The sequence below is a fragment of the Paenibacillus sp. FSL K6-1330 genome (assembly GCF_037976825.1).
GTDB lineage: Bacteria > Bacillota > Bacilli > Paenibacillales > Paenibacillaceae > Paenibacillus_AQ.
The window spans coordinates 2285858-2343528 of record NZ_CP150269.1; the positions used below are offsets into that span (position 1 = coordinate 2285858).

Genomic DNA, 57671 nt, shown 5'->3' on the forward strand with positions numbered 1-57671 from the left:
AAGACGATGTAAAGGGGGCATAGCATGAGCATTCAATTTGTTATCGGCAGGTCGGGCAGCGGCAAGAGCACGTCGATCCGCCAAGAGATGATCGAGCGATTGGAGCAAGATCCCAGGGGGAATCCGATGATACTGATCGTTCCCGAACAAGGGTCCTATGAAGCAGAGCATGCACTCGTTAATGCGGGAGGCATTCGCGGGATAATGCGCGCGCAAGTGCTTAGTTTCCGTCGACTGGCTTACCGCGTCATGCAGGAAAGCGGCGGGGCCGCAAAGGTGGCGATCAGTGAAGAAGGCAAGCGCATGCTGCTGTACAAAATTTTACGGAGGCGCAAAGAAGAGCTCCAATTGTTCGGTGCTTCGGGAGAGCAGCATGGTTTTGTCGGTAAGCTGAGCGAGTTGTATACGGAAATGAAGCGCTATTGCATTGACGCATCCTGCGTAGAGGAGCAGCTGGGACAGATGATATCTGGCTCCGGGAATTCACCGATACTTCGGCGCAAGCTGGAGGACATCGTAACGGTCTTTCATGATTTTGAGCTTGAGATTTCACGGTTCTACATGGATGAGGAAGATACGCTGGCCTCATTAGCAGCGGGAGTGACCCAATCGGACTATATCAAGCGCGCCGACATTTGGATCGATGGTTTCCATGGTTTTACGCCGCAGGAGTACCGGGTGCTCCGGGAAATTATGGCCCATGCCAACCATGTAACGATTGCGTTGACACTGGACAAGCCTTATACGAACGGCAATGTTCCGCATGAGCTGGATCTCTTTCATCCTACCGCAGTGACGTACATAAAGCTTAAAGGCATTGCTGATGAGATGGGGTTGGATATGGAGCATCGTATTCTGCAACCCGATGTTCTTCCACGGTTTCAAGAATCCCCTTTGCTTGCCCACCTCGAGCGCGGTTATGATCGGAAGAAACGTTGGACGGAAGCTGCCCGAGATGGAAATACAGTAAGCAATCCGGACGGCAGCAGGACAGGTCTTCTTCTGCATTCTGCCAGTCACCGCCGGGCTGAAATCGAAGGAGCTTTACGTGAAATGGTTCGTCTCGCCCGGGAAGAAAGAGCACGATACCGGGAAATGGCCGTGTTTGTCCGGAATATGGGAGAATATGAGCACCTGATAGGTCCTTTGTTCAAGGAACACGGTGTTCCTTATTTTCTTGATCAGAAGCGGAGCGAGTTGCACCATCCGCTGGTCGAATTTATTCGATCTGCTCTTGATGTCATTGGACGCCGCTGGCGTTACGAGGACGTATTCCGCTGCGTGAAGACGGATCTGCTGCTGCCGCTGGACGGTTCGCTTACCCGTGAGGACATGGATCGTCTGGAGAACCACGTGCTGGCTTCCGGAATTCAGGGTTCGCGCTGGACGGATGGCCGCCCGTGGAGGGGAATTCCAAGCCTCTCATTAGAGGATGGCGAGAGTGAGGTGCGCAATCCGGATGGTATGCAGGCGATTGAGTATGCCAGAAAGGTGATTACGGAGCCGCTGCATGCGTTTGAGAAGCGGATGAAAAAGGCAACGAGTGCAATGGATCAGAGCACTGCAGTCTATCGGCTTCTGGAGGAAACCGCTGTTCCCGAAAAGCTGGAGCTGTTAAGCCGCGCTGCTCTGGATGCCGGGCGTCCTGAGGAAGCGAGGGAGCATCGCCAGGTATGGGGGGCTGTGCTTGACCTGCTCGACCAGATTGTGGAGATGATGGGTGCGGAGAAGCTCAGCACCGAATTGTTCACGGGCGTGCTGGGCACGGGACTTACGGAGATGAAAATGGCTCTGGTGCCTCCATCTCTGGATCAAGTGCTGATCGGCAGCATGGATCGGACACGGACGGGCGGGGTGAAATATGCTTTTCTGCTCGGCATTAACGATGGTGTACTCCCAGCCCAGTTTAAGGACGATGGGATCCTGACAGAACCGGAGCGTGTTCAGCTCGAAGACCGTGGATTGGAGCTTGCTCCAAGCATATCCCGAAGACTGCTGGATGAACGGTTCCTGATTTATAATGCTCTGACTTCGGCCAGCAAGCAGCTTTGGGTCAGCTATCCTGCGGCAGATGATGAAGGCAAGACGTTACTGCCATCCGAGGTCATCCGCCATTTGAAGCTGATGTTTCAGATGGAAGAGGTGCCTTTGTTTCCAAGACCGCATGCCGGGCAATCAGCCTGCGAGCAGGAGCATTATGCGTCACGTCCTAATAAGACGTTGGCTTACTTGACGGGTCGGCTACGGGACTGGAGAAATGGAGAGGAGATTCCGAACATTTGGTGGCATGTGTACAATTGGTACGCGGAACGGCCGGATTTAAGGTCGCGTCTTTCTTCGATGCTCTCGTCCTTGTCTTACCGGAATGAAGCCCGGCCACTTAAGCAGGAAACGAGCAGGCAGTTGTACGGAACGAAGCTGCGGACAAGCGTATCTCGGATGGAGCGCTTTGTTGCGTGCCCGTTTTCCCATTTTGCCTCCCATGGATTGAAGCTGAGAGAACGGCAGCTGTACCGTCTTCAGGCTCCTGACATCGGACAGCTATTTCATGCTGCCTTGAGCAGCATGGCCATGAAGTTTCAATCCCAGCATCGAAGCTGGGGAGACCTGACCGCGGAGGAATGCTTGCGCGAGGCGGAAGCGACCGTCGATCGGCTTGCTCCCATGCTGCAGGGTGAAATCCTGCTTAGCTCCAAGCGATATGGATATATTTCGCGCAAGCTGAAAAATATCGTGGGCAGAGCATCCGTGATTCTGGGTGAACAAGCAAGGCGCGGCAAATTCGAGCCGATCGGTCTTGAGCTTGATTTCGGTCCAGGGAAGCCGCTGCCACCCCTGACGTTTGAATTGCCGAACGGGGTCAAGATGGAGATTGTCGGGCGCATTGACCGGGTCGACATGGCACGCGGAGAGCATGGGATCATGCTTCGGGTCATCGATTATAAATCCAGCCAGAAGGATCTGCGATTGCATGAGGTCTATTACGGATTATCCCTGCAGATGCTGACCTATCTGGACGTGTTGCTGACGTTTGCGGAGGACTGGCTCGGTGAACAGGCTTTGCCTGCGGGAACCTTGTATTTCCACGTTCATGATCCAGTTCTGCAATCTGCAAACGGCATGACGCCGGAGCAGGCGGCAGAGGAGCTGCTCAAACGTTACAAAATGAAGGGCTTGCTGCTGGCAGACCGCGAAGCGGTTTCCCTCATGGATTCTTTCCTTGAAAAAGGACACTCGGCTATTCTGCCTGTCGCCGTCAAAACGGACGGAAGCTTCTACAGCAGCGCAGCCGTGGCAACACCTGACCAGTGGGAGACCTTGTTGTCCGCCGTGCGGGAGAATATGCTGAATATCGGCTCCAGAATTACGGGGGGCGATGTCGCGATTGTGCCGTACCGGATTCAGCAGGAGACCGCCTGCACGTACTGTTCCTTCCGGCCTGTATGCCAGTTCGACGACGCAATTGAGGGCAGCGAATATCAGCTGCTGGGTAAACCGGGTAAAGATCAGGTTTGGGATATGCTTGGACATCCGAAGGGAGGAGAGAGCCGGTGAGAGAGATGATAGCAAAACCCGAGGGCAGCATGTGGAGTGACGACCAGTGGAAAGCCATCGCGCTGTCGGGCGATGATATGCTGGTTGCAGCTGCAGCAGGTTCAGGGAAGACCGCCGTGCTGGTTGAACGGATCATTCGCAAAATCCTCGACGATTCCGCGGGGTTCAGCGTAGACCGGCTTCTAGTAGCTACGTTTACCAAGGCTGCGGCTGCCGAAATGCGGGGACGGATTCGGGAAGCGCTTGACCGTGAGCTGGACCGGGAACCGGACAATGAGCATATCCGGCGTCAGCTTGCTTTGCTTGGTAGGGCGTCAATTACAACGCTGCACTCCTTTTGCATGGAAGTCATTCGGCGATATTATCAGTTAATACCGCTGGATCCGGGATTCCGCATTCTGAATGAACATGAGGCGGATTTAATGCGGCAGGATATGCTGGAGGAGCTGTTTGAAGAGAAATACGGCGAGGCCGAGGGCGACCAGGAAAGTCGGTTTCTTCATTTGGCGGACTGGTTCAGTGGCGAGCGAACGGACGACGCGCTGTACCGTCTCGTTCAGCGCCTCTATGATTTCTCCCGCAGCCATTCCTGGCCGGCACACTGGCTAAGGGAAACGGCTGCCGGCTTCCAGGTACAAGATACGGAGGCTCTCGGACAAACGCCATGGGTTCAAAGCATTTTGGCTGATGCCCGTCTGGCTCTGAATGGAGCGGCTGGCTTGCTGCAGCAAGCCAGGGCGATCGCCATGCAGCCGGGAGGGCCTGCACCGTATGTGGACAATCTCGATGAGGACTTGCGATTGGTCGCCTCCCTGCTTGAGGCCATCGATAGTTCGCCGTGGGAATCGTTGTACGGCATTTTTCGCGAGGCGTCTTTCGGCAAGCTCAAATCCGTTCGGAAGGATGAGGTGCTGCCGGAGCTTCAGGAACAGGTTAAGGAACTGCGCGACAACGTGAAGAAAATCGTCAATGAGCTGAAAAGTGCATTGTTTGGCCGTCCGGCATCGGAATTTTTGCAGGAACTTCACACGGCAGCGCCGCTGATGATGGAGCTGGCCGAGACGGTTATCGCTTTTGGCGAGCGATATCGTGAGGCCAAAGCGGCCAAAGGCATGGTCGACTTTAACGACCTTGAACATTACTGCCTTCATATTCTTCGTCACCCTGATTCCGTCCCGGGGCATATGATGCCTTCCGATGCGGCGATGGAATACCGCGAGCAGTTTGATGAAGTGCTGCTCGACGAATATCAGGATACGAACAGCGTACAGGAAGACATTGTACGATTGATCTCCAGGGAAATGCCGGGGAACCGGTTTATGGTCGGTGACGTGAAGCAGAGTATTTATCGGTTCCGCTTGGCGGAGCCGGGATTGTTTCTCGATAAATATAAGACGTTTTCTTCCGACGCAAGCACGACCCAAGCCGGCATCCGGATTGATCTGGCCCGTAATTTCCGCAGCCGGATGGAAGTTGTGGATGCCGTCAATTTGTTGTTCCGGCAGATCATGAATGAATCCGTAGCCGAGATTGCCTATGATGCTCGAGCGGAGCTTGTATGCGGCGCATCCTTTCCGGAGCAGGAGGTTCAGGGCGGTACGAACCCTTACACGCCTGAATTGCTCCTGATCGACCGTCTTGGAAAAGGGACGGAGGAGCAGTCCGAAGAATCATCTTCCGAAGAGGACGGGGTTCATCTTGAGGTTGAGGCGCTTGAGATGGAAACCGCCCAACTGGAGGCTCGCGCCATTGCCCGCAGAATTCGTGAGATGACAGGCGAAAACGGGAAGCCGCTCATGGTGTACGATAAAGGACTGAAATCGATGCGGCCCGCGGAGTATGGGGACATGGTTATTTTGCTTCGCTCAGCCATGGTATGGGCACCGTTAATTATAGAGGAACTGCGGCAGGAAGGGATTCCGGCGTTCGGCGAGCAGAACAAAGGGTACTTTCAGGCGACGGAAGTGGAGATCATTTTATCGCTGCTGCAGGTGATTGATAATCCCCGTCAGGATATTCCCCTGGCTTCCGTATTGCGCTCGCCGATACTCGGATTATCCGAGGAAGAGATGGCACAGGTGCGTCTGTGTGCCAAAGGGACTTACTACGATGCGCTTAAGGCAGCAGTCGCGTTAAGTGTCGTCCCGCCGGTCATGGATTTGGCCCGCCCTGTGGGCTTCGTGGATGGCAAATGGACGCCGGGTGTAGAACTGGAAGGTTTAGCCGAAGCAGCAGCAGGTCATGAGTTCGTGGCAGGCAGCCTTCTTTCGGATGCTCCGTTATCAGCTGAAGGTCAGAATATCGAAATATCTCCGGAGCTTAGCTCAAAACTTGGATTGTTTATGGATCGGCTTCAGCGCTGGCGGCAGGAAGCGCGCACAGGAAGTTTGAGTGATCTGATCTGGGGAATTTTCAGTGAAACCGGCTACTTGGATTGGGTTGGCGGTCTACCTGGCGGCAAGCAGCGTCAGGGCAATCTGACCGCCTTGTATGACCGGGCCGTGCAGTATGAACAGGATACAGCCTCCAGAGGTCTCTTCCGTTTCCTGACCTTTATCTCCCGGCTCCGGGAGCGTGGCGGGGATCTCGGCACTGCCGGCGGTACGGAAAGCCAGGGCAATGCGGTACGGTTGATGACCATTCACAAGAGCAAGGGGCTGGAATTCCCGGTTGTTTTTGTAGCGGGATTGTCCAAAAATTTTAACCAGCAGGATTTGAATTCCCCTTTCCTTATGCATAAGGAGCTTGGCTTTGGACCGAAGTTTGTGGATGAAGGCATGCGCGTCAGCTATCCCACGCTGCCTAACCTGGCGATCCGGCGCAGGTCGCAGCTGGAGCTGTTAGCTGAGGAGATGCGTGTGCTCTACGTTGCCCTTACGCGGCCTAAAGAGAAGATGATTCTGGTCGGCACGGTGAAGGATTTGCCGAAGAAGGTGGCTGCGTGGGCACAAGCCGATTTTAACCCGGAGCTTCTTCTGCCGGATTACGTCCTTGCCCGGGGCCGGAGTTACTTGGATTGGATCGGCCCGGCTGTGATACGCCATCCATCCGCAGGTCTGCTCCGCGAGAAGGCGGGCTTATCCGAGGAGACGAACTCACGCGTGTTTAGAGAAGATCGATCGCAATGGATATTTTCGATCGAGACGCCGGAATCCTTGGCGCAGGGCATGATCGGTATTAAGGATGACGTGCAGGCGGATAACGATGACCGGATGAATAAGCTGAATGCCCTGCGCAAGCTCGAGCCGGTTGTTCCGATGGATAGTATAGCCGAAGCGGAAGATATGGGTACGGATGATCAACGTGCAAGCATCTATGAGCGCTTGTCTTGGAAATATCGTTATGAAATGGTCAGCCAAATTTCCGCCAAAACGTCCGTAACGGAGATGAAGAAGCTGCTTGCCTTGCAGGACAGCCCCTCCCTGGATCTACTGGAGGAGCAGGCCGTAAAACGGCAGAGCAAGGAAAATATCGGGGCAGGTGCATCTTTCACACTAAGCTTGCGACGGCCGAAATTTATGGAGTCAACGAAGCTGACACCTGCGGAACGGGGAACCGTGTATCATACGATCATGCAGCATGTGCCTCTTCAACGATTGGAGGGAGCCGCGGAACCGACGCCGGAAATCGAAGACACGATCCGCTACCTTGTGGAAAAAGAAATCATAACCGGTGAGCAAACAGCCGCGGTGGAAGCGACGGAGATCAGCGGCCTGTTTGCTTGCGAGGTAGGGAAGCAGCTGCTGACTGCAGAGGATGTCTGGCGCGAGATGCCGTTTTCATATGCACTCCCCGCAGCTGAAGCATATCAAGGACTCGCTTTCATGGACCAAATCTCGGAACAAGCGGCCGAAGCAGTGCCGGATGTGCAGCTCCTTCAGGACGAAACCGTGCTGATCCAAGGGGTTGTGGACTGCCTGTTCAGGCAGGGCGGTAGACTTGTGCTGCTGGATTATAAAACGGACCGGGTGCTGGAGCATCGCGGCGGCGTTTCGGCCTTAGCAGAGCAGTATCGCTTTCAGCTTGATCTATATGCAAAGGCCTTGGAAGATATTTTAGGCGAGCCCGTTCATGAAAAATGGCTGTACTTTTTTGATGGGGGACATGCCGTTCAACTATAGTCATTTCGATTTGTTTGATTGGGAAGTTTGAAGCGGGAGAGGAGATTAGCGATGCGTATTTTGCATACCGGAGACTGGCATCTGGGGCGCGCACTTGAAGGCCGGAGCAGGCTTGCAGAGCAGGAGCGCTTTCTGGATGAACTGGTTAAGCTGGCAGATGAAGAGCAGGCCGATCTGATCCTCATGGCGGGGGATGTTTATGATTCCGTAAATCCGCCTGCGGCTGCAGAGCAGTTGTTTTATGATGCGGCCGCCAGACTTACGGAGGGGGGCCGTCCTATGGTGGTCATTGCAGGCAACCATGATCAGCCGGAACGGGTTGCATCGGTCACGCCGCTTGTTGCAACCAGGGGCATAACGCTGATTGGGACTCCCGTCGCCGATGCGATCACTGTTGCAGCGGCACGTACCGGAGAAACGGCCAAGATTGCAGCACTGCCTTATCCGTCGGAGGCCAGGCTCAATGAGCTGTTATCGATCGATGGAGATGAGGATCAGCTCCGGCGTGCCTATAGCGAGAGAGTCGGACAACTGATGAGGAAGATGGCAAGGGAATTTTCTCCGCAGACGGTCAATCTGGCCATGAGCCATATTTATGTACTTGGCGGCGTCGAGAGCGATTCCGAGCGGCCGATTCAGGTCGGTGGAGCGTACACGGTTGATCCGTTGGCACTCTCTGTAGGCGCATCCTACACGGCGCTTGGTCACCTGCATCGTTCTCAGGCAGTAAAAGGGGAGGGAATCATCCGCTACAGCGGTTCACCGCTGGCCTACAGCTTCTCGGAAGCGGGACAGGCCAAGTCGGTGACCCTGGTTGACGTATCGCCAGGAGGAGCACCCGTGATCGAAGAGCTGTTTCTCAGCAGCGGTCGCCCGCTTGTTCGCTGGAAGGCCAAAGGCGGCTTGGAAGAGGTGTATCGATGGCTTGATGAGGGGCGTGATCCCGAAGCTTTCATAGATCTGGAGGTATCCCTAACGGAGGCCATGGGGCTTGCCGACATTCAGCGACTTCGAAAGAGCAGGGACGGCATTGTTCACATCCGTCCGGTTTACCCGGAGATGGAGGCGCTGGAGCTGGAGAGCGAACGGTCCCGACTGCCGCTGCCGGATCTGTTCCGAAAGTTCTACCAGCGGCAAACCGGCGGGGCGGAGCCCGAGGATCATCTGGTCGATTTGTTTCTGGAGCTTGTAGAGGAAGAGGAGTCTGACGGGATGGAGGTGAAGCCGTAAGATGAAACCGATCTTGTTGAAGTTATCCGGACTGCAGAGTTATCGAGAAACGCAGGAGATTGATTTTGAGACGTTGTGCGAAACCGGACTCTTCGGTATTTTCGGACCGACGGGAAGCGGGAAATCCACGCTGCTGGATGCTATTACTCTAGCCATGTATGGAAAGGTGGAGCGCGCAGTTAACGGAACCCAGGGCATCATGAACCATTCGGAGGACAGCTTGACCGTTTCCTTTACGTTTGAGTTGTCTTCCGCTGCCGGGCTGGAGCGATATCGGGTAGAGCGCCGATTCAAACGGGTCAACGAGCTCTCCATCAGCAATACGGTGAGTCGTTTTATCCACGTTACCCCCGATGGGGATCAGGTGATGGCGGATAAATTGGCCGAAGTCACCCGCTGCGTAGAAGAGAAAATCGGACTTAAAATGGATGATTTTACTCGCGCGGTCGTCCTTCCTCAAGGAAAGTTTGCCGAATTCCTCTCCCTGAAGGGGAGTGAGCGTCGGCAGATGCTTCAGCGGCTGTTTCATTTGGAACGATACGGAGACCAGCTTGCGATCAAGCTCAGCCGCCGCGTTAAGGATACAGAGGGTTCGCTGAAATCCGTCGAAGCTGAACAGCAAGGGCTGGGCAGTGCAGGCAAAGAAGCTTTGGCGGAAGCGACTACGAGGCTGGAAGATGCCAAGAAACACGCGGTGTCATGCCGGAATCATCTCCAGGTCGCCATCGAAGCCCATGAAGCCATGGGTAAAATCCGTGAGTTGGATATGGAAAAACGGCGGCTGCAGGGGAAACTGGACGAGCTTGCCCTTCATGAGGAAGAGATGAAGGAGCTGGAACGAAAGCTTGAGCTGACAGGGGCGGCAGCCGCTGTTCTCCCTGCACTTGAGGCATGGCGGGAATCCGGCAAGGTCTGGGAGCAGCGGCGGCAGATTGCCGAAGGACTCACCGCCCAGGCTGCATCCGCTCAGAAGGCGGCGGAACAGGCCGTAAAGGCGGATGAAGCTGCCCAGGCAGCCCTTCGGGCCGAGGAGCCGAAGCTGGTGCTTCGGGAGCAGCAGCTGGAGCAAGCTGTTATATTGCAGCGGGAACGTGATGGATTACGGGAAGAACTGATTAGGCTGGATGCACAGCGAGTGGATGTACGCAAAGAGCTTGAAGGGGGAACTGCCCAACTGCAGAAGGAGCAGGAGCTGCTTGAACGAGGGCGAAAGCGGCAGGAGGAGCTGCAAGCCAAGCTGAAAGGGCTTGAGACCCGCTCTGGTGAGCGCCAGGCGCTTCATATGGCGATGCAGAAGGTTCAAGCCCTCGAGTCAGCCGGCAGACTCAAGCAGAAGGCTGAGCTCGATTTAAAGACACAGGAGAGCAAGCTGAAGGAGCAAAAGGCAAGGTTTATTGCCCTGCAGAAGCAGGAGCAAGAATTGCAGCAGCACTACATACAGCTCTCCGTGCAAGTTGACAGCTTGCAGCGTGATGCAGCCGAGGCCTCATCGTTTGCCGATCGGATGGCAGCCGGGGCAGCTCAGGTAAACCAGGCGATGAGCCAATCGCTTCGCGACAAACAGCTTCATGCCCTGTCCCTTTCGCTGGCCGCCGAGCTTCAGGCAGGAGCGCCTTGTCCGGTTTGCGGGAGCGAACATCATCCGCGCCCTGCTGCCTCATCAGGGCGGCCTGAAGATAATCTTGATGAGGGCATGGATCGGCTGACGCAGATCACGCATCAGATCCAGGAGGCCAGATTAACCCTGCGGGGGCAGCTTAACGAAGCGGAAGCGCTGGCTAGACAGACGCGCTCGCAGATTGAGTCGTACGCAGATGACGAGCTGCTTGCCGTCAAACGCGACGGGCATGAGCAGGAACGCGGATGGATGGAGGCGGCAGTGTCAGCCATACCTACCGCTGATAAACTGTACGATGTGGAAAGTCTTGCTTCGGATACAGCATGGCTCCTAAAAGCAGCCGAAACTCAGGCTGCTGCCATCGGACCATGCCGTACGGAAGCCTCCAAGGTACAGCAGAGTCTCTCCACATGCCAGCAGGAGCTTATGAAACAGAGCGCCGCGCTTGAGAATGGTCAAATGACATGGAACCAGCTGCGGGATCAGCTTGCAGGACTGGAAGCAGAAGCTGAGGGCATTCTGAATTCCTGGCAGGAAGTCAAGCCGGATTTCTCTCTGGAAGAGGCGGCCGGCCGTTTTAAGCTCATGCAAGAGAAGGATGCGGAATCCGAGTCGATCAAGGAAGGGCTTGAGCGCAGCGTTCCATTTATCGAGGAGAAGAAGCAGGCCGTCCTTCACTTGGAGCAGCAGCTTCGTGAGCTGGAGAAGCAGCTGATTCAATGGGATGCACAGCGTGAAGGTAAGATGGAGGGGCTGAAGGATAAAGAAGAGCGTCTTCAGGCATGGATCGGCGACCGGTCGGCTGAGGAGCTGCTGGGCGAATGCCGGACCAGAATGACGATGCTGAAGGAATCCGCTGAACAAACCAGAAGCGAGTGCAGGAAGGCAGAGGAGAAGGCTCAGCATGCAGCCAAGGAAGCGGCTCTTGCAGAACAGGCTGAGGGAGCCGCGCAGGAGCAGCATCAAGCTGCCAAGCTTGCCTGGGAGAACCAGCTGGCAGGCTCACCGTTCGCTACGGAGCATGCCGTCATGGAAGCCTGTTTAACCCCGGAAGAAATTGAACGATGTGCACAATTAGTGAAAGCCCATCGGGAAGGACAGCGGGAATGGACGCTGAGACTTCGCGACGTCGAACAGAAGCTAGGCGTAAGCCCTTTTCATGAAGAGGAGTGGGAACGGTGCTCAGGCGAGCTTCAGGCGGCCCGTACAGCCGATGAGGAGGCCCTTCAAGCGAGAGCTCGAGCTGAGCGGGACTTGGAAGACCTGAACAAACGTCACATCCGTTTTATGGAATTGGAAGAGCAGCGTCTTAGCCTTCAACGAGAGAGCGAGCGCTTGTCCAAATTGCAGTCCTGCTTGCGCGGAAACGCGTTTGTGGAATACATTGCGGAGGAGCAGCTGATGCAGGTGAGTCAGTCGGCTTCCCAGCGCCTTCGCTATTTGACCAAGCAGCGCTACTCGCTTGAGGTGGACTCCGGGGGGGGATTCGTCATTCGGGACGATGCCAACGGTGGCGTCCGGCGTCCGGTATCCACACTATCCGGCGGCGAGACATTCCTGACCTCATTGGCCTTGGCTTTGGCACTCTCGGCACAAATTCAACTGCGCGGGCAATATCCACTGCAGTTCTTTTTCCTCGACGAAGGGTTCGGCACGCTGGATCCGGAGCTGCTGGAGACGGTCATTACCGCGCTTGAGCGTCTCCATACGGATAAGCTGACCGTTGGCATTATCAGTCATGTGCCCGAGCTTCGGGCGCGTCTGCCGCGCAAGCTGGTCGTACGGCCGGCGGAGCAAGCGGGAGCTGGATCGCAGCTTGCGATCGAATCGATGTAATAGCGAAACATGGATGATGTGATCTAGATCACGGAAACAGCAACATGGCACTGTTATAGTACAGATAAGCCGACATATGTAAGAAGCACCGGGCAGGCGCTTGATCATGAGAGATTCCTATCTTTTTCCTTGCTCTCATGATCAAGCGCCTCCTTACTGGACAGCTGCGTTCCAGGGGTGCTTCTCTTTTTTTTGTGAGTATGCCTTAATTGTCATCTATTGGACGCACTGCCTAATTTCTTATATGATAAAAGTATGTAAACGTAGGAAAGGGGTAACCGTAATGGATTGTCTTTTTTGTAAAATCGTAGAGGGTGAGCTTCCTTCCACGAAGGTACTCGAGAATGATAAGGTGCTTGTTTTTCAAAACATTAACCCGGAGGCGCCGGTTCATGTTCTGATCATTCCCAAGAAGCATATCGCATCCATGAATGATATTCAGGATGAAGATTTGCTGCTGATTGGCGAGATGCACAAAGCAGCTAAAGAAGCCGCGGCGAAGCTGGGCATTGCGGAGAGCGGTTATCGATTAATTAACAACTGCGGACCCGATGGGGAACAATCGGTGTTTCATGTGCACTATCATCTGATGGGCGGTCGCCGTTTGGGCGCTTTAACAGGCATTTCACCCGCTCATACATAACATCAGGCCATTGAAGAAATAGATCAGCCTCGCAGCGGGAGTGATGCAGCGGGGTTGTTCTAATTCTTGCCACTATCGTAAAATAGATGTCTAAGGTTGACACCCTATTTCCGTTTGCCCTATAATGAAGTTTGATGAACCGTGTTAATGCTCTTGGACGGTCTGGTCGGAGGGAGGGAAAACTGGTGTCTGAAACTAAAGTTCGCAAAAACGAGACAATTGATGCTGCACTTCGTCGCTTCAAGCGTTCCATTGCTAAAGATGGCGTATTGGCTGAAGTGAAGAAACGCAAGCATTATGAAAAGCCAAGCGTAAAGCGCAAGAAAAAGTCCGAGGCTGCTCGTAAGAGAAAGTTTTAGGAGGATCTGAACTAGCATGAATCTTAGCGAACGATTGAACGAAGATATGAAGCAAGCGATGAGGAGTAAGGACAAGTTCAAACTCTCAACGATTCGAATGGTTCGTTCGACGATAAAAAATCTTGAAATAGATTTGAAACGAAGTTTGGATGACAACGAAGTGCTTGATATTTTTAGTCGTGAAATCAAACAGCGCAAAGATGCCCTCCAAGAATTTGAAAAAGCGGGACGCGACGATCTTGCCGCCGATGCAAAAGCAGAAATTGAGCTCCTTAGCGCCTACCTCCCGGAACAGCTTACTGAAGAAGAAATTAAAGTCATTGTACAGCAGACCATCCAGGAAACCGGTGCTTCTTCAAAAGCCGAGATGGGTAAAGTAATGAGCGCTCTCATGCCGAAAGTTAAAGGGCGTGCAGATGGGAAGCTTGTCAATCAAGTTGTTCAACAATTTCTGTAACAACATAAGTGAAACACCCCTTGTTTTCTCAAGGGGTGTTTTTTCTTTTTTTTGTGGGTATGCTTTCGAGGACCGCCTCTTCGCGATGGTTTTTTTAAGAATGGGAATACTTTTTGAAACGAAATCGTTTCTGATTCGTAATAACTACCATATGAGTGCAAGTAGATACATATGCTTATGCAACAGGCAGGACGCTGAACCCTATTTGTCGAAGTAATGGTTCAGATGGCTTAATACGTCGAAAAGGAGGGGAACAGATTGAGCAAACCGTTTTCGATCCGCAAATTACTGACATTCACGGCAGCTGTTGTTATGATGCTGATATCCATCGGAATGTATGTAGGTCCGCTGAAATCCGCGGTGGCTGCGAACATCGGGTCGGTGTATGTTATTCCGGTCAAGCAGCAAATTGAGCGTGGTCTAACTAGCTTTATGGAGCGTGGATTTAAGGAAGCCGAGAAGATGGGGGCAGGATTAATCGTCCTGGAAATCGATACGCCGGGAGGCCTGGTGGACCAAGCCGGTAAAATTGCATCCTTGATGAAGGACAGCGATATTCCGATTGTGGCTTACATTACGGGTGACGCCGCATCGGCAGGCAGTTACATCGCGCTTAATGCAGACAAGATTGCCATGTCTAAGGGGAGTATGATTGGCGCGGCTTATATGGTGGATGCCAGAGGAAATCCGATTGAGGATGCCAAGATGGTTTCCTGGTGGAAAACGAGCATGGCAAGTGCTGCAGAAGCTTCAGGTCGAAATCCGGAGATTGCCAAGGGAATGGCTGATCTCAATCTAAAGGTAGACATACCTGAAATTGGTTTGACCAAGCAGCCAGGCGAGATTATATCGTTGACGCATGATGAAGCGCTCAAGACAGGTTATGCGGATACGATTGCAACCAGCACAGAGGAAGTCATTGCGTGGATGGATTATTCCACGGAGGATGTGTTTCGGATGGAGCCGACCTTCTCAGAGAAGCTGGCTACTTTTCTTACGCACCCTGGCGTGATGACGCTGCTGCTCTTCATTGGTATCGCAGGTGTTATTATCGAAGTTATTGTTCCGGGCTTTGGCGTGCCGGGAATTCTTGGTGTGGTTGCATTCGTACTGTATTTCTTTGGTAATCAGGTCGCTGGATTTGCCGGTTGGGAGACCTGGCTGCTGTTTGTGATCGGTATCGTGATGCTGGCGATGGAGCTGTTTGTACCAAGCTTCGGGATATTGGGCATCATTGGATCAGCCAGCTTGATTGCCGGCGTCGTAATGGCGGCCTACAGTACGTCACATGTTGCCCTGTCCCTAGGTATTGCAGCGGCATGTGCTTTGGTGGCTATCATCGTGGTTGCTCTCGTATTTAAGGAACGGGGAATATGGCGGAAGTTCATACTCAATGACAGCTTATCCAAAGAGCAGGGGTATATTCCGAATGAAGACCGGGATGTACTTATCGGTCTGGTCGGAACTTCGATTACGCCGCTTCGGCCGGCCGGAACGATGGAGCTGGAGGGACGACGACTTGATGTGGTTACCCTTGGAGGATTCATCGATTCCGGCCGCCCGGTCCGCGTCATCAAGACGGACGGCACCAGAATTGTGGTAGAGGAAGAAAAAGGGTGAACCTCGCCGCGTAATTGTGTAGTATTAAAAGGGCTAGTGTTTTAAACGTTCTAAGTTTATGAAGCCAATATTCAATAATGGAGGGTAAACGAATATGGAATTGGATGGTTCATTGGTACCGATTCTTCTAATCGGTGTTGTCGCGATTATCGTGCTTAGCGTGTTTTTCAGTTTCTTCCCGTTAATGCTTTGGATTTCGGCGCTCGCTTCCGGCGTGCGCATCGGGATTATTACATTGGTGGCCATGCGCCTGCGGCGCGTAACCCCGAGCCGGATTGTGAATCCGCTCATTAAGGCAACCAAGGCAGGACTTGGCCTTAACATCAATCAGTTGGAGAGTCACTATCTCGCAGGCGGTAACGTAGACCGGGTGGTCAACGCCTTGATTGCAGCCCAACGTGCAAATATTCCGCTCGAGTTTGAAAGAGCTGCGGCGATTGACCTTGCCGGACGGGATGTTCTGCAGGCGGTGCAAATGAGTGTTAACCCTCGCGTTATCGAAACGCCGGTTGTAGCAGCAGTAGCCAAAGACGGTATTGAAGTCAAAGTTAAAGCCCGTGTAACCGTACGTGCCAACATTGATCGTTTGGTCGGGGGCGCTGGCGAAGAGACAATTATTGCTCGTGTTGGTGAAGGTATCGTAACAACAGTGGGTTCCAGTAATTCGCATAAAGATGTCCTTGAAAATCCGGATCTGATCTCAAGAACGGTCCTGTCCAAGGGGCTAGATGCAGGAACAGCATTTGAAATCCTGTCGATCGATATCGCGGATGTGGATGTAGGCAAAAACATCGGCGCGTACTTGCAGACCGAACAGGCGGAAGCCGACAAGCGTATTGCCCAAGCGAAGGCGGAAGAACGCCGCGCGATGGCGGTAGCCCAAGAGCAAGAGATGAAGGCTCGCGTCGTAGAGATGAGAGCACGCGTTGTGGAATCGGAATCCCAAGTTCCGCTGGCTATGGCTGAAGCGCTTCGCAGCGGCCAACTGGGCGTGATGGATTATATGAACCTGAAGAATATCGAAGCCGACACCCAAATGAGGGGTTCCTTCGGTAAGATGGGTGAGAATAATGACAATCCTGGTGACAACAAAACCAAGTAACGATGAGGTGAGCCTATAGTGAGCTGGTTATTCGATAATATTTACATTGTAGCTGTTATAGGCTTCTTCATTATCTCCGCCCTCGGAAGACGCGGCAAGAACCCTGAGGAGGGGAAAAACCCCCGTATGCCGTCCTTTGGCGGCGAAGGGGACCGTCCTGCAAGACCGGGGCAGCAGCGGCCTGAAGCAAGACGGGTACAGACGACTCCACAAGTCTCCCGTCCGGCACCTGTTCAGGAAAGCACCCGGATCGAGCGGATGGATGAAGAAGAGACGGATACCGGAAACGGATACTCTCTTGAACATCGAGAGATTGATCGAGCCAGACGTGAGGAAGAGATGAAGACTCACCCTGATAGCATAGATCATAGACTCGAGATGATGGAGAGGGATTTGAACCGAATTCACTCCAATTTGAACCAGATGACCATCGCATTACCTGAAACGGTTGTCGAAAGCAAAGACGAAGATCCTGAACAGTCTAGGGGTAGTGGATCGTTTCTTGCAGAACAAGCTCGAAATGGCATTGTTTGGGCCGAAATTCTCGGAACTCCGCGTGCCAAGCGCCCCATGAATCCTCGGCGTTAAATTGGATGCAGTTAATAGATTCATAGAAGCGGGAGACCGCCTCGTCAGATTTTTTGACGGGGCGGTCTTTTTGCTTTTCATCTCATAAAACATCTTCATGGGGCATAAGGTGTACAGTACAGGAAGGGGGAAAGTCTCCATATGTCCCGCATCAGCCGCAAGCTGCAGAAATGGACCCAAGAAATGCTTGATTTGCCACAGGACCTGTTATTTGATTTGCCGCGGTTGACCCTGATTGGCAATAAAGAGCTGCATGTCGAAAATCATCGCGGAGTCCGGCATTTTTCCGAGGAGCGACTTGTGTTGTCTTTAACGCAAGGTTCTTTGGAGATTTCGGGAACCGGACTTGCGATTCAGGCTATTCAAAGTCATGAAGTGACCATCATTGGCACCATTCATCATATTCAATACATAGGAATGGGGGAGAAACCGTGAAGATTCCGACGATGATCCATCTTCGAGGATATTTGAAGCTCGCTGTTCGCGGTGAGCATGTGGAAGCATTCATCAATTCATTGGCGGAGGCGGGGATTCCGGTTTGGGATGTAACACCGACAGGGGCTCACTCAGCAGAGCTTAAGCTGCTGCTGAAGGATTTCAGAGGGCTCCGTCCGCTGTTAAAACGGACAGGCTGCCGTACGCGCATTAAGGGGCGCTACGGATCCCCCTTCAAAGCTCGCCGCCTGCTGAAACGGAAAGCGTTTGTTATCGGCGTTGTTGCGTTTTTTATGATCCTGCTGACGCTTTCCTCGATGGTGTGGAACGTGGAAGTAGAGGGGAATGAAACCATCGCTTCAGAAGATGTGCTAGATGCGGCCAAGTTGGAAGGGATCTACCCGTTTCAATGGATATTCAGGCTGCAATCGCTGGACAAGCTGTCCGGGAATATGACGGCCCGCCTCCCGGGAACTTCATGGGTAGGGGTGGAACGCAACGGGACGCGCATACGCATACAGATTGTAGAGGCGGCTGTACCGGAGAAACCGCCGCTTCAGAGCCCAAGGCATCTGATCAGTACGCAGGACGCTGTCATCACCCATATTTACGCCGAGAAGGGGGTTCCTAAAGTAGGGATTAACAGCCGGGTAAAGAAGGGCGACGTTCTGATCTCCGGTGTCCTTGGCGATGAAGAAAACTCGGAACGAATTGTAGCCAAAGGGGAAGTGAAAGGCCTTGTATGGCATGAATACGATATCGAGATTCCATTGGTGAAGACTCATAAAGTTTATACGGGGGAAGGGAAGAAGCGCTCCTATATCGTATTTGGCGATCGGGCCGTCCAGTTGTGGGGCTACGGGGATATTCCGTTTTCGCAGCAGGAGACCTTGACTTTCTATGATCCGCTTACTTGGAGGACGCGCGTGCTGCCGCTCGGCTGGATGACGGAAAAGATCATGGAGGTTACCGAGGTCCAGAGGACCATAAGCGAGGATGAAGCCAAGAAAGAAGGAATCGAGGGGGCACGCCGGGATATTTTGGCGAAATATGGGGCGGATTCCAAATTCGTGAGCCAAAAAATTTTGCATGATAAGAAAGAGAATGGTAAAGTTTATATGAAAGTGCTTTTTGAGGTGGAAGAGACCATCGCGAAAGAACTTCCCATAGTATATGATCAAGGAGAATGAGGCTATTTGTCACAGCAAACGACCAGCATTCAAATTTTACTTCAAAGCGCGTCAGAAGGTCTGTCCTTATTCGGACCACAAGATACATTTCTTAAATTAATCGAAAAAGAAATTCCTGCGACGATTGATTCACGGGAAGCGGTCATCACCATTCGGGGACAACATCGAAATGTGGAGAGTCTTCAGCAGCTGTTTGAAGTGCTGCTCCAGCTTGTGCGCAACGGCTACATTTTGACCGAGCGTGATATTCTTTATGCAGTAGAACTTGCCAAGGATCTGAGAGCGGATCAATTGCTGGATCTGTACAAGGGCGAAATCACGACAACCTTCAAGGGTAGGCCTATTCGTGTGAAAACCATCGGTCAAAAGCACTATGTGACCACCATCAAGAAACGGGATATTGTATTCGGTATCGGTCCTGCCGGAACAGGCAAAACCTACTTGGCCGTTGTTCTGGCTGTTGCCGCACTGAAGGAAGGATCCGTCAAACGGATCATTCTGACAAGGCCGGCAGTCGAGGCTGGAGAGAGCCTGGGCTTCTTGCCGGGAGATCTGCAGGAGAAGGTTGACCCTTATCTCAGACCGTTGTACGATGCCCTATACGATGTCATGGGCCCGGATCAAACGGCCAAGGCACTAGAGCGTGGGTTGATTGAAATCGCGCCGCTTGCTTATATGCGCGGGCGGACGCTGGATGATTCATTTATTATTTTGGATGAAGCACAGAATACCACACCGGAACAGATGAAGATGTTTCTAACACGGCTTGGATTCGGCTCGAAGATGGTCATAACAGGGGATGTAACCCAGATTGACCTGCCGCGGGGCAAGAAATCAGGACTTATCGAAGCTAAAAGGATATTAAGCGAAATTGAGGAAGTCGGATTCGTCTATTTTGCCGAACAGGATGTCGTACGTCACTCTTTAGTACAAAAAATCATCGTCGCTTATGATAAAGCAGCAGAAAACCAAGATTAAAGGGGATTGTCGCAATGGCCTCCAAAGAACCATCGACGGACAAGTCCATATGGGGTAAAAACAGCGGATGGAAATATAGCGTGGCAACACGCTATATTCTGTTTTTGCTGCTTGCATTACTCTTTTATATCAGTCTAGCATCCAAGCTTTTGCCGGAGCGGTATGACATACAAGTCAATACGAAAAGCGAAAAAAATATCGTGGCGCCTGTGCAAATTGAGGATAGCAAGGCAACGCTGAAGGCACAGGAGGCGGCGGCGGAGAACGTTCAGCCGATTTACCCTCTCGTTCCTCTGCGGAATGACGTTCTCGTTACGCAAATCCTTGATCGCATTGAACGTGTGAATCAGGACGTGGATATAAGCTCTGCGGAAAAGGTGGAAGTTTATCGCAGAGAAATTCCGAGGATGGCCCGAGAATTCGTGCAAAACTTCGTGTCGGCCAACAGCACGAATGAAGCTTATTCCAAAGAGCTGCTTCAGGAAATGCAGCGGGTTATCGAAGAACAAACCTATCGGATCCCTGAGGAAACGTTCATTAAGATACCGAGGTTGAATTCGGAAGATATTATTCAGATGAAGCCTGTAGCTCGCGAGATTGTATCCAGGCTGATGCTGAACGAAATCGTGGATGCCGATACGGCTCGTACCCGCGTGGCGGAGAGAGTGAACACAAGCTCGTTGAATGATCGGACCGCCAGGGAAGTCGTTCAGGAATTGGCGAGTTTAACGATTACGGCCAACAAGTTCTATGATGAGGTTGCCACGAAGAATGCGAAGGTTGAGGCCAGAGAGAATACCCCGCCCGTATTTATCAAACAAGGGGATATCCTCGTAGCGAAGGGCCAGATGATCACACCGGAGCTTTACGAGCTGCTTGGTAAAAATGGCCTGCTGAAGGACGATATCAATTACTGGCCGGAGCTGGGCGTTCTGCTTCTGTCCGTCTTGCTGTCTCTTGGCATACTCAATTTCATTCGGCAGTCGGAACCCGGTAAATTCAAATATAACAACTCGCAGCTGCTAATGCTGGTCCTGGTGTATGTGATCACGCTGATCCCCATGCATTTGACCGCATTTCTGCAAAGCGATTCCCAGATGTATGTGGGATATCTTGCACCTGTCGCGATTGGCGCGATTCTGATTACCCTGCTGTTGGAAACCTCGCTGGCCTATTTCAGCGTTATTATTTTCAGCATCATGGCAAGTGTTATATTAAACGTCCAAGGCGAATTGTTTGACTTCAAGTTCGGGTTATTCGCAGCCGTGACTTCTTGCGTGGCGATCTTCTCGATTCACCGCGCGAGCCAGCGGTCGACGATGCTGAAGGGCGGTATTATGGCTTCTCTCTTCGGCTCATTGATCGTGTTTATCATGCTGCTGCTCAATAACGATACATGGACTACGAGCGAAACGCTGTATTCGATCGGTTTTGCCATCGCGGGCGGCTTGTTAACGGCCATCCTGGTTATCGGTTTAATGCCGTTCTTCGAAGTAACCTTCGGTATTCTGTCGGCGCTGAAGCTGGTGGAATTATCGAACCCGAACCATCCGCTGCTCCGCAAACTGTTGACGGAGACGCCGGGCACTTATCATCACAGTGTCATGGTCGGAAATTTGTCCGAAGCTGCGGCGGAAGCGATTGGCGCCAACGGACTGCTGTGCCGCGTCGGTTCCTATTATCATGATATCGGAAAAACTAAGCGTCCGATCTATTTCATCGAGAACCAGAACAATATGGAGAACCCGCATGATTCCATTGAACCGAAGCTGAGCAAATCCATTATCGTTGCTCACGCAAGGGATGGCGTAGAAATGCTCAAGGAGTACAAGCTGCCTAAACCGATACGGGATATCGCAGAGCAGCACCATGGCACAACGTTTTTACACTATTTTTATCATAAAGCGGTTCGTCAGGCTGAAGAACAGGGCATCGAACCGGATTTCACCGAAGATGATTTCCGTTATCCAGGACCGAAGGCTCAATCCAAGGAGTCTGCGATTGTCGGCATAGCCGACAGCGTGGAAGCGGCTGTCCGTTCATTGCGTAAACCGACGGTGGAACAGGTTGAATCGATGATCGAGAAGATTATCAAAGGTCGTCTGGATGACCATCAGTTTAATGATTGTGATTTAACGATGAAGGAACTGGATATTATCGCCAAGACATTAAAGGAAACGGTGATGGGGATTTTCCATTCCCGGATCGAATATCCGGAAGATGTGAAGCGTCCCAAGCCGTCCGCACCAAATGGCGATATCTCGACTGCTTCCGAGACATCCGCAACGAGTGAGGAACAGAGAAGGAGCGTATAAGAATGAGCCTGCAGCTGGCATGGAATAATGAACAAGAGGATTTTCAGATTAGCGAGGAATTGATCGCCCTGCTTGAAGTGATTCTTCAGAAGGCCGGAGAGGCTGAAGGCGTAACCGATGGAGAGGTGGATCTGACCTTTGTCGATGATGAGCAGATCCATGAATTGAATCGGGAGTATCGTGGAATCGATCGTCCGACCGACGTTCTCTCCTTTGCAATGAATGAGATTACGAACGATGAGCTCGAGATCATTTATGAGATCGAAGAGGGAGAAGATCTGGAGAGCGTGCCGGATGTTCTGGGTGATATCATTATCTCGGTCCCTCGGGCGAAGCTGCAAAGCGAAGAATATGGTCATTCCTTGGAACGGGAGCTTGGTTTTCTGTTCGTTCATGGATTTCTGCATTTGCTCGGATATGATCATCAGGATGAGGCGAGCGAAGCGGAAATGATGGGCAAGCAGGAGGCTGTACTTGCAGAAGTAGGATTGACAAGATAGTGAAGCCGCACAGACAATCGTTATACAGGGCATTTGGCTGCGCGATACGCGGCATCTTGACGGCTGTACAAACGGAACGCAATATGAAAATCCACATTGCTGCTGCCTTGATTGTATTCATCGCAGCAGCTTTGCTGCAATTGGATCGAATGAGCTGGTTGTTTTTGTTATTGGCGATTGCCCTCGTATTTATCGCGGAGCTGGTGAATACTGCAGTAGAGGCCATTATCGATCTGATCTCGCCAGAAGAACATGTTTTAGCTCGGGTGGCTAAGGATACAGCAGCCGGTGCAGCGTTAGTTGCAGCGGTGTTTGCCGTCGTAATCGGCATTCTGGTCTTCTATGAACCGCTATGGGAATGGATACAATCAATGACAAGTTGAACAATAGGAGGAACTGGATATGGATGCAGGATTATTAATGCAAGAAGCGATTAAAGCACGTACGCGGGCGTACATACCCTATTCGGCATTTGGGGTGGGGGCAGCCCTGCTCGATTCGCATGGAGAGGTACATCTTGGCTGTAATGTAGAGAATGCCGCATATGGCCCTACCAATTGCGCTGAGCGTACAGCATTGTTCCGTGCGATTGCCGATGGTCATGAAGCAGGAAGCTTCCAGGCCATTGCCATCGTTGCCGATACGGAAGGCCCGTGCACGCCTTGCGGGGTATGCCGGCAAGTGCTGGTGGAGCTGTGCAAGCCGGATATGAAGGTGATCATGGGAAATATGAAGGGTGACATCAAGGAGACGACCGTCAGTGAACTGCTGCCGGGAGCGTTTGGTCCTTGGGATTTAAACAAGCAGTAAGTTTGCAAATGAACAGGAACATATCAAGGTTTACCCAACATGTAGATACAGGAACAGTAGCGGAGGAATGGTATGCAAAAAAAACAATTTAAGTCCGGGTTTGTGGCTATAATCGGAAGACCAAACGTAGGGAAATCAACGCTGATGAACCAGGTGATCGGTCAGAAGATTGCCATCATGTCGGACAAACCGCAAACAACACGGAATAAAATTCATGGCGTTTATACGACCAACGATTCTCAAGTGGTGTTTCTGGATACGCCGGGAATTCATAAACGTCAATCCAAGCTCGGGGATTACATGAATCAGACCGCTTTGAGCACGCTGGGCGAAGTTGAAGCCGCCTTGTTTCTGGTAGACGCTTCCGAGGGAATCGGCGGGGGAGACCGTTATATCGCCGAGCAGCTGCAGAAGATCAAGACTCCGATCATCCTGGTCATGAACAAAATCGACAAGATTGAGCCGCCCGCTCTGCTGCCTCTGATTGAGCAATATCGGAAGCTGCATGATTTTGCTGAGATCGTCCCGATTTCCGCGAAGCTCGGCAATAATGTCGACACGCTGCTTGAACAGATACAGAAGTATTTGCCTTCTGGCCCGCAGTATTATCCTGAAGACCAGGTGACGGATCATCCGGAGCAGTTCGTGTGCGCAGAGCTGATTCGCGAGAAAATTTTGCATATGACAAGAGAGGAAATTCCTCATTCCATTGCGGTTACCATCGAGGATATGCGGGTGGAGGAGAACGGAACCGTATATATTTCAGCCGTGATTTTTGTAGAACGTGACTCCCAAAAGGGCATCATTATCGGCAAGCAGGGTGCTCTGTTAAAAGAAGTTGGCAGACAAGCTCGTCAGGATATTCAAAGGCTGCTCGGGTCCAAGATTTTCTTGGAACTCTGGGTGAAGGTTAAAAAAGATTGGCGCAACCAAGAACGCGTTCTTCGCGATCTCGGATTTCACCGCGGGGAATAAAGCCGTAGTGCAAATCGGAGCCAAATCATACACGGCGCCGCCTGCCAACAATTGCATTTCATAAATCTGCTCTAGGCGCACATCCTAATTTTCGTAGATGCGAAACGTCATTTCCGAAGAGAGGATGAATACGAATGCGAGATTTTTCGTGGAAGTATTTTGCGATGACTGGAGATGTCGATGCGTATTTGCTGTATAAGCAAACCGAGGGTGAGTCGGTTCTTACAGCTGCATCCGTTGAAGATGAGGCGGCCCCGCATGAAGAAGACGAGTAATTATTGGTTGTTCCAGGAATGGTTGGGGGAAAGCGCATGCTATATCGGGCGGAAGGGATTGTCATCCGCAGCATGGACTACGGTGAAGGGAACAAAATCATTACACTTTGCACCAAAGAATCGGGCAAGGTAGGCGTGCTGGTCAGAGGAGCAAAAAAGGTGAAAAGCCGACATGCTGCTCTGACACAGCTATTTACCTATGGAGAGTATGTTTTCTTCCGAAATGGTACGGGGCTCGGCAACTTGAATGCCGGTGAGATCATGGAGTCTCATCACGGGCTCAGGGAGGATCTTGTGAAAGCCGCCTATGCTTCTTATGCTTGCGAACTCTTGGATCGGGTGCTGCAGGATGAGGAGACGGGCGCTTTTTGGTTTCATCAGCTCAAAGCTTGTCTGGAGGCTCTTCAGGAGGATAAGGATCCTCAAATTATCATCAATCTGTACGAGATGAAAATTCTGCAGGCCGCAGGGTACGGGCCGGAGCTGGATGTGTGCATCTCGTGCAATCAGCCGAGAAAAGACGAGGATTTGCTGGTGAGCCCCCGTCTTGGCGGCGTCCTGTGCCGTTACTGCAAACATCTGGATCCGCCGGCGATGGCGATCTCGCCCAGAACGTTGAAGCTGCTCCGCCTGTTTGGACGGCTGGATTTAAGACGGCTCGGCAATGTGGATGTAAAGGACGAAACGAAGGCCGAGCTCAAAAAAATCATGCGGGCCTTGATGGATATGCAGCTTGGGCTGCGTCTGAAATCGCAAAACTTTTTGGATCAAATGGACAAGTACAATATTTGACGTAAGATATAGAATGAGGTATTATATTTATCAGTTTATTAGTTTTTTGAATACTGACATGCATTGAACGGGAAAGTAGTGAATGATCGATCCGCGAAATAGCGAGCCGGGGGCGGTGGAAGCCTGGTGGGAGATATTCATGAACAGGGCACCCGGGAGCATGATGAAACGATAAAGTGGGTTTTGTTGATCGCTGAAGACCAAGATTCTGTAGGCGACGCAGCAGGGCCAAGTAGGGTGGAACCGCGGGAAGCTACAGCTCTCGTCCCTATGTCTGTACAACAGGCGTAGGGCGAGAGCTTTTTGTTGTACAGAGAATGGATACGTATGACGGAATGAATTAGAAAAAGAATGTAAAGGAGCTAAAATCATGAATTTTCAGCAGATGATTTTGACGCTGCAGCAATTTTGGGCAGAACAGAATTGCATCATCGTGCAGCCGTACGACACGGAAAAGGGTGCCGGTACGATGAACCCGATGACATATTTGCGTTCGATCGGACCCGAGCCTTGGAATGTGGCTTATGTAGAGCCTTCCCGTCGCCCTGCTGACGGCCGCTATGGAGAGAACCCGAACCGTCTGTATCAGCATCACCAATTTCAGGTCATTTTGAAACCTTCGCCGGACAATATTCAAGAGCTGTATTTGGAGAGCTTGAAGCGTCTTGGCATCAACCCGCTTGATCATGACATCCGTTTTGTTGAGGACAATTGGGAAGCGCCGACGCTTGGTGCATGGGGCCTTGGCTGGGAAGTATGGCTGGATGGTATGGAAATTACGCAGTTTACGTACTTCCAGCAGGTTGGCGGCATTGACGCTAGCCCAGTCGCTGTAGAGATTACCTATGGTATGGAGCGTCTTGCCTCCTACATCCAGGATAAAGAGAATGTGTTTGATCTGGAATGGGTAGACGGCATCACCTATGGAGACGTATTCCATCAGCCGGAATTCGAGCATTCGAAGTACACTTTTGAAGTATCCGACGTGAAGATGCTGTTTACGCTGTTTAACATGTATGAAGAAGAAGCGAACAAAGCAATGAACCAAAATTTAGTATTCCCGGCGTACGATTATGTTCTAAAATGCTCCCACACGTTTAACCTGCTGGATGCCAGAGGGGCGATCAGTGTAACGGAGAGAACGGGATACATTATGCGCGTGCGAAACCTGGCTCGTCAGGTTGCAGCCACATATTTGGAGGAGCGCGAGAAGCTGGGCTTCCCGCTGATTAAGAAAGGGGGCGCAGACCATGTCTAAGGATTTATTGTTTGAAATCGGTCTGGAAGAAGTCCCGGCGAGATTTCTGCGCGCCGCGATGGAACAGCTTCAAGACAAATTAGTCAAATGGCTGGATGCTTCCAGAATCGGACATGGCGAAGTAACGGCATATGCTACGCCGCGGCGTTTGGCGGTATGGGTACAGAACGTTGCGGACAAACAAGAGGACGTCAGCGAAGAAGTGAAAGGGCCTTCCCGTAAGATCGCATTGGATGATAGCGGACAGTGGAGCAAGGCAGCGCTTGGCTTTGCAAAAAGCCAGGGCGTAGATCCCGCGAGTTTTACGTTTAAGGAGCTCGGCGGGGTAGAGTATATCTATGTGACGAAGAACAGCGTCGGCGTGGATACGAAGTCGATCCTGTCCGAAGGACTTCTTGGAATTTTGACTTCGATGACATTTCCGAAAAATATGCGCTGGGGGGCGCACGAATTTAAATTCGTTCGTCCGATTAAGTGGATGGTCGCTTTGCTCGGCAGTGAGACGATTGATCTGGAAATTACGGGCGTGAAGGCCGGCAACGTGACCCGTGGTCACCGTTTCCTTGGCGGAGAAGCCGTTATTCCTGAGGCATCCGCTTACCGCGATGTATTGCGCGAGCAGCATGTCATCGTAGACGTGAATGAACGCCAAGAGATGATTGTGTCGCAGATTCAGGCATTGGCCAAAGAGAAGGATTGGAATATCGCCATCAAGGATGATTTGCTCGAAGAGGTATTGTTCCTGGTTGAGACTCCAACTGTGCTGTATGGATCATTCGATTCCTCATTTCTCCATATTCCGCAGGAAGTATTAATTACTTCAATGCGTGAGCATCAGCGGTATTTCCCTGTACTGGATAAGCAGGGACAATTGCTTCCGTTCTTCGTAACGGTGCGCAGCGGAGACAGCCGTTCCCTTGACGTTATCGCAAGAGGGAATGAGAAGGTGCTGCGGGCTCGTTTGTCGGACGCCAAATTCTTCTATGAGGAAGATCAGAAGCTTCAGATCAAAGATGCCTTATCGAAGCTGGAGAGCATCGTTTTCCATGAGGAGCTGGGGACCATCGGTGATAAGGTCCGCAGAATCCGCCGGATTTCCGATCAGTTGTCCGCGAAGCTTAGCATTTCGGCTGACGAAGCCGATTCTGTGAGCCGTGCAGCTGATATTTGCAAATTCGATCTGGTGAGCCAGATGGTTTATGAATTCCCTGAACTGCAGGGGGTTATGGGAGAGGATTATGCAAGAAAAGCCGGTGAGAAGGAGCAGGTCGCCAAAGCGGTGTTTGAGCATTACCAGCCTCGCTTCGCCGGTGACGCAGTGCCTTCCACCTCGGTGGGATCCATCGTAAGTATCGCGGATAAAATCGATACGATTGTGGGATGCTTCTCCATCGGCATCATTCCGACAGGGTCCCAGGATCCTTACGCACTGCGCCGTCAGGCTGCGGGCATCGTTCAGATCATCTTGGAGCACAAATTCCCGGTGACGTTATCGGACGTCTTCGGCGTGGCCCTGGAGGTTCATGAGAACATTCGCGTATTGAAGCGCTCGGTGGATGAAATCCGTAAGGACCTTAAAGAGTTCTTCGGGCTTCGCGTGAAGAAGCTGCTGTCCGAAGATCAGCGTTATGATGTGGTGGATGCCGTGATTACCGCTGGATTTGATCATGTGGTGTCGGTTGTATCCCGCGGTCACGCGCTGATGAATGCTGTGGATCATGTCCAGGACTTCAAGGCGACGGTGGAATCCTTCAACAGGGTCAGCAATTTGGCTGCCAAGGCCGGCAAGGCTGCGGTCAATCCTGAACTGTTTACGGAAACGGAAGAAGGCAAGCTTTATGAAGCTTGGAGCGCGATCCGCGAAGATTACCAAGCCGCGCTGCAAGCTGCTGACGGTGAACGTTCATTGTCCTTGCTGGGTGGACTCAAAGAACCGATTACCGGGTTCTTCGACTCCGTTATGGTCATGGCTGAGGACGAAGCCGTTCGGGCCAATCGTCTCGCACTGCTCTCCGGTATTGATGGAGATTTGAAGCGTTATGCCGATTTCACAAAATTAGTGTGGTAGTAGTGACAGCATGATTTTACTAATGTTATAATGCATTGTTCAGTGAAAGCGACAGCCCGTGATTATGCACGGGATGGCGCTTTCGCTATGAACGGACGGAATCAAGCAAGTGAGGGTCATTGTTTATTTGAAGAGATAAGAAAGTATAAGCTTCAGAGGCTTACCAACCTTATCTCGCAAGAAAAACTTCCGCTATACGCGGTCTGTCTTCTGTGAAAGTACGTCGATAGACGTTTTTCTTAGAAGCAGGATTTTAATCGGTCAAAGACGTATATAATAATATACAGCATAAAGATGAATCCCAAGATTAACGATAAAAGCCGGTGATGCGAATGAACGAAAGCAACTCCATTTCGATCGTGGTTGACGGTGATGCATGTCCAGTCAAGAAGGAAATCGCAGAGACTGCTCGTACATTTCGTGTGCCGGTACTGCTTGTTTCTTCCTATGATCATCTGCAGCAGGCAGAAGAAGGGGTTACGACGGTCCAGGTGGATCGGAGTGATCAAAGTGCGGATCTATACATCGCTAACCACATATCCAGAGGGGATATCGTGGTGACGCAGGATTATGGACTGGCTGCACTTGCGCTTGCCAAATCATGCCATGTGATATCTTTTCGTGGTCGTATTTTCCATAATGCGGATATCGATTTCATGCTGGATTCCCGTCACCATCAGGCGAAGGCGAGGAAGCAAGGAAAGTATGGCAAAGGGCCCAAAAAACTGCTTGACGAAGACCGGAGTTTTTTTCAACATAAACTGACAAAACTTTTGCATGAATTGCAGGAGAATGTCCACCCGTAGCGAATACTATTTACGTGCCAAAAGAGATGAAGGTGGTTTGGATGAGTACCGGACAAGGTAATATTCCGGATGATGTCATTGAGGAAGTACTGGCCAAAAGCGATATTGTGGACACGGTCAGCAAATACGTGCATCTTACCAAACAAGGGAAATACCTGAAGGGCTTGTGCCCGTTTCACTCAGAGAAGACTCCTTCCTTTACGGTTACACCGGAACGCCAAATCTTTTACTGCTATGGCTGCGGTAAGGGCGGAAACGCCATTAAATTTAGAATGGAAATCGAAGGATTTTCTTTCCCCGAAGCCGTAAAGACAATGGCAGAAGAGAATGATATCTCGTTGCCGGAAGGTCAAGGAGTTCCCGTAATTCCTCGTAATCCGGAAAAAGAACGTTTGATTGAAGCCTATGAGCTTAGCGCCAAGCTGTACCATTTCCTGTTGAAGAATACGGAGCATGGTACAGAAGCCATGAAGTATTTACGATCCCGTGGAATGAGCGACAAAATGATTGACCAGTTCCAAATCGGTTATGCGCCAGATCGTTGGGACACGCTGGTTCAGTTCCTGACGAAGCGAGCCTTTGACTTGAAAGAGATGGAAAAGGGCGGTTTATTATCCGCAAGAAATGAACAAGAAGGCTATCTCGACCGTTTTCGCGGACGAATCATGTTTCCGATACATGACCGCAGCGGCAAGGTCATTGCTTTTGCTGGCAGAATACTGGGGGACGGTCAACCGAAGTATCTGAATTCCCCGGAGACACTTCTATTTAATAAGAGCCGCACATTGTACAACCTGCACCAGGCAAAGACATCCATACGCAAATTGCGTCAAATTCTGTTATTCGAAGGTTACGGTGATGTCATTTCGTCATGGGAAGCAGGACTTCACAATGGTGTGGCAACGATGGGGACCTCTCTAACGGAAAACCAAGTAGCAATCATGAAATCGGTGGCTGAAGAAGTTGTTGTTGTCTATGACGGTGATAAAGCCGGTATGGCTGCTGCGTTAAAAGTCATTCCAATGCTGGAAGGCGTTGGTCTCAGAGTACGAATCGCTTTGGTGAACGAAGGAATGGATCCCGATGATTACATCCGCAAATTCGGTGCCGAGCGTTTCAGGCATGTAGTAGAAACAGCTGTTTCAACAACAAAATTTAGACTTATATATCTGAAGAAAAACCATATACTGCTAGAAGAAGATGGTAAGATTGCGTACGCCAAAGAGGCATTGCCCATTATCGCAGTACTGAATTCCTCAACTGAACGAGAAGTTTACTTGAGGGAATTGTCCTCCGAGCTTCATCTTTCCTACGAAAGTCTTAAGCAGGATTGCAATCTGCTACGGCAATCGATGCAAAAAAAGATGGGCGATGGGGATAATAAGGAAAAAAGGTGGAATAATGGTAGGCATAAAAAAGGGCGCCAGCCCGCCCCGGTACTTCTGCCTGCTTACCATGCTGCAGAACGGCGGCTGCTGTCGCTGATGCTGCAGGATGCGGAAGCCGCGCGATACGTTGGCGATCGCCTGGGAGAAGCGTTTAATATTGAAGATCATGCGGCAATTGCTGCTTATCTATATGCTTTTTACGCACAGGGTAAATCTCCGGATATCAGCCGTTTCATGTCATCGCTCCACGACGATCGTTTGGAAATGACGGTCAGCTCGATCATGATGATGGAAGCACCAGCCGAGTGGAATGTTCAAGTGCTCGATGATTGCATACGTGAGGTGCTGAAATTTCCGCAGCAGAGAGAGATCGACCAGAAAAAAGAAGAGATGATAAAAGCGGAGCGCTCAGGTGATTTTTTGCGAGCCGCACAAATTGCAAGTGAGATTATCGCCCTAGAAAGACAATGAAGCCCCGCACATTGCTGTTTCTAGGGAGGAGGGAGTCGAATGATGGCGAATGATCAGCATACTGAACTAGAAACGGAATTTACGCTGGATCAAGTCAAGGATCAGTTGATTGAACAGGGTAAAAAGAGATCCGTATTGAGCTATAAAGATATTATGGAGAAATTATCGCCATTTGATCAGGACACGGAGCAGATGGAAGAGTTCTATGAGCAGCTGGCCGACCTGGGTATCGATGTAGTAAATGAGAATGATGAAGAGGGTACTCACCGGCAATCGGGAGATTCTGAATCCCATGATAATGAGGATTTTGGGTTTGACGACGATCTTTCACTGCCTCCGGGGATTAAGATTAACGATCCGGTGCGGATGTACCTGAAGGAAATTGGACGGGTTCCGCTGTTGTCCGCGGATGATGAGATTGAACTTGCCAACCGGATTGAACAGGGGGATGAGGAAGCCAAGCGCCGTCTGGCCGAAGCCAACCTGCGTCTTGTTGTAAGTATCGCGAAGCGTTATGTCGGACGAGGAATGCTGTTCCTGGATTTGATTCAGGAGGGCAACATGGGTTTGATCAAAGCCGTGGAGAAGTTCGATTACAAAAAGGGTTTCAAATTCAGTACGTATGCAACCTGGTGGATTCGCCAAGCGATCACCCGTGCTATTGCTGACCAGGCCCGTACCATCCGAATTCCTGTGCATATGGTGGAGACCATCAACAAACTGATTCGTGTATCCAGACAGCTTCTGCAGGAGCTCGGACGCGAGCCTTCGCCGGAGGAAATTGCTGCAGAGATGGAACTCAGTGTTGAGAAAGTTCGGGAGATTATGAAGATTGCCCAGGAGCCGGTTTCGCTGGAAACGCCAATCGGTGAAGAAGACGATTCCCATCTTGGCGATTTCATCGAGGATCAGGAAGCGCTCGCTCCTGCGGATGCGGCTGCTTACGAACTTCTAAAGGAACAGCTCGAAGATGTGCTGGATACGCTGACAGAGCGCGAGGAGAATGTCCTTCGTCTTCGTTTCGGACTCGATGATGGGCGCACGAGAACACTGGAAGAGGTCGGCAAAGTGTTCGGAGTTACACGCGAACGGATTCGGCAGATCGAAGCGAAAGCGCTCCGTAAGCTTCGTCACCCAAGCCGCAGCAAGCGGTTAAAGGATTTTCTCGAATAGTTTAATCCACGGACCTTCTGCAGTAACGGCAGCAGGTCCTTTTTTTCGAATTCATGCATTGCATGTATAAGTTTCTTGGTTATGGAATTTCTTCCTGCATTTGTTTTATTGGTCTTTATTTTAGCTCTTTTTCAGACCCATTGCAAATGACCTGGCACAACTTATTTTCACCGGCTTTGCCGGTTTGCAGTTTGGTATCGTCTCTGTTAGGGTAAGGAATAGATCGTGATTTGGACGAAAATATGGAATGGTAAGGTGTGTCAACCGTGAAATTATCAAGAAGATTAACGCAAATACTGGAGAAGATTCCACGCGGCAGCCGACTTGCAGATATCGGTTCCGATCATGCCCTGCTGCCTGTGGCTGCCGTAGAGAGCGGAGCTGCAATTCAAGCGATCGCCGGTGAAGTTAATCCCGGCCCGTATGATGCTGCTGTCAAGCAGGTCATCGAATCAGGGATGACGGATGTCATCAGTGTGCGAAGAGGAGACGGTTTGAACGTACTCTCAGCCGGTGAGGCCGACGTCATTACGATTGCCGGTATGGGCGGCAGCCTAATTGCAGCGATTTTGGACCGCGGCATCAATAAGCTGGAAGGCGTCCGCAGGCTGGTTCTGCAGCCAAATGTAGGAGAAGATATCTTGCGTAAATGGCTGTACTCCCATGGCTGGGTGCTGATCGAGGAGTTGATCCTGGAGGAAGACGGCAAAATTTACGAAGTGCTGATCGCCGAGCCTTCGCATACAACAGACCTGACGAATGAGCAGGTTTACACGGAAAGGACGATTGGAGACGGTGTCCGGTTATCCACGGACTGGCTTTTCCGGATGGGACCTTGGCTGACGAAGTCCCCGAATCCGGTGTTCTACGATAAATGGAAGTCGGAGATGGAGAAGCTGGGGTATATTCTTCAATCGCTTTCGCGTTCAGATCTCACCACGGCAGCCGATAAGGCGAGTGAGATTCGATCGGATATCGAGTTTATTCAGGAGGTGCTGGCATGCTTGCCAAAGGACAAACGGTAATTCAATACATGGAGCAATTGGCCCCGAAGCACGTGGCCGAACCCGATGACCGAATCGGACTCCAGCTTGGAACATTGCAAAAGGACATACGCACGGTGCTGATAGCACTGGATGTCAATGATGAAGTGGTGGATGAAGCCATTGAACTTGGAGCTGACCTGATTATCGCGCATCATGCGATCATATACCGTCCGCTGAAACAACTGCAGACGGATACGCCAATGGGCAAGGTATACGAGAAGCTGATCAAACACGACATTGCGGTATATATAAGTCATACCAATCTGGACGTAACCGAAGGCGGGATGAACGATTGGATGGCGGAAGCCTTGGGAATCGAGAACACGTCGCCTATCCATGACATGCATAATGAGCAGTTGTCCAAGCTGGTGGTATTTGTGCCGAAGAGCCATCATCAAGAGGTGCTGGATGCTGTGCTAGGCGCTGGTGCAGGCTGGATCGGAAATTACAGCCACTGCAGCTTCAACATCGAGGGCTTTGGCACCTATGTTCCGCGAGAAGGCAGTAATCCTTTTCTAGGTAAGGAAGGCAAGATGGAACGTGCAAATGAGGTTCGGATCGAGACGATTGTTCCTCATGCCATCCGAAATAAAGTGATCCAGGCCATGCTGAAGGCGCATCCTTATGAAGAGGTTGCCTATGATCTGTATGCGATGGATCTTAAGGGTAGATCCCTTGGTCTTGGCCGGGTCGGTAAGCTAAAGGAGCCTAAGACGTTGGCTGAGCTGGTAGACGTGGTAAAAGAGAAACTGGAGGTTCCTCATGTTCGTGTCGTAGGTGACCTCGACCGAACCATCCGCAAGGCGGCCGTCATAGGGGGCTCCGGAGGACGCTACATGATGAAAGCACTGTTCCGAGGAGCTGATGTGCTGGTCACGGGAGATGTGGATTATCATACGGCACAGGATGCCCTTGCAGCGGGACTTACGATCATTGATCCGGGTCATAATGCCGAGAAGATCATGAAGGTCAAAGTGGCCGAGTGGATGGAGCAGAAACTGCAGGAGCATAAGTACGAAACCCGGGTTGTCGCTTCCCGCATCAATACAGAGCCGTTCCAGTTCGTTTAAAGAACAGCATTGTAAGTCATGGAAAAGGGTTCTCTTTTTAACACGTGACCATGAACATTACGTCGTCCAAGCTGGGAAATTAATCAGTTGTTGTTAATGTTTAATGGGTTGTGTACCGCTTCAAATCACTGTATAATATATAATGTTGTCCGGAAAGTTTGACAGACAATCGCTGGCGGCGTCAAAGCCGCGAGAGGAAAGTCCGGGCTCCATAGGGCAGGGTGCTGGATAACGTCCAGTCAGCGCGAGTTGAAGGATAGTGCCACAGAAATGGACCGCCGATGGCCGCCTTAGGGTGGCACAGGCAAGGATGGAACCGAGGTGTAAGAGACCCCGAGGAACGCTGGTGACTTCGTTCCTGGTAAACCCCACCTGGAGCAAGACCTAATGGGACGCAGTCTCCTTCGAGGAGACAGCCTTAGCCCGAGGCGCGTCCGGGTTGGTCGCTTGAGCCGATTAGTAATGATCGGCCTAGATAGATGATTGTCGCTCATGGTGGCAGGGTAGTTCCCGCTATGACCACGAAGAGCACAGAACCCGGCTTACGGAAAGCTTTCCCAACTGAACAACATATTGTTTTACGGATATCGCAATGGTACAAGCGCGCATTTTCTTTACATTCCTTATCAGGTGTGTAAAGGAAATGCGCGTTTTTTCAAGATATCAGAAAGTATAAACTTCGAAGCTTGGGTCTTCCTGATATCGCAAGAAAAACTTCCTCTAACCGCGGTCTGTCTTCTGAGAAAGTACGTCGATAGACGTTTTTCTTTTAGATATCAGAAAGTATAAACTTCGAAGCTTGGGTCTTCCTGATATCGCAAGAAAAACTTCCTCCAACCGCGGTCTGTCTTCTGAGGAAGTACGTCGATAGACGTTTTTCTTTTAGATATCAGAAAGTATAAACTTCGAAGCTTGGGTCTTCCTGATATTGCAAGAAAAACTTCCTCCAACCGCGGTCTGTCTTCTGAGAAAGTACGTCGATAGACGTTTTTCTTATGGTTTTGTGAAAATATTGGGAGTTCATCCGCCCTTTAAGGATAATCGTCCATACCAAATAGCCCTTTGGGTAATAAGCTATAATCATCAACGGAAAGGAGATGCAAAAAACATGTCTTGTTTTAACGAAAATCCATGTCCTCCTGTGTCACCGATAGTGTGCGAACCGATCGTTGTCGTTAGAGACCACTATGTACCGCAAATTGTACCCGTTATTCATCCGATTAAAGTGGTGGATAAGATTCACTGTGTACCTGTAGAAAAACATGTATATACGTACAGCGAAGAAGAAGTCGTATCCGAGAAGGCAGGCTATGGCGGAGTTACCGTATCCGGCAAGCGTTCGAAGAAAGCTGCAGCACGTACTAGCCGTTCCCGCCGCAAGAAATAAATGTAACGGCGCCTTGCTTCTGAGTATGAATAAAGCAGCTAACGCTAGCGAGGCGGAAGCTGCTTTATTTCGATTGTTTTATTCCTTTGAGCTGTTTAATTTGCGAAGCTCCCGCTCCAGATTCCGAAGCGTTTGACCTGGCCACATTTGGAGTGGGACTTCGGGCACGCCAACCGATTTCAAGGATTGGAAAATATCAATCTGACCATGACCGTAATATTTATCTTTTCCTTTATCGCCAAGATCGACCGCTTGGTTTATCATGGCGTCCATGACTTCCTGATTGGTCAGGTCAGGGTTAAGGGAACGAATGAGACCGGCCATGGCAGCTGCGTGGGGGCTAGCCATGGAGGTTCCGGATAGAGCCGCGTATTGATTCCCTGGAAAGGTGCTTGCAATATTGGTCCCTGGAGCAGCCACGTCGATATAATCGCCGTAGTTGGAATATTCCGCCCGCTTCTGATTGGAATCCGTTGCGGCGACGGCCAGCACTTCCGGATAGGCGGCAGGATAACCAGGGCGCTCCGTGTTGTCATTGCCTGAGGCGGCAACAAGGACAACGTCACGGTCATAAGCATATTTCACGGCATCATGCAGGAACTGGGAGTCCGCATAGTTGCCTAGACTCATATTGATCACCTTGGCTCCGTGATCTGTCGCCCAAATAATCCCTTCTGCGACGGCATAGGTTGTTCCTGATCCGGATCCGTCAAGCGCTTTGACCGGCATGATTTTGTTGTACCAGCTTACCCCGGCAACACCTTCACCGTTATTGACCAGGGCGCCGATGATCCCGGCCACATGCGTTCCATGACCAACATCATCCAAGGGCTGCTTGTCCTTATCTACGATGTTGTACCCTTCCACCAACTGCCCATTCAAATCGGAATGCTGAAGATCCACTCCCGTATCAACGACTGCAATGATCACATCTTCACTGCCCCTGGACAAATCCCAGCCCCGGTTCGTCTCAATGACGGGCAAATTCCACTGATACTCAGAAAACAGCAAATCATTCGGGATATTGACCTGCGCGTTCGCTCCATCCGGTAAGGAATCCGAGCTTACCCTGGATTGATGGATGCGATCATTGGTTAAATAGATGTAGTGAGGCTCGGTATATTTGGGTTTCCACTTCTGCTCGAAATAGGAGCGGAGTTTAAGGTAGTCCATATCCTTGGAACGGAAAACATAAGCATAGCCAAGTTTCCTCGGAGTTTCACACGATATTTCCTTAGAGATATCGTGGAGCTGCTGTTGTGACGGCTCATTTTGAAAGGACACCACAATTTCATTTTCGTAAAAGTGACTGGCCTTTTCATTATCATGTCCGGTTTTGACGGTGATGTCGGAGAGGGTATCTGCATGAATGGATTCGACCTTGAATTTTCCTTCCTTTGGGTACGGAATTAATCGCAGATTCCGCTTCTGGTGATTGCTTACTTCATGCAGTATGCCTTGATTAACCAAAGCAGCGGCGCCATATTTGCCATCCTTGGACGGCTCGGCAACAACAAAATAAGGCTGTCCCGCGACATTGAACTTGGGTGAATCATAAGTTTCTCCCCGTTTAAGCTTCTGCTGCGCGATTTGGAAATGATCGGTAATCAGTTTTTTATCTTCTTTGCTCATTTTGGGAAGCAGACCCTGTATATCTGTCATTGTGTTTTGCTTAAGGTTATACCACCGTACTTGCTGAAAATGCTTGTGAAACTTTTGTTCTTTTTGCGTATAGGCTTTTATTTGACCTGGGCTGCGCAAAGCGTTATTGTTCAGCATCCTGCGCAGATGACCTTTTGCATCAATACGGTTTAGTTGATCCGTTGCCTGGATATCGCTTTGCATAGTAAAGTGCTTGGCCTTGTTCTCCTCTTGGGGCCTTAAAGGCTGTGCCGGTTCAGCTGTTGGAGCAGGCTGTTTCGAACCGGGGATGAACAGTAAGATCAGAAGCGCGCCAAGAACTGACGCTGCACCTAGGATGCTCCACAGGGTACGAGATTTCACAAGTTTTCCTCCTCGCCGCATTTCATGATTTAAGTAGTCTTAGCGTGGGAAGAGTGAATCCTTTTTATGCGTTCCATTTCGTGATAAAACGGATGTAAGTTCGCAAAATGAAATGTACTAAAAATAACCGTGTAAGTGTATTCATGATAGGGATTTCGTTATCCCAAAATTTGTGTTAGGATAGTACATATTATAACGGCCGCCAGGTTATATGACCTGTAGGGTCACGACCATTTAAGGGGGATCTATCGTAATGCCAGCAGACAATCTTCAGAAATTATGCTCAGAGTCCAGAGAAAAGTTGAAATCTGCTATTTCGATTATGGAAACGTTTTTGAACGAACATGCTTTATCCCAATTGGTAACGGAACAGGACGAGGAAACCGTTCATTTTTACAAAGGATTTCTGTCGGATGTTCGCCATTTGCTTGTGTTTTCTGAAGTTTCCTATGAGAAGCTAGGTGTTGTACAGCGTCGCCCTAATTTTGATATCGATTTTGCCGAGAAGGCTTTGTATAATTTGTATCACCGCTGTGTTAACAGTTTCTTCTATCCCAAAAATGAAAGCTATTCTGAAGATGGTCGTTACGCCTATACCGGACAGGATGCGATTCGTTTCCGGAAGAAGCCGGTTCGTCCTGCCCGTGATGTGATTATGAACATTACCAAGATTTATGAAGAGCTACGTGATGATCTTGCTTATTACGAAAGCGATTATTTGACGGAGCGCCGTATGCAATCAGAGAAAAGTCACGCTTAACATATTAAGGAATACTCATGAGATGCCAACCATTGGCATCTCTTTTTGCGTTTTGCTGCTTAGGCACCAACTGACAATCGTTCTTGTGCATACCGGCAGTAAACTAAGGAAAAAATGTTGACGAGGTGATGCTAAAATGGCCAACGAAGCCAAACCATTAGTGAAGTGCAGTGTCAGCAATTGCCATTACTGGGGAGAACAAAACTTATGTCATGCCGAGATGATTATGATTGAAATTGACCGTCATGCGAATGTGAAACTCAATGAAGAGTATGGAGCAGAGCCTTACGTAGACGACCATCAGGATGTTGCTGACAAGTCTTCCGAGACCTGCTGTTTGACCTTTAAGCCGAAGGGCTGACAGGAAAAAAGCCGGATAAAGTCCGGGTGCTGGGCACTTTAGGATGATGGAAATGGAGGAAGCACGTTTATGGATAAAAAACATCGCAATCACAAAATGAAGGTTGTTGAAGGCAAGCGAAACAGGGTAGACTTCCCGCGCAAAGATCATCGTGAAGAATATGCAACTGAGGTTGCTCCCCCTATGGATGCCTCAACACGAAGAGCAGACGAGGATAAAGCAGACGTTTCTACCGGACGTACTGTCGGATATGTGGGCTTGGTATTGGGCATCGCCTCCTTGTTCATGTGGTCGGTTATCCTGGGGCCCATCGCAGCGGTTGTTGGATATTACGCGTACAGCAAAGGCAGCAGAACGACAGGCGCGTGGTCGATCGGACTCGGCATATTGGCAACGCTCAGTTATTTTATCTTGATTCCTTTCAGTAGGTAATTCATTTTGTAATGATGTGAATATGGGCGGGTCAACCAGTGAGTGGTTGATTCGCTTATTTTTTTGCCGAATAGGTCTAGCAGATTGTTCCAGTTCCATGATAAAATAAAGGACAAGTTTGAAATTTTGCTGCAGAAAGTGAGTTAAACGATGCAAATAGACCCGATATCATGGAAGCAAATGACGGATATACCACAGATGAATACGAATTCCACCGAGTCGGCAACCGGATTTGTCAATGTGCTGAGCAGCTTGCTTGCCGAAGATTCCACCTCCAAGCCGGTTGAACGTTCCATGACACAGCTTGCGCCGGGAGTAACCTTTAAAGATGGACTGTTGTGGCAGCAGCTAGGAGCTGTAGATGAATCCGCCTCGTCTATACCAATGGAGGGGGTCGTGCATGACACGGGGGCAACAAAGCCAACAACCTTTGAGGATTTAATTACAGCGGCAGGGGAACGGTATGGAGTGCCGGTATCGCTGATTAAAGCGGTCATCGATGCGGAATCCTCCTTTAATCCGAATGCGGTGTCCTCTGCGGGAGCCAAGGGCCTGATGCAGCTGATGGACGGCACAGCAAGGGGACTTGGGGTAAGAAACCCTTTTGATCCGGCTCAGAACATCGAAGGTGGTACTAAATATCTGTCCAATCTGATTCAGCGGTTTGGCGGAGAAAAAGCTATGGTACTTGCAGCGTATAATGCAGGTCCAACCCGTATCGCCAATATGGGTGTATCCAGTGATGAAGAGTTGATGTCTGTTGCTCATGAATTACCTGAGGAAACACAGGCATACATTAGTAAAGTCATGAACGCTCAATCAAAATACACTTTATAAACCCGCTTGGGGATAAATAGTAACCTGATAGAGGATCAAACGATAAGCGCCACTTTGTCCTATCAAAGATGGAGTGCGGCTTTACCGTTTGGTCTTTTTGTGTAAATATAAAGGTCTGGAATAATAAGTTCTACAACGTGCAATGCGTATGATGGAAAGGGGAATTTACCTTGATATATTGGGATCACGCTGCAACGACCCCTCCCTATGATGAAGTAGTGGACACAATGGCTGAAATCATGAAAATGCATTATGCTAATCCGTCAGCGCTTCATCGTTCAGGCGAGGCTGCCGCTAAACTGCTGAAGAAGGCAAGAGAGGTGTGTGCAGCCGCGCTGGACGTTCAGCCGACGGAGATCGTATTCACATCCGGGGCAACCGAAGGCAATAACATGGCGATTAAAGGGGCTGCGATGCAGTACAGCAGCCGTGGCCGGCATATCATCACGACCGGAACCGAGCATCCTTCCGTATTTGAATGCTGCAAACAGCTGGAAACGCTGGGATGGGAAGTGACCTATCTCCCGGTGGATGCCGCCGGTGTGGTGGATCTGGCTGCTTTGACGGAAGCTGTGCGCAAAGATACGGTGCTCGTCAGCATCATGCATGTCAATAATGAGACGGGGGCCGTCCAGCCGCTGGCTGAAGTGGGGCGTATCGTCAAGGAACGAAATTCACGAACGCTGCTGCATATCGATGGCGTACAAGGATTTGGCAAGCTGCCGGTTACTCTTTCCCAGTGGCAGGCCGACTTATACAGCCTGTCTGCACATAAATTCAATGGCCCGAGAGGAATGGGCGTGCTGTACATTAAGCAAGGCGTGCAGTTGTTCCCGTTGGTATCGGGCGGTTCACAAGAGAATGGGCACCGGGCAGGAACGGAGAATGTTGCTGGAGCCGTAGCGATGTCGAAGGCCATGCGGTTATCCAGAGAACGCCAGCCCGAGTTTTATGCAAGGATGACGGAATTAAGGGAGCTTCTGCTCCAGGGCATCGACAAAATTCCGGGATTGGTGTTAAACAGCAGTGAGCAGAGTGCGCCACATATCCTTCATTTTTCGTATCCGGGATTAAAACCCGAGGTGATGGTCCATGCTCTGGAAGAGATGGGGATGCTCGTATCAACCAAATCCGCTTGCTCCTCTAAATTAAGCGAACCGAGCCGGGTCCTGTTAGCGATGGGGAAGGACATGAACGTTGCTTCCTCTGGAATTCGTATCAGTCTTGGCAAAGAGCATCAGCTGGGCGATGCAGCGCGACTAGTCGAAGTCTTGGCAAAAGTTTGCGGGAACCTGCGTCCCATTATAGAAAGAGAGGGTAACCGAAGATGACTTACGATAAACTGCTGCTTCGCTTTGGCGAATTTACCCTAAAAGGCAAAAACCGCAACCGATTCGAGAGATCGGTATTAAATCATATTCGAAGCGTGCTCAAACCGTTTCCGGGAGCAAAAATCGTAAAGGAATACGGCCGCTTGTACGTCGAGCTTAACGGGGAGTCACCCGAGGCTCTGATCCAAGTTCTAAAAAAAGTATTTGGTCTTGTTTCCATCAGTCCGGTTCGCGTATGTCCTTCCGAGCTTGACCGCATTATCGAAACAGCGATTGATTTTGTGGGACAGAAGGAACTGGCTGACCCGTCGACCTTCAAAGTCAATGCGAGAAGGGTGTGGAAACAATTCCCCCACTCCTCGCAAGAGATGAACCATTTCGTCGGATCGCCTTTGCTGCGAACATATCCCCAGCTTAAAGTAAAGGTAAAGCAGCCCGATATGGAGCTTCGCGTGGAAATTCGGGAGAACGAGACGTATTTGTATTATGAAGTAATCCCAGGCGCCGGCGGGTACCCGATTGGTACGAATGGGAAGGCCATGCTGCTCCTCTCGGGGGGGATTGATAGCCCTGTAGCGGGCTGGTCGGCCATGCGCAGAGGCCTTGAAATTGAATGTGTACACTTCTACAGCTTCCCTTACACGAGCCAACTGGCGAAGGAAAAGGTAATGGAGCTAACCAGGCTGTTATCGGGCTTCACCGGCAAAATCAAGCTGCACCTGGTTCCGTTTACCGACGTACAGACTTCATTTGTCGGTATCGGCCAGGATAATCTGATCATTACGTTTATGCGCAGAGCGATGTTACGAATTGCTTCCTCGCTTGCGGAGCGGGAAGGGGCATTGGCTATCGTGACGGGAGACAGTCTCGGACAAGTTGCCAGTCAGACGCTGCCGAGTATGAATGTGATCGGCAGAGCCACCGAGCTGCCGCTGCTGCGGCCGCTCGTTATGATGGATAAGAACGAGATCATCAATATCGCGATGGACATCGGCACATTCGAGACATCGATTTTGCCGTATGAGGATTGCTGTACGTTGTTTGTGCCTAAATCACCCACCACCAATCCGAATTTGAAAATCATCGAGAAGGTGGAGGCTTCCATTACCGAGCTACCTGCACGGATCCAAGCAGCGATTGAAGGTACGGAGACTGTGATCATAACCCCGGAAAGCAAAATCGGCGAGCTAGGCGAGAAGCATGCGGAGCCCGTGGTAAACGAAGACTGGTTCTAATCGAGGTTCAAGCGAAGGTCAACATAAACAACACCCCAAAGCTTCTTGGAAGCCTTGGGGTGTTGTTTTTATCGCGCGTATGGAGTTTCAATTATGACTGGGTAGATGACTTGTGGCCCCCGGCAGATCTCTTTCTCAGATGTCCTGCAGTCAGCACACCGATAATGATGGCAGCTATGAAGAGATATTTTATAAGCTGATGCGCTTCGAAATATCCCAGAAAATGCTTCTCTTCGGTAATCATGGAGGACGCCGTGTATGCAAGCACCGCAGAGCCTACATAGATAATCCATGGGAAACGGTTGATCAGTTTGATAAACAATGTGCTGCCCCATACCACGATGGGTACACTGATGAGCAGGCCTAGCGTTACAAGGATCACATTGTGTTTGGCTGCGCCTGCAACGGCAATGACATTGTCAAGACCCATAGCTGCGTCGGCTACAATGATGGTACGAATGGCAGCGCCAAGGCTTTTGCCGGCTTTTATATTGTCGTGGTCATTATTGTCGTCGGTCATCAGCTTGTAGGCAATGCCAATCAGGAGTACACCTCCCACAAGCAGCAACCAAGGGATGTTAAGCAGCCAGACAACGAGGATGGTTGCAATGATACGAAGAATAACAGCTCCGGCAGTGCCGTAGATAATTGCTTTTTTCTGGGTTTCCTTCGGAAGATTACGTGCTGCAAGACCGATCACAATGGCATTGTCCCCGGCCAAGATCAGATCCAAAAAGACAATGTTGATTAATGCAAGAAAAAATTCAGCGGCTGTGGTTTCCATGAATGTCACTCCTCTTAGAATACGGTTCCACCATTAAACAAAGTGGATTAATTATAGGCCTATTTTTCCCGTTGTGCAAGCATAGCCTGGACCATTACCACATATGTGTAGAGTGGGGGTGTTGTTCTAGTGGAGACGATTTTTTTATTGGGACAGATATTGATGATCAACCTTGTACTCAGTGGCGACAATGCCCTGGTTATCGCGATGGCCAGCAAAGACCTTCCCGAAATACATCGCAGACGGGCGGTCTGGATCGGGACTGCAGGGGCTGTTCTCTTACGGTGTATTCTGACTTTTTTGGCGGTGTTGCTGCTGAAAATCCCATTTTTGCAGGCAGGCGGCGCATTACTGTTGATCTGGATCGCAGTCAAACTCATGATGCAAAAGGAACATGACCATGCAAGCTTGGCCAAAGCTTCAACGATATGGGCCGCTGTCAATACAATTTTGGTTGCCGATTTCGTGATGAGCCTGGATAATGTCTTGGCCATTGCGGGGCTTGCAAAAGGCGATCTTTCCTTGATTGTCATCGGAATATTATTAAGCATTCCCATCGTTGTATGGGGAAGCGGGATGATCTCAAACCTGCTTCACAAGTTTCCCGTGCTGCTTTACATAGGTGCCGGCATTCTAGCTTTTACAGCAGGCGAAATGCTCATACAGGATTCTCGCGTAGGGCTGATTCTGGCTTACTGGATGCCTTATGCCCACAATCTGCTGCCAATTGTTGTTGCAGGTGCTGTCGTACTCATTGGCGGATTACAGACAGTAAGGCGGCCAGGTATGTAACGGGATTTTACTTCAACAGCCTATTCGCGTAAACGGGAGTGTTCAATCCAAGAATGGACGATTGTCTTGTGCAGTCGTCCATTTTTTGTTAGCTTCATGCAGGTATATGAGGCGGGCCTAGGTTATTTCAAGTGGAACAAGCTCGGGATATGGTTTTTTTTGTCGGTTTGGGCTAAAATTAACGTAACTGCTTCTTTTAGAAACCGCTATTTTTGGTGATACATATATTGAAGAGAGGGTGATCAAATGTCCTCCAGAAAAGATTTGGCGTTGGGTATATTCATCGTTGTTGCTGGAGTCGTTATTTTGCTCGGTAAGCTTGGTGTGTTTGGATTTCTGGGAAGAACGTTATGGCCGCTCGTCCTGCTGCTGCCGGGTATTTTTTTGCATATCATGTTTTTTGGTCGCCGTGCCTCTGCCGCAATTCTGATTCCAGGCGGTATTCTGACAGTATATGGCCTTCTGTTCTTCATATGTAATATCGGGGGATGGGGACTGATGGCTTCATTATGGCCTGTGTTAATTCTCGGTGTGGCTGTCGGCTTGTATGAATATTATCTGTACGAGAGCCCGCGACCTGGCGCAGCGCTGCCGGTTGCGCTTGGACTGACGGTGCTTTCCGTTTTGATTTTCATCTTCACCTGGCTTGAGACAGGGGCGTTCTACATTATTGCCCTGATCTTAATCGCAGCGGGCATTTGGATGATCTTTGGCCGCAATCGTTCTGGGCGCAATAATAAATGGAGCAGAGGTTGGTAATTAGTAAGAGGTAAAAGTTGCTGGAAGTTTTCTGAAAAGACTTGATTTTCCCGCTCGTTTACCTATATTATAGGATGTATGTTGAAGCGTCGGCATGTCGTCCGGCGCTTTCTTTGTGGCTCATTCGAACAGAAGGGATTTGAGATATATTTATGCAATCAAGAGATCAGATTCGCAACATTGCCATTATTGCTCACGTTGACCATGGCAAAACAACACTTGTAGACCAACTGCTGCAGCAGTCCGGTATTTTCCGGGAGCATGAGACGCTGCAGGAACGCGCGATGGACTCCAATGATTTGGAGCGCGAACGCGGAATTACCATCCTAGCCAAGAATACGGCTATTACGTATAAAGATTTCTTGATTAACATTGTGGATACACCTGGACACGCCGATTTCGGTGGTGAAGTTGAGCGTATTATGAAAATGGTCGACGGCGTTTTGCTCGTTGTTGACGCTTATGAAGGATGTATGCCTCAGACTAAGTTTGTGCTAGGTAAAGCTCTTGCACATAACTTGACTCCAATCGTCGTTGTGAACAAGATTGACCGACCGGCCGCCCGCCCAGCAGAAGTGATCGATGAAGTGCTTGATCTGTTCATTGAGCTTGGTGCGAATGACGACCAACTGGACTTCCCCGTTGTATATGCATCAGCCCTAAACGGTACTTCAAGTCTGGATCCGGAGAAGCAAGATGATAACATGCTTGCTCTTTACGAGACCATTATTGACCATATCCCATCCCCTACTGAGAAAGTGGACGAGCCTCTTCAGTTCCTCGTTACCTTGATGGATTACAATGAATATCTGGGCCGTATTGCCGTCGGCCGTGTGAACCGCGGTATCATTAAGCAAGGCCAACCGGTTACCGTTATGCTTCGTGATGGTTCCACCAAGAGTGCCCGTATCGAGAAGCTGTTCGGCTTCCAAGGATTGAAGCGGATCGAGGTTGCTGAAGCAGGTGGTGGCGACATCGTGGCGATCGCAGGTATCAAAGACATTAACATTGGAGAGACCATTGCGGATCCACAGAATCCTGAGGCATTGCCTGTCCTTAAAATTGATGAACCAACCCTGCAAATGACGTTCCTTGTTAACAACAGTCCTTTTGCCGGACGCGAAGGCAAATGGGTAACATCCCGTAAGCTGCGTGACCGCCTCTTCAAAGAACTGGAAACGGACGTAAGTTTGAGAGTGGATGAGACGGAGAGCCCTGATGCCTATATCGTATCGGGACGCGGTGAGCTTCACCTCAGTATTTTGATTGAGAATATGCGTCGTGAAGGTTATGAGCTTCAAGTATCCAAACCAGAAGTTATCGTTAGAGAAATTGATGGCGTCAAAATGGAGCCGATCGAACGTCTTATGATCGATGTACCAGAAGAAAGCATGGGTTCTGTTATGGAAAGTCTCGGAACACGCAAGGCTGAAATGGTGAACATGGTGAATAACGGAAATGGTCAAGTGCGTTTGGAATTCCTGATTCCCGCTCGTGGACTTATCGGTTACCGTACCCATTTCCTGACCTTGACACGCGGTTATGGTATTATGAACCACGCATTCGACAGCTACGGTCCGCTTATTGGCGGTCAAGTGGGCGGACGTCACCAAGGCGTGCTGGTTTCCACGGAGAACGGATCTTCAACGTTCTATGGCATGATGTCAGTGGAAGACCGCGGTACCCTGTTCCTGGAACCGGGAACTGAGATTTATGAAGGTATGATTGTCGGGGAGCATACCCGCGATAACGATATCGTCGTAAATATTTGTAAAGAGAAGCAATTGACCAACGTTCGTTCGGCAACGAAGGACGACACGGTTAAATTGAAAACACCGATTATTTTCTCACTGGAACAAGCGCTTGAATACTTGAACGATGACGAGTATTGCGAGATTACGCCGAAGTCCGTTCGTCTTCGTAAGAAGATCTTGAACAAGAGTGAGCGCGAACGTGCAGAAAAGCATCGTAAAATGGCGCAAGCAAATCTATAATAGATAGAGATCTACTTGTCCAAAAGGAGTGAACCTATCATGCAAGAATGGTTTGCCTCGCACCCACTCATCTCTTATATCGTGATTTTTGTGCTGATCACCTACGTTTACAACAAGGTATTCCGGGTGAAGCAGAAGCTCCCTCTGTTGAAGGAGATTCTCCTGTATATCTTGATGGCCTTGGGTTCGGCGATACTGCTTGTGTTTCAGATTGATAAGCTGCCGATTATCCAGTGCTTGTTAGTAGCTGTGGCATTGATGCTGATGGTGCGTATTCGATATTTTGTTGAAGATCGTCAGAAGAAGAAGGCTCAAACCGAGCCGAAGTCATAAGCTTTGTAGAAATTTAGCAACTCAGGTAACAACCATACGGCAACTTTTTGTCAGTCCCCATCGTTTATAAGAGAGAGAAGTCAACCAAGGTCCGGTAAATGCTTCGAAATTTGAAGCGTTTACCGGACATTCATCTAATTTGAATGAAATAAGGTGTTATGATATGAAACCTACTCATACCAATCTCCCTCCGAGAGCCAAAAGTGGGGGGAAGGGCAAGAAACAGCCAGTTCCAAAAAAGAAAAAAAGCGCATGGAAATCATTTTTTAAATTCATTCTTATCGTCTTGTTAATCGCAGTAATCTCTGCAGCAGGTTATGCCGGGTACTTGCTCTTCAAGGGTAATGAGATCATTGAGAAAAGCGGGATTGATAAACCTGTAGCTCCAGGACAATCTGCAAAAGAAAAACCGATTACGGTGCTTCTCTTGGGAACGGATCATCGCCCGGAGACGGGAACTTACTTGACGGATGTGGTCATGGTTGCCACCATGCATCCAGAAACTAATACGTCGACGCTGGTTTCCCTGCCGCGGGACACACTGATTGAACTCGAAGGATACAAAGCGAGTAAACTGAACGCTTATTACCCAAGGTTTAAAGCGGCCTACAATGCTGCGGAGAAAAAGGAACCGGGCAGCGGCATTCCGGCTGAAGAAGAAATGAAAGTCATGATGAGCAAATATCTTGGCGTTAATATCGACTATGTAACGGTTATCGATTTCCAGGGATTCCGTGAAGTGGTGGATACTTTTGGCGGAGTGGATGTTAACGTTCAGTACAACATGTGTTACCGCGACAGTGCGGATGGGACGGATATTAACCTAACTGCAGGCCCTCAGAAGTTGGATGGCAAGAAAGCGCTGGATTATGTCCGTTACCGTAAATCTCGGAACTGTACGCCGAAGACGAAGGAATCCAATGACTTTGATCGCAATGCCCGTCAGAGTGAGGTACTACACTCGCTGCTCGATAAAATGAAGTCTTTTGGCGGCGTAACTAAAGTGGGTAATGCGTTGGATGCGGTCAGCGACAACATGACCACCGATTTCGAGCAGGAGCAGATCCGGAACTTGCTCACGACTTATTATGATATTGGTAAAGATGACGTTAAATTTATGCCGATTACCGGTGAGTGGAGAAGCCCTAACGTTTACATTAACGACAATGAACTCAATGCAGCGAAACAAGCGCTGCAAGATGAGCTTGCCGGTAAGCATAACGCTGGCGAGCAGGGGACAGAAGCGGATTCTGCAACAACTCCGTGACAATTGAAGGCAAGTTTTATTGTATGCTATAATACAATGTATCAGATGGAGATCATTGTACAGGAGGCCGAAGGCATGTCCTACCTTATGATGCATACGACACACCCATTGATCTGTAATCGGCAGACGGATAAACCTGCCCATGCATTTGTTCGAGCAGATTCCATTTGGGGATGGGAGCCTTTCAGATGTCATCCTTCTGATTCCATGTCTTCTCAGGCGTGTTCATTCGACATGGGTGTCAATTTCACACCGAACAGGCTACAGAACTCCGAATATGATACGGGTCATGTCACTGGCGAAGCAGAAATGCTCGTTAGTCGCGTTGTTATGACCTTAAAAAAAGCCCAGTGAGCTTCACTGGGCTTTTTTGTATGAAATTTGGGGTTAGGTGACGGGCAAACTCGGGTTATGACAGGATTTGTCTTATGCTGATTGGTGAGTTTACCTTCAAGAAGGTCTATTTATTATGGTGCGGGTTGGCTGGTGCATTCCCTCGGTTATTCGGTTTAACCGATGGAGTACCGTTTTGCTGTACATTCCCGTCTCGCGGCGTTACATCTTTAGGCAGCTGAGGAATGATGCGACCTACGATGTCAGCAAGTTCACTGGCAAGTCCTGAAACAGGATGCCCCTCCTGAATATGCCGACCAAGATCGGCAATCCGGTTTGCAACGTCCAAATCGGCCGTAACAAGTGCATTGGCACCTGCCGGATCGGCTTGAAGGGCTTCCGCGACTGTGTATTTTATGGTTCCGACTTCCGCACGATCTAAATTTCCATCTACATTAAGTCCAACAACAGCCGTTTTTCCCATGACAACACAGTTCGCGTTTTTAACGCCGGGCACCCTCTCGGCAAGTGATTTCAGGTGATTCGCGGTTGTAGCGTCGACTCGTCCGTTGTTATCATTTACGTTGCCAACTCGTCCCGTATTCGTGTTATTCGGAGTCCGGCCGTCTACATTGTTAGTGGTATAACCTCTGTTCCCGCTCATGTTGTGAACACTGTTAGCAGTAGTACCATTGGTTTTACCACGAGGAGAGGGTGATGCATTGTGATTGGTGGTCCCGCAGCCTGCGAGCAACAACACCGTTAGCATTATGGATAGAGCAGCTCTCATGGATTGATCTGTCCTTTCGTAGTAGAGTTCACTAAATGACTTCAGTCGCTACGCTTATTATGTCCGGGACAGAAAGGTTTATGTGTGTACCTGATGAAGAAGCAGTGGAGGGATAAGATGAAAAAAATATTTGTGCTGGATACGAACGTATTACTTCATGATCCTCAGTCGATTTATGCATTCGATGAGCATGAAGTCATCATTCCTGCGGTGGTTCTTGAAGAGATTGACTCGAAGAAACGAAATGCTGATGAAATCGGCCGCAACGCCCGAACGGTCTCCCGATTACTTGATGGTATAAGAGAACAAGGCCATCTTCATGACGGAGTTCTTCTGGAGAACGGCGGGACGTTGAAGGTCGAGCTGAATCATCGCAGCTTCGTCAAGGTACAGGAGTTATTTAGCGAAGCATCCAACGACAACCGGATTTTGGCTGTCGCGTTAAATTATAAATTGGAGGAGGAGCCGAAGGAGGGCGGAAGACCTGTCGTTCTGGTCAGCAAGGATGTGCTTGTTCGAATTAAGGCCGATGTGCTCGGATTAACGGCACAGGATTATCTATCGGACCGTACAGCCGATCCCAGTGAATTATATCCTGGATTCTCTACCTTAAAGGTTCACCCTTCGGTGATTGACGAATTCTACAGCTATCGTTATTTGCCGATTAAACCTCTTCAATTGTCTTATCCACTTTATCCCCATGAATTTGTTATCCTGAAGGATGAGATGGGGTCAGGAAAGTCTGCCCTCCTTCATGTAAATGAGGATGCAACTAGATTGGAGCCCCTTCATTTAAGCAATGAACCTGTTTGGGGCATCAGCGCCCGTAACGCCCAACAGCGTATGGCGATTGAGCTTCTTCTGAATGACGAGATTCCGCTAGTCACCATTACCGGGAAGGCCGGAACGGGAAAAACCTTGTTGGCTTTGGCAGCAGGCCTTTCCAAGGTGGAGGATGAGCATAAATACAAAAAACTGCTGATTGCGCGTCCGGTCGTTCCAATGGGGAAGGATATCGGTTATTTGCCTGGCGAAAAGGAAGAGAAATTAAGACCATGGATGCAGCCGATATATGACAATCTGGAATATTTGTTCGACACCAAAAAATCGGGTGATATCGATAAAATATTGATGGGGCTTGGCAGCATCCAGGTGGAGGCTCTGACTTATATCCGGGGCCGCTCGATACCAGGTCAGTTCATCATTGTGGATGAGGCCCAGAACTTATCCCGTCATGAGGTCAAGACGATTGTTTCCCGGGCGGGAGAAGGGAGTAAGGTGATCCTGATGGGAGATCCGGAGCAGATTGATCATCCTTACCTGGATGCTGTGAGTAATGGGCTGACCTATGTGGTTGAACGCTTCAAGCAAGAAAATCTGAGCGGGCATATTACGTTGACAAAAGGGGAACGATCCAAGCTGGCTCAGTTGGCTGCCGACTTGTTGTAATATATATTTCCCGAGAAATGATTCTCAGAGTAACTTTGGGATAAAGACTGTTCAGATTCATAGGACAGTCTTTTTTCCTTCCCATCGTTAATTAGTAAAATCTGGACTAGATAATTAACAAAAAAGATAGGACAAGAGCACTAGAAGTTTGGTAAAATAAGGGCGTGCGACTATTGAAGGAGTGAAGATGGGATATGAAGCGGAAGAAATATTGGTTCTTATTTGCCATTTTACTGTTGTCTTTATCCAGTTTATCTCCCAGCTTTGACTTCACTCACCATACTAGACGAGAGCCCCCGGGGGATGAACCGAAACCTCCGCAGCAAAGACCGGAGGTACCGGAGACTGATCTGGGCCCGATCAAGGTCGGTGTTCAGTTAAACCCAGATGAACTGAGACAACTTAAAGCTCTTAATGAGCGTTTTATGGAAGAGACCGGTGCTGAGATTGAAATCACGCCTCTGGAAACGAGTGAAACACAGAAAGAGTCGTTTCTGCTCGAGATGTCCCTTGGTGAAGGGCCTGATATTGTATTAACGGATTCACACCTTATTAAAGCGCTTGCAATGAGTGGCTGCTTACTGCCTGTTGATGCTTCTCAAGGCACAATGCCAGGCGAAGATATCTTGAATGGTCTTCTGCCGCCGCTGCAGTGGAACGGGTATCAATGGGGAATGCCGTTTGATATAGACCCCTATATTATGACTTGGCAGACCAAGGGAAAGGGCGGCGAACCATTTAAAGTGCCAGAGAGCCGTCAAGCGTGGCAGGAATATTTGGAGCGGCATAAGGTAAGCCCTGTCCTCTCATTTGACTGGAATGATCCTTATGCGTTCGGTGCGGCGGTTCATTTGCTCGAAGGTGATCCCTCCAAGCCGGATCAAGAGGTGCTCGATATGCTGATTCGCAATCATGGAAGAGTGACAGAATCAGCGCAAGGATCGACAGAGGCAGACGTTAATGGCCAAGAGTCGACCATCTCCGGTAAGGTGGAAGCAGCCGTGGTCATTGGGCCGTATTCGAGCTTTTCAGATCAAGAGGACGTTGGAGTGTCACTTGCATTGGCAATGGGGAAGGCGCATCTGGATACGCCGGTTGTCCGAACTCGAAGTTTTGCGGTTGCCGCACACACGGAATCATCGGCGCTTGCCATGAAATGGATTACGTATATGACTGGCAAAGCGATGCAGCGTGAATGGAGCAGAGCGGCAGGAACGCTGCCCGTTATTCCCGAGTTGTATGTCATGGGTACAAACCTAAGTGATCGGGGCATTTGGCAAAAAGCGGCCGTTCCAGCCCAGGTGCTGCTCTCTCGAAATGAGCCGGCCGCTTTGAATTTTGGTGATTCGGAAGGTTTTCAAACATATAGCCAAGCAGCAAATCGATTGCTGCTTGGCGAAATCACGATCCAACAATATATGGAATTGTACTCGTCTCCTCAACCTTAAAAAAGCTGCCCAAGTGAAGGGCAGCTTTTTTCTATAAATCCAGCTCCATTTTGACCACTAATCTTTGATCTTGGCTGGATACCTGTGTTGCTTTTAAGAAAGACACCAACTGTTTAGGATAAAAATTCATGTCGAATTCGTCCTGCAGGGCTTTGCGCGTGGTGTCAGGCAATTCCAGTCGATTGAATACAAGTTTGTCGACTTGAAACATGATGGCATTCTCCGGTTCGTTGATCACGGTGTATTTTCCTTCAATCAGCAGCGACAGATTTCCGCTCTCACCCGAAGCTATAACTTTTCCATCGTCAAAGTGGAAAGCAAAACTGTTAAAGATTTCATCTTCGGATCTTAAAAATGCGTTGAGATCGTCTTCATGGATATCGATGGTGTACTCCTTGCCGTTCGTTTTCAGCATATTCTTACTTCCTTGGACGAATTGCGGCAAGTTTTCCATGGCGCTGGCTAAAGCCTGGAAGTGACGCTTTACTTCGTACAGCCCCACGTTCTCCCAATAAAGGGTGAATTCCTCAATCAACTTTTTCATGGCATCCGGGTTGCCGCTGGCTGTCAGTGCTCCGTCAACCTGCTGTTCAAGTGCCAGCACCCGTTCACGCTGCTTAACAAGGCTGTCCTTTACTTCGGCGAGCTGAGCAGCATTGCGTGCTGCTTCAGCCTGGGCGGAGGCAAGGGAGCGGTACTGATTGTTATATACCGCAAGTGTATCCCGATCGTTTTGAATAATGATATCGTAAAAGTCCATGATCCGGAATAAACCGGCTAAGTCTTTTGCAGACAACAGCATAAAGAATAAATGATCACGTTCACCCATGTAATAAGACCGAAGAACAGCTCCAGCCCGATCGCGCCGGTCTTCGATACGCAAGCCCATATCCTGAATTTTGATTTGCAATTCGCTCTGAAGCAGCTGCAATTCGGCGATGCGTTTGGTTATCCGTTCGATTTCATGGTCAATCTCCACGATGGAGAGACTGTCCTCCAGAAGTTTGCGTGCCTCTTCCGAATCAGGCATAACCGGGCTTACATCCTGCTCGGAATATACCAGAGCGGGAGTCCCTATGAAGCAGAATAACAGGGTTATACACAGCATGACCGGGAGGAGAGTTTTTTTTACTCGTACATTCAAACGGGAGTCCTCCTTGAATGGTTGTTAGTCGAAAGGAATCCAACCACTGTCTGTCCCTTCATTTAAACCAATATATGACGTATACGACTTAATTATCAACCTTCAGGCACTAAAAAAGCGATCCGGCTGCTAAAGCACCTGATCGCTCTTTTAAGTACTCTCGTTCTCTAATTGCAAGGAAAATCCACCAGCGGGCCTCTGTTTGTCCAGGTTGAGCGCCGGTGGATTTCAAGCATCGCTTGCACCATTTACCTATTAGAGTGGTTTGCCCATAATGAAGACCGTCCAATAGCTAAAGCCTGTGAAGGTCACGATCATATAAGCCCAGAAGAGAAGAATATAGGTTCTCTCCGTGAATTTCAAATATCCCAGGATCACGAAAAATGCAGTCTGCAGGAAGAAAAGCAGTGCCATTTCAATATGATCTCCGGCAAAGGCCATCAACCCGATAGTCAGGGTGAAAAAGCCAAGGACTCGAAACATCCGTGCCACGATTATATCCTCCTCTCGTATGTACGCACATAATGCTGCTATCAACATTATAGCGTTATGGCAAAAACGTGTAAACGCCTAACTCAAGAAAACCCTTTATTTTTTATTATTAACCAGAAGTAAGACATTGGATTCGTGAATAATTTGGACGAATCTCCCCCTTTTCCCTTCGTAAGAGTATGATCTGTATTCAAAATGGAAATACATTTTAGTATCAAATAGATTCTATGAACTCTATGAGAGGCATAGAAATGAATTAAGCAGTTTTTATACCCTATTCAGCAGCCGATTTACGGTATTGAAGACGGTTATTTTAGGATGTCGTTAGGAGGGTTTTGTGGTATGTCAGCAGTGAGACAGGATGCATGGAGTGCAGAGGACGACCTAATATTGGCGGAGGTGACTCTTCGTCATATTCGTGAGGGCAGCACCCAATTGGCTGCCTTTGAGGAAGTGGGAGAAAGAATCGGCCGGACATCGGCAGCTTGTGGATTTCGTTGGAATAGCTGCGTTCGCAAGAAATATGAGGATGCTATTAGCTTGGCGAAATCTCAGCGTCAAAAGAGAAGTTATTATAAAAAACAGCCTTCGGTAAGTGGACCGCAGGTTGCCGGCTTGGCTGCTCCGGAACTGGAGCACGATGTCTATAAGAATGATGGTGCAAGTGAAGAAACACTGTCCATCGATGCCGTTATCCGTTTCCTTCGTCAGTGGAAGGGCGGGCTTCAGGAAAGTTCACGTCAGTATAAATTGCTTGAGAAGAACTTGCGTGAAAAAGAGGATGAGCTTTCAAGACTCCGCAGTGAGAATCAAAGGTTATTGAAGGAAGTCAGCGAAGTGAAAACGGACTATCATGTGGTCAATGACGATTATAAGGCACTGATTCAGATCATGGATCGGGCACGCAGACTTGCTTTCTTAAATGAAGAAGACGAGGAGCTTAAAACACGCTTCAAAATGGACGCAAACGGTAATCTGGAACGAATCGAATAGGTAAAGGTTATCTTGCTCTAGCCGTAACCCGCATTAGTGCATTCCATGCGCTTTGGCGGGTTATTTGTGCGTATCGAGGATTATTCTGATATATACTAGGACTAGTACTTCGTGGTTGATTACAATAATGGGGGATTATGATGAATATCCATATTATCGGAGCTGGCTCATTGGGGCTATTATATGCGGGTAAACTTGCGAATTCAGGGTGCCGTGTCACGTTATGGAGCCGAAGCGAGGAGCAGGCGGACAAGCTTCGGGCTTCCGGCATAACCATCGAGGAGAAGGGGCAGCACCAGGTCGTTGACGCCCATGCGTTCTCGGTCTGTTCATGGTCAACCTTTGCGCAGTCGGGTGGCGCTGGCGATGCGGATTATCTTTTCCTCATGTTGAAGCAGCAAGGGATCGAAGAGATGGCAACGGAGATGTTGGCTCAATATGGTCAAGAACATCGGAGACTAATATGTTTTCAGAACGGTACAGGCCATTTGGAGCGGCTTCAAGACCTGCTGCCGGTATGGACGATCTACGCTGCCATTACTACGGAAGGGGCCAAGCGTTCAAGCAGCGTCTCTGTTTTGCATGCCGGTCATGGAACGACGACAATCGGCAAAATGATGCCCGCTGGGAGCCCATTAGATCCTTTCTCTCAAGAAAATCATGAAATTGAACTGGTTAAACAGCTGAATAGAGCAGGATTTGAAGCTTTTTTGTCGAATCAAATGGATGAGATGATTTATCGCAAGCTGCTGATGAACGCAGTCATTAATCCATTGACGGCATTGTGGAGGATTCCTAACGGAGCGCTGTTATCTTCCCCTGAACGAGTCAGGCTCATGAAGCAGTTATATCATGAAGGGATCGCCGTATATGAAGCGGGTGGAATTCCTTACGGAAGCGGGCTGTGGGAATGGATTATATCCGTCTGCCAATCGACTTCAGGTAACACGTCCTCCATGCTTAAGGATGTAATGGACGGCAGAACGACGGAAGTTGCCTGGATTAACGGAAGTATTGTCCGTTTGGGCCAAAAATATGGCATTTCTGTTCCAACACACGAGCTGGTCACGCAGCTCATCGAGGGGATGAATACATAGGGGGTCTTAGCATGGGTTTCTTGCAGGGGCTGTTTCAAACATTAAGTTCTTTTCCGTTCATTCCGTTTTTACTGGTTTATTTCATTGTCTTGCAAAGAAATAAAAATCGAAAGCAAGCGCTGGAGCTGGCCATGGATGTCACCACATTTTTTATGCTGTTTTCGGTCTCCGCCTTGTTTAATAATACATTCCAGTCCAAATTCGGTTTCTATCTCATACTCCTCATGCTGCTCATTGCAGCGGGGCTGATCGGCAGTGCGCAGAACCGCTGGAAAGGCAAGGTTAACGGTAAAAGGCTGCTGCGCGCCGTGTGGCGTCTCGGGTTTGTCAGCATGAGTTTCGGGTATATCATGTTCACATTTTTTGGTGTCCTCTCCTACATAATTAAGATGATGTAAGAACAATCTAATAACTAGAATTTTATGATAAATCTGTTTGATCCTTGGGTCAGGCAGATTTTTCAATTTATTGATTTCTGGATTTTTTTGACCACTGGTTGTATAATCGATAAGCATATACCTAAAATCTATGAGGGGGATACCGCAAGATGAAGAAACAAAAGAAATTAATGCTTCTCATGACGTTAATTCTTGCTTTCAGCTCAGTTTTAGCAGCATGTGGAGCTGACAAGAACGATGGCGCCAATAAAGGCGGAACGGCGGACAAGCCTAAAGAGCAAGTCTTCCGTATGAACCTTGCTTCCGACCCTCCTACATTGGATCCGGGCTTGGCTCAGGATAACACGTCGAATACAGTAATCAGTGCTGTGTTTGAAGGTTTGGTTCGGAAGGGTGCAGACGGCTCAGAAGAGCCTGGCGTAGCCGAAAAATGGGATGTTTCTGAAGATGGATTGAAATATGTCTTCACCCTTCGCAAAGATGCCAAATGGAGTAACGGCGATGCAGTAACGGCAAAAGATTTTGAGTATGCATGGAAACGCGTACTTGATCCGAACTTTACTCCAGCATCA

50 protein-coding genes and 1 other RNA gene (1 of these 51 cut by a window edge) are annotated in these 57671 nt (G+C 49.7%); 46 read left to right on the top strand and 5 right to left on the bottom strand.

Going from position 1 to position 57671, the window contains the following annotated elements; translation table 11 throughout:
- The first annotated feature begins 24 nt into the window (after positions 1-24).
- From addB to NYE54_RS10395, 29 genes are all read left to right on the top strand, one after another.
- Positions 25-3555 (top strand): helicase-exonuclease AddAB subunit AddB, encoded by a 3531-nt coding sequence (addB, locus tag NYE54_RS10255; RefSeq protein WP_339271913.1) that lies wholly within the window; start codon positions 25-27, stop codon positions 3553-3555.
- Positions 3556-3560: 5 nt separating this feature from the next.
- Positions 3561-7676, top strand: coding sequence for a helicase-exonuclease AddAB subunit AddA (addA, locus tag NYE54_RS10260; protein ID WP_339273446.1), 4116 nt, complete (start codon positions 3561-3563; stop codon positions 7674-7676).
- 51 nt (positions 7677-7727) lie between these two features.
- Positions 7728-8906: an exonuclease SbcCD subunit D gene (locus NYE54_RS10265; RefSeq protein WP_076320583.1), complete on the top strand. Its 1179-nt coding sequence runs from the start codon at positions 7728-7730 to the stop codon at positions 8904-8906.
- 1 nt (position 8907) lies between these two features.
- The gene (locus NYE54_RS10270; protein ID WP_339271914.1) at positions 8908-12360 is read left to right on the top strand and encodes an AAA family ATPase; all 3453 of its coding nucleotides are present in this window, start codon (positions 8908-8910) and stop codon (positions 12358-12360) included.
- A gap of 283 nt (positions 12361-12643) precedes the next feature.
- Positions 12644-13003, top strand: a complete 360-nt coding sequence (locus NYE54_RS10275; protein WP_071222932.1) for a histidine triad nucleotide-binding protein — start codon at positions 12644-12646, stop codon at positions 13001-13003.
- Between the two features lie 185 nt (positions 13004-13188).
- Positions 13189-13362, top strand: a complete 174-nt coding sequence (gene rpsU / locus NYE54_RS10280) for a 30S ribosomal protein S21 (RefSeq protein WP_005547957.1) — start codon at positions 13189-13191, stop codon at positions 13360-13362.
- A 16-nt stretch (positions 13363-13378) separates the two neighbouring features.
- Positions 13379-13819: a GatB/YqeY domain-containing protein gene (locus tag NYE54_RS10285; RefSeq protein ID WP_053489149.1), complete on the top strand. Its 441-nt coding sequence runs from the start codon at positions 13379-13381 to the stop codon at positions 13817-13819.
- A 315-nt stretch (positions 13820-14134) separates the two neighbouring features.
- Positions 14135-15439, top strand: a complete 1305-nt coding sequence (locus NYE54_RS10290; RefSeq protein WP_339273448.1) for a nodulation protein NfeD — start codon at positions 14135-14137, stop codon at positions 15437-15439.
- A 94-nt stretch (positions 15440-15533) separates the two neighbouring features.
- Positions 15534-16541 (top strand): flotillin-like protein FloA, encoded by a 1008-nt coding sequence (gene floA / locus NYE54_RS10295; RefSeq protein ID WP_339271915.1) that lies wholly within the window; start codon positions 15534-15536, stop codon positions 16539-16541.
- A gap of 18 nt (positions 16542-16559) precedes the next feature.
- Positions 16560-17129 (top strand): hypothetical protein, encoded by a 570-nt coding sequence (locus NYE54_RS10300; protein ID WP_339271916.1) that lies wholly within the window; start codon positions 16560-16562, stop codon positions 17127-17129.
- Between the two features lie 141 nt (positions 17130-17270).
- Positions 17271-17564 carry a sporulation protein YqfC gene (gene yqfC, locus NYE54_RS10305; protein ID WP_339271917.1) on the top strand — a complete coding sequence of 98 codons (294 nt, stop codon included), beginning with the start codon at positions 17271-17273 and terminating at the stop codon, positions 17562-17564.
- Positions 17561-18754 carry a sporulation protein YqfD gene (gene yqfD / locus NYE54_RS10310; protein ID WP_339271918.1) on the top strand — a complete coding sequence of 398 codons (1194 nt, stop codon included), beginning with the start codon at positions 17561-17563 and terminating at the stop codon, positions 18752-18754. The genes yqfC and yqfD overlap by 4 nt, the downstream gene beginning before the upstream one ends.
- 6 nt (positions 18755-18760) lie before the next feature.
- Positions 18761-19732 (top strand): PhoH family protein, encoded by a 972-nt coding sequence (locus NYE54_RS10315; protein ID WP_339271919.1) that lies wholly within the window; start codon positions 18761-18763, stop codon positions 19730-19732.
- Between the two features lie 14 nt (positions 19733-19746).
- Positions 19747-22047 (top strand): HDIG domain-containing metalloprotein, encoded by a 2301-nt coding sequence (locus NYE54_RS10320; protein WP_076320590.1) that lies wholly within the window; start codon positions 19747-19749, stop codon positions 22045-22047.
- 2 nt (positions 22048-22049) lie between these two features.
- Positions 22050-22547, top strand: coding sequence for an rRNA maturation RNase YbeY (gene ybeY / locus NYE54_RS10325; protein WP_076320591.1), 498 nt, complete (start codon positions 22050-22052; stop codon positions 22545-22547).
- Entirely contained in the window at positions 22547-22930 is a 384-nt protein-coding gene (locus NYE54_RS10330; protein ID WP_076320592.1) for a diacylglycerol kinase family protein, read from the top strand. Before ybeY ends, NYE54_RS10330 begins: the two co-directional genes overlap by 1 nt.
- A gap of 19 nt (positions 22931-22949) precedes the next feature.
- On the top strand, positions 22950-23357 hold the full coding sequence (gene cdd, locus NYE54_RS10335) for a cytidine deaminase (protein ID WP_076320593.1): 408 nt from the start codon (positions 22950-22952) through the stop codon (positions 23355-23357).
- Between the two features lie 72 nt (positions 23358-23429).
- Positions 23430-24332 (top strand): GTPase Era, encoded by a 903-nt coding sequence (gene era / locus NYE54_RS10340; RefSeq protein WP_339271920.1) that lies wholly within the window; start codon positions 23430-23432, stop codon positions 24330-24332.
- Between the two features lie 134 nt (positions 24333-24466).
- The gene (locus tag NYE54_RS10345; RefSeq protein ID WP_076320595.1) at positions 24467-24607 is read left to right on the top strand and encodes a YqzL family protein; all 141 of its coding nucleotides are present in this window, start codon (positions 24467-24469) and stop codon (positions 24605-24607) included.
- Between the two features lie 36 nt (positions 24608-24643).
- Positions 24644-25399 carry a DNA repair protein RecO gene (gene recO, locus NYE54_RS10350; protein ID WP_339271921.1) on the top strand — a complete coding sequence of 252 codons (756 nt, stop codon included), beginning with the start codon at positions 24644-24646 and terminating at the stop codon, positions 25397-25399.
- Positions 25400-25769: 370 nt separating this feature from the next.
- Positions 25770-26657, top strand: a complete 888-nt coding sequence (gene glyQ / locus NYE54_RS10355; RefSeq protein WP_071223067.1) for a glycine--tRNA ligase subunit alpha — start codon at positions 25770-25772, stop codon at positions 26655-26657.
- Entirely contained in the window at positions 26650-28725 is a 2076-nt protein-coding gene (gene glyS, locus NYE54_RS10360) for a glycine--tRNA ligase subunit beta (RefSeq protein ID WP_339271922.1), read from the top strand. The genes glyQ and glyS overlap by 8 nt, the downstream gene beginning before the upstream one ends.
- A gap of 326 nt (positions 28726-29051) precedes the next feature.
- On the top strand, positions 29052-29531 hold the full coding sequence (locus tag NYE54_RS10365; protein ID WP_215157579.1) for a YaiI/YqxD family protein: 480 nt from the start codon (positions 29052-29054) through the stop codon (positions 29529-29531).
- 41 nt (positions 29532-29572) lie between these two features.
- On the top strand, positions 29573-31390 hold the full coding sequence (gene dnaG / locus NYE54_RS10370) for a DNA primase (RefSeq protein WP_076320599.1): 1818 nt from the start codon (positions 29573-29575) through the stop codon (positions 31388-31390).
- 42 nt (positions 31391-31432) lie between these two features.
- Positions 31433-32563 (top strand): RNA polymerase sigma factor RpoD, encoded by a 1131-nt coding sequence (rpoD, locus tag NYE54_RS10375; RefSeq protein WP_076321292.1) that lies wholly within the window; start codon positions 31433-31435, stop codon positions 32561-32563.
- Positions 32564-32829: 266 nt separating this feature from the next.
- Complete coding sequence (locus NYE54_RS10380) at positions 32830-33588, top strand: tRNA (adenine(22)-N(1))-methyltransferase TrmK (protein ID WP_339271923.1); 759 nt, start codon at positions 32830-32832, stop codon at positions 33586-33588.
- Entirely contained in the window at positions 33564-34679 is a 1116-nt protein-coding gene (locus NYE54_RS10385; protein ID WP_339271924.1) for a Nif3-like dinuclear metal center hexameric protein, read from the top strand. Before NYE54_RS10380 ends, NYE54_RS10385 begins: the two co-directional genes overlap by 25 nt.
- Positions 34680-34832: 153 nt before the next feature.
- An RNA gene (rnpB, locus tag NYE54_RS10390) (RNase P RNA component class A) lies at positions 34833-35239 on the top strand.
- Between the two features lie 548 nt (positions 35240-35787).
- A complete protein-coding gene (locus NYE54_RS10395; RefSeq protein ID WP_339271925.1) occupies positions 35788-36066 on the top strand; it encodes a hypothetical protein in 279 nt (92 codons plus the stop codon).
- Between the two features lie 78 nt (positions 36067-36144).
- On the opposite strand, the gene NYE54_RS10400 is transcribed toward NYE54_RS10395, so the two are convergent.
- Entirely contained in the window at positions 36145-38070 is a 1926-nt protein-coding gene (locus tag NYE54_RS10400; protein WP_339271926.1) for a S8 family peptidase, read from the bottom strand.
- Positions 38071-38323: 253 nt separating this feature from the next.
- On the opposite strand from NYE54_RS10400, the gene NYE54_RS10405 reads away from it, so the two are divergent.
- From NYE54_RS10405 to thiI, 6 genes are all read left to right on the top strand, one after another.
- On the top strand, positions 38324-38830 hold the full coding sequence (locus NYE54_RS10405; RefSeq protein WP_006209041.1) for a YpuI family protein: 507 nt from the start codon (positions 38324-38326) through the stop codon (positions 38828-38830).
- A gap of 136 nt (positions 38831-38966) precedes the next feature.
- Positions 38967-39191 carry a DUF1540 domain-containing protein gene (locus NYE54_RS10410; RefSeq protein ID WP_006209042.1) on the top strand — a complete coding sequence of 75 codons (225 nt, stop codon included), beginning with the start codon at positions 38967-38969 and terminating at the stop codon, positions 39189-39191.
- A 69-nt stretch (positions 39192-39260) separates the two neighbouring features.
- Positions 39261-39623, top strand: coding sequence for a hypothetical protein (locus NYE54_RS10415; protein WP_076320604.1), 363 nt, complete (start codon positions 39261-39263; stop codon positions 39621-39623).
- Positions 39624-39773: 150 nt separating this feature from the next.
- A complete protein-coding gene (locus tag NYE54_RS10420) occupies positions 39774-40460 on the top strand; it encodes a lytic transglycosylase domain-containing protein (protein ID WP_076320605.1) in 687 nt (228 codons plus the stop codon).
- A gap of 170 nt (positions 40461-40630) precedes the next feature.
- Positions 40631-41791, top strand: a complete 1161-nt coding sequence (locus NYE54_RS10425; RefSeq protein WP_339271927.1) for a cysteine desulfurase family protein — start codon at positions 40631-40633, stop codon at positions 41789-41791.
- Positions 41788-43026, top strand: a complete 1239-nt coding sequence (thiI, locus tag NYE54_RS10430; RefSeq protein ID WP_339271928.1) for a tRNA uracil 4-sulfurtransferase ThiI — start codon at positions 41788-41790, stop codon at positions 43024-43026. The genes NYE54_RS10425 and thiI overlap by 4 nt, the downstream gene beginning before the upstream one ends.
- A gap of 91 nt (positions 43027-43117) precedes the next feature.
- Here the strand turns inward: thiI and NYE54_RS10435 are convergent, their stop codons facing one another.
- Positions 43118-43810, bottom strand: coding sequence for a TerC family protein (locus NYE54_RS10435; protein WP_339271929.1), 693 nt, complete (start codon positions 43808-43810; stop codon positions 43118-43120).
- A gap of 129 nt (positions 43811-43939) precedes the next feature.
- Here NYE54_RS10435 and NYE54_RS10440 point away from each other — a divergent pair, with 129 nt between their 5' ends.
- The 5 genes from NYE54_RS10440 to NYE54_RS10460 all read left to right on the top strand — a co-directional run bounded on the left by NYE54_RS10440 (position 43940) and on the right by NYE54_RS10460 (position 48955).
- Positions 43940-44602 (top strand): TerC family protein, encoded by a 663-nt coding sequence (locus tag NYE54_RS10440; protein ID WP_339271930.1) that lies wholly within the window; start codon positions 43940-43942, stop codon positions 44600-44602.
- Between the two features lie 246 nt (positions 44603-44848).
- On the top strand, positions 44849-45361 hold the full coding sequence (locus tag NYE54_RS10445) for a hypothetical protein (protein ID WP_076320610.1): 513 nt from the start codon (positions 44849-44851) through the stop codon (positions 45359-45361).
- Positions 45362-45513: 152 nt separating this feature from the next.
- Positions 45514-47355, top strand: a complete 1842-nt coding sequence (gene typA, locus NYE54_RS10450) for a translational GTPase TypA (protein ID WP_076320611.1) — start codon at positions 45514-45516, stop codon at positions 47353-47355.
- A gap of 39 nt (positions 47356-47394) precedes the next feature.
- Positions 47395-47688, top strand: a complete 294-nt coding sequence (locus NYE54_RS10455; protein WP_076320612.1) for a YlaH-like family protein — start codon at positions 47395-47397, stop codon at positions 47686-47688.
- Between the two features lie 163 nt (positions 47689-47851).
- Entirely contained in the window at positions 47852-48955 is a 1104-nt protein-coding gene (locus NYE54_RS10460; protein WP_339271931.1) for an LCP family protein, read from the top strand.
- Between the two features lie 460 nt (positions 48956-49415).
- Here NYE54_RS10460 and NYE54_RS10465 read toward each other — a convergent pair whose 3' ends face one another.
- On the bottom strand, positions 49416-50078 hold the full coding sequence (locus tag NYE54_RS10465; RefSeq protein ID WP_339271932.1) for a YhcN/YlaJ family sporulation lipoprotein: 663 nt from the start codon (positions 50076-50078) through the stop codon (positions 49416-49418).
- A 117-nt stretch (positions 50079-50195) separates the two neighbouring features.
- Between NYE54_RS10465 and NYE54_RS10470 the strand changes: the two genes are divergently transcribed.
- Both NYE54_RS10470 and NYE54_RS10475 read left to right on the top strand, forming a co-directional pair.
- On the top strand, positions 50196-51527 hold the full coding sequence (locus tag NYE54_RS10470) for a PhoH family protein (RefSeq protein ID WP_076320616.1): 1332 nt from the start codon (positions 50196-50198) through the stop codon (positions 51525-51527).
- Between the two features lie 194 nt (positions 51528-51721).
- Positions 51722-52975, top strand: a complete 1254-nt coding sequence (locus tag NYE54_RS10475) for an extracellular solute-binding protein (RefSeq protein WP_339271933.1) — start codon at positions 51722-51724, stop codon at positions 52973-52975.
- Between the two features lie 31 nt (positions 52976-53006).
- Here the strand turns inward: NYE54_RS10475 and NYE54_RS10480 are convergent, their stop codons facing one another.
- Together NYE54_RS10480 and NYE54_RS10485 are read right to left on the bottom strand one after the other, a co-directional pair.
- Positions 53007-54119, bottom strand: coding sequence for a hypothetical protein (locus NYE54_RS10480; RefSeq protein WP_339271934.1), 1113 nt, complete (start codon positions 54117-54119; stop codon positions 53007-53009).
- A gap of 255 nt (positions 54120-54374) precedes the next feature.
- Complete coding sequence (locus NYE54_RS10485) at positions 54375-54611, bottom strand: DUF2626 domain-containing protein (protein WP_006209059.1); 237 nt, start codon at positions 54609-54611, stop codon at positions 54375-54377.
- Between the two features lie 342 nt (positions 54612-54953).
- Between NYE54_RS10485 and NYE54_RS10490 the strand changes: the two genes are divergently transcribed.
- The 4 genes from NYE54_RS10490 to NYE54_RS10505 all read left to right on the top strand — a co-directional run.
- The gene (locus NYE54_RS10490) at positions 54954-55604 is read left to right on the top strand and encodes an RsfA family transcriptional regulator (RefSeq protein WP_076320619.1); all 651 of its coding nucleotides are present in this window, start codon (positions 54954-54956) and stop codon (positions 55602-55604) included.
- Between the two features lie 140 nt (positions 55605-55744).
- On the top strand, positions 55745-56701 hold the full coding sequence (locus tag NYE54_RS10495; RefSeq protein WP_339271935.1) for a 2-dehydropantoate 2-reductase: 957 nt from the start codon (positions 55745-55747) through the stop codon (positions 56699-56701).
- An 11-nt stretch (positions 56702-56712) separates the two neighbouring features.
- Positions 56713-57099: a DUF3397 domain-containing protein gene (locus NYE54_RS10500; RefSeq protein ID WP_339271936.1), complete on the top strand. Its 387-nt coding sequence runs from the start codon at positions 56713-56715 to the stop codon at positions 57097-57099.
- A 149-nt stretch (positions 57100-57248) separates the two neighbouring features.
- On the top strand, positions 57249-57671 hold the start of the coding sequence (locus tag NYE54_RS10505) for a peptide ABC transporter substrate-binding protein (protein WP_339271937.1). 1239 nt of this gene lie beyond the right edge of the window; the window shows 423 of its 1662 coding nt (coding positions 1-423); it begins with the start codon at positions 57249-57251; the stop codon falls past the right edge of the window.

Coding starts and splice junctions, on each gene's coding strand:
- typA (WP_076320611.1), top strand. CDS start 45,514: ATGCAATCAAGAGATCAGATTCGCAACATTGCCATTATTGCTCACGTT.
- NYE54_RS10470 (WP_076320616.1), top strand. CDS start 50,196: ATGAAAAAAATATTTGTGCTGGATACGAACGTATTACTTCATGATCCT.
- glyQ (WP_071223067.1), top strand. CDS start 25,770: ATGAATTTTCAGCAGATGATTTTGACGCTGCAGCAATTTTGGGCAGAA.
- NYE54_RS10415 (WP_076320604.1), top strand. CDS start 39,261: ATGGATAAAAAACATCGCAATCACAAAATGAAGGTTGTTGAAGGCAAG.
- addA (WP_339273446.1), top strand. CDS start 3,561: ATGATAGCAAAACCCGAGGGCAGCATGTGGAGTGACGACCAGTGGAAA.
- NYE54_RS10275 (WP_071222932.1), top strand. CDS start 12,644: ATGGATTGTCTTTTTTGTAAAATCGTAGAGGGTGAGCTTCCTTCCACG.
- NYE54_RS10460 (WP_339271931.1), top strand. CDS start 47,852: ATGAAACCTACTCATACCAATCTCCCTCCGAGAGCCAAAAGTGGGGGG.
- NYE54_RS10465 (WP_339271932.1), bottom strand. CDS start 50,078: ATGAGAGCTGCTCTATCCATAATGCTAACGGTGTTGTTGCTCGCAGGC.
- NYE54_RS10365 (WP_215157579.1), top strand. CDS start 29,052: ATGCGAATGAACGAAAGCAACTCCATTTCGATCGTGGTTGACGGTGAT.
- floA (WP_339271915.1), top strand. CDS start 15,534: ATGGAATTGGATGGTTCATTGGTACCGATTCTTCTAATCGGTGTTGTC.
- NYE54_RS10435 (WP_339271929.1), bottom strand. CDS start 43,810: ATGGAAACCACAGCCGCTGAATTTTTTCTTGCATTAATCAACATTGTC.
- NYE54_RS10285 (WP_053489149.1), top strand. CDS start 13,379: ATGAATCTTAGCGAACGATTGAACGAAGATATGAAGCAAGCGATGAGG.
- cdd (WP_076320593.1), top strand. CDS start 22,950: ATGGATGCAGGATTATTAATGCAAGAAGCGATTAAAGCACGTACGCGG.
- ybeY (WP_076320591.1), top strand. CDS start 22,050: ATGAGCCTGCAGCTGGCATGGAATAATGAACAAGAGGATTTTCAGATT.
- NYE54_RS10385 (WP_339271924.1), top strand. CDS start 33,564: ATGCTTGCCAAAGGACAAACGGTAATTCAATACATGGAGCAATTGGCC.
- NYE54_RS10455 (WP_076320612.1), top strand. CDS start 47,395: ATGCAAGAATGGTTTGCCTCGCACCCACTCATCTCTTATATCGTGATT.
- NYE54_RS10500 (WP_339271936.1), top strand. CDS start 56,713: ATGGGTTTCTTGCAGGGGCTGTTTCAAACATTAAGTTCTTTTCCGTTC.
- NYE54_RS10405 (WP_006209041.1), top strand. CDS start 38,324: ATGCCAGCAGACAATCTTCAGAAATTATGCTCAGAGTCCAGAGAAAAG.
- dnaG (WP_076320599.1), top strand. CDS start 29,573: ATGAGTACCGGACAAGGTAATATTCCGGATGATGTCATTGAGGAAGTA.
- NYE54_RS10290 (WP_339273448.1), top strand. CDS start 14,135: ATGCTGATATCCATCGGAATGTATGTAGGTCCGCTGAAATCCGCGGTG.
- rpoD (WP_076321292.1), top strand. CDS start 31,433: ATGGCGAATGATCAGCATACTGAACTAGAAACGGAATTTACGCTGGAT.
- NYE54_RS10495 (WP_339271935.1), top strand. CDS start 55,745: ATGAATATCCATATTATCGGAGCTGGCTCATTGGGGCTATTATATGCG.
- recO (WP_339271921.1), top strand. CDS start 24,644: ATGCTATATCGGGCGGAAGGGATTGTCATCCGCAGCATGGACTACGGT.
- era (WP_339271920.1), top strand. CDS start 23,430: ATGCAAAAAAAACAATTTAAGTCCGGGTTTGTGGCTATAATCGGAAGA.
- yqfC (WP_339271917.1), top strand. CDS start 17,271: ATGTCCCGCATCAGCCGCAAGCTGCAGAAATGGACCCAAGAAATGCTT.
- NYE54_RS10270 (WP_339271914.1), top strand. CDS start 8,908: ATGAAACCGATCTTGTTGAAGTTATCCGGACTGCAGAGTTATCGAGAA.
- NYE54_RS10395 (WP_339271925.1), top strand. CDS start 35,788: ATGTCTTGTTTTAACGAAAATCCATGTCCTCCTGTGTCACCGATAGTG.
- NYE54_RS10445 (WP_076320610.1), top strand. CDS start 44,849: ATGTCCTCCAGAAAAGATTTGGCGTTGGGTATATTCATCGTTGTTGCT.
- NYE54_RS10265 (WP_076320583.1), top strand. CDS start 7,728: ATGCGTATTTTGCATACCGGAGACTGGCATCTGGGGCGCGCACTTGAA.
- NYE54_RS10320 (WP_076320590.1), top strand. CDS start 19,747: ATGGCCTCCAAAGAACCATCGACGGACAAGTCCATATGGGGTAAAAAC.
- NYE54_RS10490 (WP_076320619.1), top strand. CDS start 54,954: ATGTCAGCAGTGAGACAGGATGCATGGAGTGCAGAGGACGACCTAATA.
- NYE54_RS10410 (WP_006209042.1), top strand. CDS start 38,967: ATGGCCAACGAAGCCAAACCATTAGTGAAGTGCAGTGTCAGCAATTGC.
- addB (WP_339271913.1), top strand. CDS start 25: ATGAGCATTCAATTTGTTATCGGCAGGTCGGGCAGCGGCAAGAGCACG.
- NYE54_RS10475 (WP_339271933.1), top strand. CDS start 51,722: ATGAAGCGGAAGAAATATTGGTTCTTATTTGCCATTTTACTGTTGTCT.
- NYE54_RS10345 (WP_076320595.1), top strand. CDS start 24,467: ATGCGAGATTTTTCGTGGAAGTATTTTGCGATGACTGGAGATGTCGAT.
- thiI (WP_339271928.1), top strand. CDS start 41,788: ATGACTTACGATAAACTGCTGCTTCGCTTTGGCGAATTTACCCTAAAA.
- NYE54_RS10420 (WP_076320605.1), top strand. CDS start 39,774: ATGCAAATAGACCCGATATCATGGAAGCAAATGACGGATATACCACAG.
- glyS (WP_339271922.1), top strand. CDS start 26,650: ATGTCTAAGGATTTATTGTTTGAAATCGGTCTGGAAGAAGTCCCGGCG.